Raw genomic sequence first — 57,671 nt, forward strand, 5'->3', positions numbered from 1 at the left:
TACTTTAAGATGTTTTCAAAGTTTCCTCTGTAACATCAACCACTTGCGCTTTCGATCTCTCGTCAGCGGGAGGCGAATTCTACAGCGTTACACGCTGCTGTCAACACCTCATTTCCTGCTTCGATGATTTGAAGCTGGCACAATAAAAACCGTCTAACTCATTGAAACTCAAGGAGTTTTCCGTTTCGACTGCGCCGGAAGTGGGGCGAATTATAGGCCGTTGGAATTCTGAGTCAAGCCCTAATTTTGACTCATGAGGCAGAAACCGTTTTCTTCTTATATAGACGGGGTATACGCCGCATCACAACCGGTACACGCAGCACCATCAACATCGCCCCAATCGCCGCGTAAACCGCCCACTCTTTAAGGTCTGCACGAACGATCCAGAGCATGTGCAGTAGTCCTAACCCCAAAATCACATAGATAAGGCGATGCAATTTTTTCCATCGTGCGCCCAGACGACGCTGGCTGTAACGGTTGGATGTCACCGCGAGTACGAATAGCAGCAATAAACCAAGGCTGCCCACAATAATGTAGGGACGCTTGCGCAACTCCACCCCCAACTGAGACCAATCGAAACCCAACACAAAAACCAGGTAAGCCAACAGGTGCAGCATTACATAAGCAAAACACCACAGACCGATTTGACGTCGCACAGCAACCCAGCCAGCCCATCCTGTCATTTTTTGCAGAGGCGTCATGCAAAGCGTTATCAGCAACAAGATCAGGGTGCCTAACCCCAAGCGATCAACAAGCACTTTGCCAGGATCAGGTCCCAGCACTGAACTCCACGCCTGGAATACCCACAGCAGCGGCCAAATAATCACCCATACAAAAACAAACGAGCGCCAATAAGGAAATCGCATCAATAGTTTTTCCGCAGATCCAGCCCACTATATAAAGAAGCCACCTCGTTGCCGTAACCGTTGAACATCTGCGTCTCGCGTACATTCGGACTGAACAGGCCACTTGGCAGACGACGCTCACGCGCCTGACTCCAGCGCGGATGGTCCACTTGCGGATTAACATTGGCGTAAAAGCCATATTCATCGGCCGCGATACTCTGCCAGGTTGTCTTGGGCTGATCTTCAACAAGGCTGATGCGCACAATGGACTTCACGCTTTTAAAGCCATATTTCCAAGACACCACTAGCCGCAATGGCGCACCGTTTTGATTCGGTAATTCCCGCCCGTACATCCCTACTGCCAGAATTGCCAATGGATTCATCGCCTCATCCAACCGCAGCCCCTCCACATAAGGCCACTCAATCAAAGCGAACCCGGAACGCTGCCCGGGCATGACCTTAGGATCCTGCAACGTCTCAAAGCGAATGAATTTTGCTTTCGAGGTGGGCTCCACCTGCTTAAGCAATGCTGAAAGCGGGAAGCCCAGCCAAGGAATGACCATTGACCATGCTTCCACACAGCGAAGCCGATAGATCCGCTCTTCTAATTGATAGGGCTTCATGAAGTCTTCCAGCGCATATCGGCCCGGTTTACCGACCTCACCATCGACAACCACCGTCCATGGCTCAGTCTTCAATGCACCTGCATATTGCGCCGGATCACCTTTAGCGGTCCCGAACTCATAGAAATTGTTGTAGTGAGTGGCGTCGTTGAAAGGCGTGATTGACTCTCCCTGTACATTCACCGCCTGCCATTTGGTTTTGGGCAGCTTTTCGGCAAACCATGCGGGTGGCGTGCCCGCCTCCACATCAGGGTACATCCCGGCGTCTTGCGCACGCCCAATACGAGGAAATGCACTCACGGCAAGCCCGGCTAGCGAGCTTCCCAGCAATGTTCGCCGCGATAAATAGAAGGATTCAGGCGTGACGTCAGACTCTTTACTGTCTGACGTGGAGGGGAGCTTGATGAGCATGGCAACTCCGTAGCATTGAAAGGCTGATGCCCCAATAGACTACGGAGTATGGGAGAAATTACATCACTCGGCGCTTTTGTTCCGACGCAGATGCAACAAATACTGAATGGGGCCGGACGCCGCATAGGCAAGGAAGACCAGCAGCAGAATGCGCGGCGGATCACTGAAAACCACTGCAAAGACCAGTACCACTGCCAGAATGGCGACAAAAGGTACACGCCCCTTCAAGTCCAGCTCTTTAAAGCTGTTGTACTTGATATTGCTGACCATCAGCATGCCTGCAGCAGCTACAAGCAAAGCCACCAGGAACGACATTTTGGAACCCTGAATGCCGTAATCGCTGAACGCCCACACGATCCCGGCCACAACACCCGCAGCAGCCGGACTCGCCAGCCCGATGAAGTACCGCTTATCAGCCGTACCCACCTGAGTATTAAAACGCGCCAAACGCAATGCCGCGCCAGCCACGTAAATGAAAGCGACCATCCAGCCTACTTTGCCCATATCCCCCAGCGCCCAGCCAAACGCGAGCAGTGCGGGGGCGACCCCAAAGGCAACCATGTCAGACAAAGAGTCGTATTCGGCGCCAAAAGCACTTTGCGTATTGGTCATGCGGGCAACCCGGCCATCAAGACCGTCGAGCACCATGGCCACAAAAATTGCGATCGCGGCAAAGGCAAAGTACTTGCTTGCACCTGCCGCATCACCTGCACTCATGGCACTTTGCGCGCTCATCGAGTTAATAATCGAATAGAAACCCGCGAACAGGTTCGCCGTCGTGAAAAGGTTGGGTAGCAGATAGATACCACGATGCCGGACTTTACGGCCTTCGGCGTCATGTCCTTCTTCGACATGCTCATCGATAGGCAGCAGACTATCGGCGTCAGAGGCCTGTTTTGGCTCTTCGGGACGTTCGCTCATGGACATTACCTTGCAACGATATGGAAAGTTTCGATAAAGGTTCACGGCCAACACGGACACGCAAACAGTGATGCTTTATACCAGAAGCCACCCTCTAAACGAAAAAACGCGGCCGAGGCCGCGTTTTTCTTCACGCTACAAACTTAGTTCTTGGCTTTATCGACAATCTTGTTCGCACCGATCCAAGGCATCATCGAGCGCAGTTGCTCACCAATCACTTCGATACCGTGTGCCGCGTTGTTGCGACGCTTGGCGGTCATCGATGGGTAGCCGGTGGCACCTTCGCTGATGAACATCTTGGCGTATTCGCCGTCCTGGATACGCTTCAGTGCATTACGCATTGCCTGACGGGATTCGGCGTTGATAACTTCCGGACCTGTCACGTACTCGCCGTACTCAGCATTGTTGGAGATCGAGTAGTTCATGTTCGCGATACCGCCTTCGTACATGAGGTCAACAATCAACTTCAGTTCGTGCAAGCACTCAAAGTAAGCCATTTCTGGCGCGTAGCCCGCTTCAACCAGTGTTTCAAAACCTGCTTTAACCAGCTCGACAGTACCGCCACACAGAACAGCCTGCTCACCGAACAGATCGGTTTCGGTTTCGTCCTTGAACGTGGTTTCGATGATGCCGGTACGACCGCCACCAACACCCGAAGCGTAAGACAGCGCAACGTTTTTAGCGTTGCCCGAAGCATCCTGGTAGATAGCGATCAAATCAGGAATGCCGCCGCCTTTCACGAACTCGGAGCGCACAGTGTGGCCTGGTGCTTTCGGCGCGATCATGATCACGTCGAGGTCGGCACGCGGAACAACCTGATTGTAGTGAATCGCGAAACCGTGGGAGAAAGCCAGGGTGGCGCCTTTCTTGATATTCGGCTCGATTTCGTTCTTGTACAGCGACGACTGGAACTCGTCCGGGGTCAGAATCATGACCACGTCAGCCGCGGCCACCGCGCTAGCAACGTCAGTGACTTTCAGGCCGTGTGCTTCAGCTTTGGCGACAGTGGCCGAACCTTTACGCAGACCGACAGTCACGTCTACACCTGAGTCTTTCAGGTTGCAGGCTTGAGCGTGACCCTGGGAGCCGTAACCAATGATGGCTACTTTTTTGCCCTGGATGATCGAAAGGTCGCAGTCTTTGTCGTAATAAACTTTCATGATTTTCCCTTATATCCAGGCCATTTAGGCCATTAGTACTTATTAGTTTTAGATGCTGAGTACTTTGTCGCCACGGGCAATCCCGGTGACGCCACTGCGAACTGTTTCCAGGATCGAGGCGGTTCCAATTGACTGAATGAAGCTGTCGAGTTTGTCGCTGGTACCGGTCAACTGCACGGTATACACACTGGCACTGACATCAACGATCTGGCCACGAAAAATGTCCGTGGTTCGCTTGATCTCTGCGCGCTGCGCCCCCGTTGCCTTGACCTTGACCAGCATCAGCTCGCGCTCAATGTGAGCACTTTCAGACAGATCGACCAGCTTGACCACTTCAATCAGCTTGTTCAGGTTCTTGGTGATTTGCTCGATGATTTCATCGTGCCCTACGGTCGTCAGCGTCAGACGCGACAAGGTCGGGTCTTCAGTTGGCGCTACCGTCAGGCTTTCAATGTTGTAGTTACGTTGCGAAAAAAGCCCTACAACACGAGACAATGCACCCGGTTCGTTTTCAAGAAGCAAAGAAATAATGTGCCGCATGATTAAGTACGCTCCGTCTTGCTCAGCCACATGTCTCGCATGGAGCCATCTTTGATCTGCATCGGGTAAACGTGCTCGCTGGTATCGACCTGGATATCCAGGAACACCAAGCGGTCTTTCATGGCGAACGCTTCTTCCATTTTTGGCTTCAGGTCTTTCAGATCCGTAATCCGAATGCCTACATGACCATAAGCCTCAGCCAGCTTCACGAAGTCAGGCAGCGACTCCATGTAGGAATGCGAATGACGGCTGCCGTAGTTCATGTCCTGCCATTGACGCACCATTCCCAGTACGCCGTTATTGAGGCTGATAATTTTTACGGGCAAGTCGTACTGCAAACACGTCGACAATTCCTGAATGTTCATCTGAATGCTGCCCTCGCCTGTCACACAGGCGACATCAGCATCCGGGAAGCTCAATTTCACACCCATGGCCGCCGGGAAGCCAAAGCCCATCGTGCCCAGGCCGCCTGAGTTGATCCAGCGATTAGGCTTGTTAAAACGGTAGTACTGAGCCGCAAACATCTGATGCTGACCCACATCGGACGTCACATAGGCGTCACCCTTGGTCACTTCGCAAAGCATCTCAATGACGGCTTGAGGCTTGATCTTGCTGCCATCGCCCTTGTCGTACGGGAACAAACCGCGATCACCGCGCCACTCATCAATCTGCTTCCACCACGCAGCGACCGCTTCAGCATCGGGTTTTTCGCCAATATCCTTGAGGATCGAGACCATTTCGGTCATGACGCTTTCGACCGGACCTACGATCGGCACATCCGCCTTGATGGTCTTGGAAATAGACGCAGGGTCGATATCCACATGGATGATCTTGGCATTGGGGCAGAACTTGGACGGACCATTGATCACGCGATCATCAAAGCGCGCACCGACTGCCAGAATCACGTCGGCGTTATGCATGGTCATGTTGGCCGTAAAGCTGCCATGCATACCCAGCATGCCGATGAACTGACGGTCTGTGCCAGGGTAGGCCCCCAAGCCCATCAACGTATTAGTGACCGGCACGTTGAGCATTTTCGCCAGTTCGGTCAACGGAGCAGAACCGCCGCCCAAAATAACGCCGCCACCTGCGTAAATAACCGGACGCTTGGCCGCCAACAGCATTTCCACCGCTTTGCGGATCTGGCCGGAGTGACCGCGAACCGCCGGGCTGTAGGAACGCAGCTTGGCTTTTTTCGGGAAAACGTATTCGAACTTCTCGGCCGGATTGGTCATGTCCTTGGGAACATCAACCACCACAGGCCCCGGGCGACCGGACTGTGCCAGGTAGAACGCCTTTTTCATGACCTCCGGGATCTCCGAAGCATGCTTGATCATGAAACTGTGCTTCACGATGGGCCGAGAGATACCGATCATGTCGGTCTCCTGGAAAGCATCGGTCCCGACCATGGTGCTAGGCACCTGACCGGAGATGATGACCATCGGAATGGAGTCCATGTAGGCGGTCGCAATACCCGTAATGGCATTGGTAGCACCCGGGCCGGACGTGACCAGAACGACACCGGCTTTACCGGTGGCACGGGCATAGCCGTCAGCCATATGGGTAGCAGCTTGTTCGTGACGAACCAGGATGTGGGACACTTCCGGTTCTTTGAACAGTGCGTCGTAGACATGCAGGAGAGCACCACCAGGGTACCCGTAGATATGTTTGACACCTTCGTCGCGCAAAAAGCGGACGAGCATCTCACCGCCAGATAAAAGCTCCACGTTGTTCACCTCTAAAACGCCAGAATACCGATCGCAAAAAACGAACGGGTCTTAATAGGTTTACTTTTCAGCAGAGCATGAGCGACGGTGGTCGCCGACTACGTCAGCACTGACTGAGCAAGTATTGGGAGCTCCCCAAGTATTGCGGGGTTTTCCCACCCAGCGCGAGGTAACGCGTTGCGGGTGTAACAGGTCGGCGCGGGTGTGCGCCTCATGATCTGCTGAGAGAGTCTGCTTCTGGCAGTCCCTCTACAGCGGACTTTCGATTCTTCTCATTCACCCCACCCAAGTCAAGCAATAATTGCGCTTTTTTCCAACTACGCGCATCTGAACATAGAAGAAACGGGCTTGATGAGGGATAAAACTCGCCTGAATGGCGCAAAGCGGTAGAAATATGCGCACGACTGCCGGAAAAACCGGCAGCTAGGCAATTAACGAGCGTCGACGATCAGTTGGTCGAACTTTTTCAGCGCATTACGCAGGCCAAGACTCTCTGACGGCTTGTCGGCATACACCATTTCAGCCATTTCAAGAATGCCCGAAGCATTGGGCAGCGGCAGATCCTGTTCGAGGATTTGTTTCATTCTCACCAGAAAGATCCATTGCAGCCACTGATGGAAGTCCAGCGTATCCACTGAAAAGGGCTCAACACTGCTCAACGCCTCAGCGGTGGGCGATACCTCGTCCCACCAGCCCTGTACGCGCAATTCGCGCTCAATCAGCAACAACTGTTCGGCAATGGCCGGGAAGCGTACATCCATTACAGACTCACCTTGGCTTTTTGACGTGCCAATGCAGCGCCGGCTGCATCACCCTGTTTCTCACGCGCCTGAGCGATCAAACCCCACAGGCTGGCTTGAAGATCCGGACGGCCGCCAGCGAATGTCAGGCCGCGACGTGCGAACTGCTCCGCTTGCGCAGCATCCCCTTGTGCCATCCGCACCTGGGCCAGACGATAAAGCACTTGCGGCTCACGGGGCGCTACACGCTGCGCGCGTTCGAGGCTCGACGACGCGCCATTCAAATCACCGGTTGCTTGCTGTTGCTGAGCGGTGGTCAGCAAAGCCAGCACCGGGCCATCCAATTGCTCATCAGCTGCCAGTCCACCACTGCTGGACGGAATACCGCTTGGCGTCACCGGGGCCGGTGCACGGTAAGCAGCGCCAGGTGTGTAGTCGCCAGTGCTGATAGGCGCCGCCGCCGGGCCCGGTGTGATTGGCCCCGGCGTAAACGGCTCGGTGCTGATCGGCGTGGACACCGCCGACGCACCACCGGGAATCATCACCACGACGCCGGAATCCTGAGGGATCGCCTGAGTCTGCGCGGCACGCGGTGCAGTCGCCTGCGGATAATGACTCGCCGTACGCTGAGCAGAAACACGCTCGTTATTGGATACAGGAACGCCCGCGTCGACCACAGGGATAGAACCCTGTTGAACACTGGCGCAACCATTGAGCAAAGCCAGGGCTGTAACAGCCGGAACCCACCACTTATTCACGTCAATTCCTCTTTGCTTAATTCAACCAGCCCTTGACCCAATCCATCACCGCTTCACCGGTTGCAGGCGTTTCGGCTGCACAACTGGCTCCGGCGGGCGGCTCACTGCCGCGAATATACGGCATCTGCACAGCCCCAGGGCAGTTCGCATCGGAACCCTGGCCGGTATGAGGGTCAATCCAGGCCTGAACGATGTTATCCGGTTGCGGCATATCCAGCGGCAGAGGGTCGGCTTTGTTCATAAAGCTGGTCCATACCTGCAAGGCGCCCGTTGCACCGGTGAACGGTGTTTTACCGTTGTCATCACGCCCCAGCCAAACGACAGCCAGCAGATCCTGGCTGAACCCGGCAAACCAGCTGTCACGTGAATCGTTACTGGTACCGGTCTTGCCGGCCAACGCCAGACTCTTGGGCAATACGTTGTAAACCGAACGCCCTGTCCCCTCACGCATGACGTGCTGCATGGCGTTTTGAATCAGGTAGATGGACCCCGGATCAAAGCGCTGCTGGATCTGGAACGGGTAGCGCTTGAGCGGCTCACCTTCGGCCGTCAGCACACTGCGAATCCCGCGCATCGGGGTATTGAAACCACCGTTGGCCAAGGTTTGGTACATCGTCGCCACTTCCATCGGGCTCAAGGCACCGGCGCCCAGCAACATGGAAGGGAACGCCGGGAACTCACGCTCCACCCCAAGCCGCGCCAGGGTCTTGAGCACATTGGGAACGCCCACTTCCTGCCCCAGTCGCACAGTGCCCAAGTTGTAGGAATTCATCATCGACTGATACAGGAACACCGTACCGTGGGAACGACGGTCATAGTTCTGAGGTTTCCAGATCTGACCATCGGCGCCTTTGATCGATAACGGCTCGTCCGACAACCAACTGGTCAATGTGTACTGGCTCGGACGTTCAAGTGCGGTCAGATAAACCGCTGGCTTGATCAGCGAGCCAATCGGCCGCACCGCATCCAGTGCCCGGTTAAAGCCGGCATAACCCGGCAGGCGGCTGCCAATCAGCGCCTGCACTTCACCTGTTTCGGGGTTAGTCACCACCATCGCGGCCTCAACCTCATCGGAACCCTTGCGCCCGGCCAACCGTTTGAAGGTTTCTCCGACAGCGGCCTCGGACTTCATCTGCAAGATCGGATCAAAACTGGTGAAAATCCGCAGACCTTCTTCAGTCAAGTCTTCGTCGCGATAGTCTTCACGCAACTGACGTTTGACCAAATCCAGGAAACCCGGGAACGAACTGTCTGCGAGGCTTCCGCGTTTGGTCACCCCCAGCGGCATCTTCTTGGCTGCCGCCACTTGCTCTGCGGTGGCGACACCTTGCTGCTCAAGCAAATCGAGCACCAGGTTGCGTCGTTCAAGCGCACGCTCCGGGTAACGACGCGGGTTATAGGCAGACGGCCCTTTGACCATCCCCACCAGTAAAGCCACTTGATGCAACTTGAGCTCAGACAATGGCTGGCTGAAAAAGAACTGGCTCGCCAGACCAAAACCATGCACCGCCCGTTGTCCGTCCTGCCCGACAAAGACCTCGTTGAGGTAAGCCTCAAGGATTTCGCGCTTGTCGTAGTGCAACTCCAGCAGCAACGCCATCATCGCTTCGGTCAGCTTGCGGCTAAGACTGCGCTCGTTGGTCAGGTAGAAGTTTTTCACCAATTGCTGAGTCAGCGTACTGCCACCCTGGCGCATTTGCCCGGAAGACGAGTTGACCCAGATAGCACGGGCGATCGATTTCGGGGACACCCCCAAGTGATGGTAAAAATCGCGGTCTTCAACCGTTACCAGGGTTTCCAGCAGAAACGGAGGCACCTGATCGATGTTGATCAGAATGCGGTCTTCGAGGTTCTTCGGGTACAGGCCGCCAATCAGCAGCGGCTCAAGGCGCACCACGGGCAGCTTGGCACCATTGGAGGTCGACAGTTCGGCTACGTAATCACCGGAGAAGCGCACACGCACTGGCTGCGCCTTTTCAGCGCCTTCATAAAACTGGAAGCCGCGGGTGTTGAGGTCAACCGTATTGCCATTGACCGACGCGGCACCCGGGCCACTGACCGCGCTCTCGCGGCGATAGCCCAAGGCATCAAGTTCGGTGAGGAAGTCGTTCTTGGCCAGCTTTTGGCCGACGAACAGCTCCAGCGGCCTGGCGTAAACCTTGGCCGGGATGGTCCAGCGTTTGCCGGAGAACTTCTCCTGAACGATCGCATCGAGGTAGACGGCGAAACCTGCCAGTACAACCAGGCCGACCAGACTGAGCTTGAGCGCCCAGCCCAGCCATGGGCGCAGGCCGCCACGGGAGGGACGTTTGGAACGGGAACGGGGGGATCGGGTACGAGTCATGGCGGCGGATTATACGCACTTTGTTCATGTTCAACATGCGCAGCCCGGCGGTTTGCAGTACCGCCATCAGGAGCCATAATGGCCCATTGAATTTTCCCCGTCTTGAAGGACCAACCGTGAGCCAGAACCTGATCGCCGCGCTACAGAACCCGAGCCTATACCCGCATGAAGTCGATGGGTTTCAGGTAATCGAAACGCACATTTCCTGGGTAATTCTCACTGGCCAGTATGCCTACAAGCTGAAAAAACCGGTCAACTTCGGTTTTCTCGACTTCACCGACCTCAATCAACGCCAATACTTTTGCAATGAAGAACTGCGCCTGAACAAGCGCCTCACTGAAGGGTTATACCTTGACGTACTGCCCATCACCGGCACACCCGATGCGCCTGTGATCGGCGGTAACGGGGTGGTGATCGAGTACGCGTTGAAAATGCTTCAATTCCCTCAGAGCCAATTGCTGAGCACGTTGCAAGCCAATGGCGAGCTGACTGCCGCGCACATTGATGAAATGGCCCAACAAATTGCTCATTTTCATATCCAGGCGCCCCATGTACCGCTGGAACACTACCAAGGCACTCCAGTAGCCGTAATGGAGCCTGTGCGCCAGAACTTCGATCAAATTCGGCCGTTTCTGACAGATAAAGCCGACTTGCAGCAACTGGATGCCCTTCAAGCTTGGGCTGAGAGCAGTTTCATCCGCCTTGAACCGCTGCTCAAACAACGTAAAGCCGAGGGGTTTATCCGTGAATGCCACGGTGATATCCACTTGGGGAATGCCACACTGATCAATGGCAAGGTGGTGATTTTCGACTGCATTGAATTCAACGAGCCCTTCCGCTTCACCGACGTCTACGGTGATGTAGGGTTTTTGGCCATGGACCTTGAAGACCGCGGCTTGAAGTGTCTGGCACGGCGTTTTGTCAGCCAATACCTGGAGCTGACCGGCGACTATCAGGGCCTTGAACTGCTGAATTTCTATAAAGCCTACCGCGCGCTGGTGCGCGCCAAGGTCAGTCTGTTCAGCATGCCCGCCGATGCCACCGGCGTTCAACGCGCTGCCACCCTACGCCAATACCGCAACTACGCCAACCTCGCAGAAAGCTACAGCACGATTCCATCGCGCTTTCTGGCCATCACTCACGGTGTTTCAGCCGTGGGCAAAAGCTCGGTCGCCATGCGTCTGGTCGAAGCTTTGGGCGCTATCCGTCTGCGCTCCGATGTCATCCGCAAACAATTGTTCGGTGAACAGCAGCCTGAAAATGCTGTGGGTGAAGGGATCTACAGCACCGACGCCAGCGAAACCACCTACAAAAAAATGCATGAGCTGGCCGCAACCGTGCTGCGCGCAGGTTTCCCGGTCATCATTGATGCCACCTACCTGAAACGCGAACAACGTGACGCCGCTGCCAGCGTGGCCGAGTCCACCGGTGTGCCGTACCTGATCATCGATTGCGACGCACCGGACGCCGTGATTGAAGGCTGGCTGGCTCATCGTCAGGCTCAAGACACCGACCCGTCCGATGCCACCCTCGACGTGGTGCACGCTCAACGTGCCAGTCGCGAGCCGCTGGGCGCTGACGAAGTGCAGCGCAGCAAGCGTATTGAAACCAACAACAGCAAGAGTCTGGACACCTTGATCGAGGACATTCGTCAGCGCTTGCCAGGCCTGTAATAAGGCCGAGTGACCGCGAGGCGCTAAAGGTTCGCGGCCACTCAATAGTGGCACTATAATGGCGTCATAAATCCAACAGGAGACGCCCCATGAGCCGCCCACAATTGCTTGATTCGGCGCTGTACGCGCTGCTGCACAAAGACGATATTGCCGGTTTCAATCAGGAACGTCCGCAAGGGCCTATCGATATGCGAGGCGGCGATTTCCGAGGCTTGGATTTACGGCAACTGAACGCCCAGGACGTGGATTTCACCGACAGTTATTTCCGCTCTGCCGATCTCCGGGGGCTGGACTTGCGTACAGCCTGTATCGAAGGTGCGAGTCTGGCCCATGCGCAGATTTCAGGGGCCTACTTCCCGGTTGAAGTGACAGCGGACGAAATTTTGATGTCGGTTAACTTCGGCACTCGCCTGCGTTACCGCACAAAGTAGAAAAATACGACATCCGGGTGAGCGCTTTTGCGTCGGCGCGACCCCGGCTTGTTGACCTTGCCTGGTGGCTCTACCCTCATCGTTTCATCTCCCTTCGGCGGGTTTCCTCGACCCCTGCATTTCGCCCTTAAAACACCCTGCTTGTTCCAAAACCGACTAAAGAAGAGCGGTTTTCCTACAGAGCGCTACACTCCTGAAAGACTGATTTGATCCAGTAAACACTGCGCTCGCGCCGTCGCAAGGAGGCTTGATGAACGATGAACTCCAGCATTTGAGAAATCTTGGGAAGACGTCGGCGCAATGGCTGCACGCTGTGGGTATTCATAACCTTTCGGACTTGAAACGGCTTGGTGCCGCAGATGCCTATCGTGCGGTAAAGGCTCGAGGGTTCAGAGCGTCCAAAGTCTTGCTCTATGCCATTGAGGGAGCCTTGCTGGATGTCCACTGGAACGATGTTCCTGCGGAACGCAAAGAAGCCCTCAACAAACAGGTCGAAGGATTGCTCGCCCCGCGCAAAGTCTGACTTTTTTCAATCGCAGTAAAAAAAGCGACAAACTGCTGTTGACTCAATAATGAGAATTGTTATTATTACGCCATCTGGTCGCGAGGCCAGTCGATCTTCTGAAAGGCCCTTGGTTCGGACTCTCAGAAAATCTCCTCATCAGGCTAATCACGGTTATTTGACCCGGCTCTTGCCGGGTCTTTTTTTGCCTGCAAAACGTGTGAAGAGCTCTTACTCAGCGTTGGGCTTAGCGCGCAATGATCAGCGGATGCCCTAATTCCGGGTGTGGCTGCACCAGCACATCCAGCCCGAAGACAGCCTTGAGCAACGCAGGCTGCAATACCGCTTGTGGACAATCCAGCGCTCGCGGTCTGCCGTCTTCCAACAGCAACAACCGGTCGCAATAGCGTGCGGCCAGATTAAGGTCATGCAGGATGATCAGGACCGCCGCGCCACGGTCGGCGAACGCCCGAATGGCCTTTAACGTGGTGTGTTGATGCAAAGGGTCCAGCATCGAGGTCGGCTCATCCAGCAACAGCGTTTGCCCACCCTGTCCCGGCCACAATTGCGCCAGCACGCGCGCAAGGTGCACACGCTGTCGCTCGCCCCCCGACAAGTCGAGGTAACTGCGACCAGCCAGGTGTTCAACATCCGCAGCCTGCAAGGCGGCGTGAACAATCTCGGCATCGCGTATCCGGCCTGTCTGGTGCGGCAAACGGCCCATGCCGACAACGTCCTCAACCCTGAATGCGAACTCCAGCGTCGAGGTTTGCGGCAACACGGCCAGTCGCTGGGCCCGCTCGCCACCTTTCCATTGACTCAGCGCACGCTGATCGAGCCAGACCTCCCCTTCGGCAGGCGTCAACTCCCCGCACAATGCGGCCAACAACGTACTTTTACCCGCACCGTTAGGCCCAAGTACGCCGAGGACCTCGCCCGGACGGACCTCAAGGGTGACAGCCGACAACACGGCTTTTTGCCCACGACGGATCTGCAGATTTTCCGTTCGCAACATCAGTGGCGCCCCCGCAGCAGTAAATACAGGAAGAATGGCGCCCCCAGAAAGGCCGTCACAATACCGATGGGCAGCTCAGCGGGGGCAAGCGCCAAACGCGCAATCAGATCAGCAAACAGCAGTAAACTCGCCCCCGCCAAGACGGATGCGGGCAGTAACACGCGATGATCGGGCCCGGCCAACAGCCGCACCAGATGGGGCACCACCAAGCCTATAAAGCCAATCATGCCCGCCGCCGCCACAGCCGCACCGACGCCCAAAGCAGTACAAAACACCAGTTCGCGCTTCAGGCCCTCCACGTCAATGCCCAAGTGATTGGCCTCGGACTCGCCCAGCAGCAACGCATTCAACGCCGTTGCCCGGCGTGGCAGCCACAGCGCAACGCCGGCCGTCACCAGCAGCAGCGGCCACAACCGCGCATAGCTGGCGCCATTCAAACTGCCCAGGTTCCAGAATGTCAGCGTACGAAGCGTCGCATCATCCGCCAGATAAGTGAAAAGCCCTACTGCGGAACCCGCTAATGCCGTCAGGGCGATCCCCGCCAGCAACATCACGGCCACATGGGTTTGGCCGTTTCGCCGCCCCAGTCGGTAAACCAGCGCAGTGACTCCCAAGCCCCCCAAAAACGCACAGAGCGACAGCAAGTACGGCCCGATGAAGTCGGGCAACCCACCCAAGGCAGCGCCGCCTACGATGGCAATCGCCGCTCCCAGGGCTGCACCGCTGGAGACCCCGACCAGACCGGGGTCGGCCAACGGGTTGCGGAACAAGCCCTGCATCGCAACGCCCGACAGCGCCAGCACACCGCCGACCGCCAGCCCAAGCAAGGTACGCGGCAAGCGGATCTGCCCGAGAATCAACTCCGCCTGCTCAAGACCTTCCCCCTGTACCGGCAACCCCATCAACCGCATGGCTGCGCGCAACGTATCGAACAGCGGCAAACTCACCGGCCCAAGCGCCAGCGACAACCAGGTCGCCAGCAAGCACAAAAGGGTCAAACCAATAAACAAAGAACGGGGTTTTACCAGCGTTTTCATTGAGCGGCCGCGGCCTCGGGGTAAAACTCAACCGTGAGTTGCTTGAGACGCTCCGGCAACCGCGGCCCCAGCCCGCCGACCAACAAGGTTGGGTCCACTTCATAGAGCCGCCCTGCTTTGACTGCGCGAATCGATGCCAGCACCGGGTTTTCTTTCAACAGGGCTGTACGGGCGGCCTCACCGCTCAGACTGCGATCTGCAAACACCAGAACCTCCGGGTTCAGCCCCGCCAACGCCTCGACCGAGAAAGGCTTGTAGCCTGAATGGGTGGCAAGGTTTCGGCCGCCGGCTTGCGTCAGCAACCAATCGGCAGCGGTGTCCTTACCGGCAATCATCGGTTTACCACCCGCATGACCCAGCAACAACAGGACGCCCGGCGCCTTATGCGTTGCTTTTAAGTGCTTGACCTGAGCCTGCTGCTGATCCATTTGCTGCTTAAAACGGTCAAACACGTCCTTGGCGTGCGCTGTATCGCCAAGTAATCGCCCTAAATGCGTCAGCGTCGCTTGCAGGGTCGTCAGATCAGCCTGCGCCGAGAACATTTCAACCGGCACCCCGGCCGCTTGAATCTGCTTCAAGACCTTGGCGGGCCCCATCTCTTGCGTGCCGATCAACACATCAGGCCTGAGGCTCAGGATGCCCTCTGCCGACAGCTGACGCTGATAGCCGATGCTGGGCAGGGATTTAAGTGATTCAGGATGTTGGCTAGTGGTATCGACCCCAACCAATTTAGACTCCGCCCCCAGCGCGCAGACCCATTCCGAGAGTGCCCCACCGGCACTGATCCAACGGTGTGGCAACTCGGCAGCCGAGCTGACAGTACTGATCACAAGGCCAGCAAAGAGCGTAATCAGGCGAAGACGCAAGCGCATACAAAGGCGTTCCTTTAATAAGTGGGTCAGCGGGAACAGTAAAATCCCGCGCCGTGGACACAGCAGATCGCGGAGCAGCCAGCCATTTGATAATTGTTTGCATTTGCACGTCAACCTATAAACACCCTGTCACCCGCGTCATCTACGCGAGTATCAGCAGCCATTAAGGATTGCCATGAAGTGGTTATGCCCCTCTGAGGACTTGAAAGAAGGCAACAGTCGCGGTTTTCAAATAGACGAATCAGACGTGCTTGTCGTGCGACGTGAGGGCCGGGTCTATGCCTACAAAAACCGCTGCCCGCACCGGGGTGTCCGCCTGGAGTGGCAGCCCGACCAGTTTCTTGACGACAGCACCAGCCTGATTAAATGCGCCACCCACGCGGCCCTGTTCTTGATCGAGTCCGGCGAGTGCGTGGCCGGGCCTTGCGCCGGGCAATTTCTAACCGGCCTTGACTGCCACGAAGACAGCCAAGGCATCTGGCTCAGCCTTGAAATGTCAGAGGATGACCGCTAAACGGCGGTCCACTCGTACAGCATCAGGGGTCAGGCTTACGCCATACGCCAACACCTGCACGCCCGCTGCGACCGCCTCTTTTAAGGCGGCGGCATAGCCAGGATCAATCTCTGCAGCCGGCCTTACGGCATCAATACCAGTGAGATTGACGCAATACAGCTGTACTGCGCGCACGCCGTCGCGGGCCAAACTCGCAAGTTCTCGTAAGTGTTTGGCACCGCGTTGCGTCACCGCATCCGGAAAAGCAGCGATGGATGTACCGTCAAACCCCAGGGTCACGCTTTTGACCTCAACAAAGGCAAAGCCGTCGGGGTATTCGAGACGGAAATCAATCCGGCTTTTTTCCTGGCCATACGCCACTTCACGCTTAAGCGCCGTAAAGCCGTTGAGTTCAGTGATCACCCCGGCCAGCAGGGCTTCTTCGACCAAGCGATTGGCACGGCCGGTGTTGACGCAGGCCAACCGGCCTTGCGGGGTTTCACTGATTTCCCACGTCCCCGGCAACTTGCGCTTGGGGTCATTGGAGCGACTGAACCAGACCTGCCCGCCCTCGACCATGCAATTGAGCATGGAACCGGTGTTAGGGCAGTGAATGGTCATCAACTCACCGTTAACCGTTTCGATATCTGCCAAAAAACGCTTGTAGCGCTTGATCAAACGTCCTTCTTCCAACGCGGGAGAAAACTGCATCAGCGGTTCCAGCTCTGTAGTCCACGAGCAATGCGCTCTGCCGCTTCCTGCAAACGCGGCAGGCTTTGGGTGTAAGCAAAGCGCACGTGATGGCCGGCCTGAAAACGACCGAAATCAAGACCGGGCGTGAAGGCAACATGTTGGGTTTCTAGAAAGTGGCGGCAGAACGCGAAGGCATCGCCGCCAAACGCACTGATGTCTGCATACAGGTAAAACGCGCCTTCAGGCTCGACCGCAATCTTGAAGCCCAGCTCGCGCAAGGCGGGCAGCAAGAAGTCACGACGGCGGCCAAACTCGGCCCGACGCGCTTCGAGAATGGCCAACGTCTCGGGTTTGAAACACGCCAACGCGGCGTATTGCGCCATGCTCGGGGCGCTGATGTAGAGGTTCTGCGCCAGCTTTTCGAGGTCCGCGACGGCTTCGGGTGGAGCCACCAGCCAGCCCAGGCGCCAGCCGGTCATGCCGAAGTATTTGGAAAAGCTGTTCAGCACAAAGGCGCTGTCATCCACTTCCAGCACACTCGGCGCCTCACAGCCGTACGTCAGACCGTGATAAATCTCGTCCACCACCAAATGCCCGTTACGCGCCTTGATGGCCGCCGACAGCGAGGCCAGTTCATCACGGCTGAGCAGCGTGCCCGTCGGGTTGGCAGGCGAAGCCACCAGCGCGCCCACACTGTCCTGATCCCAATGGCGGTCCACCAAATCAGCGGTCAGTTGATAACGCACCTCCGGGCCGACCGGCACCAACTGGGCAGCGCCTTCCACCAAGCGCAGGAAGTGTCTGTTACAGGGGTAGCCCGGATCGGCAAGTAGCCAGTGTTTTCCCGGATCGACCAGCAGGCTGCTGGCTAAAAGCAGTGCACCAGAACCGCCGGGGGTTATCAGAATGCGGCCAGGATCAATGCTCAGCCCGTAACGCTGCTGATAGAAACCTGATAGGGCTTCGCGCAGCTCAGGCAGCCCGCGGGCCGCGGTATAGCGGGTTTTGCCCGCTGCCAGCGCCGCCTGCCCGGCCGCGATAATGGGCTCGGCTGTGGTGAAGTCAGGCTCACCGATCTCCAGATGAATCACATCATGGCCCGCCGCTTGCAATTCATTGGCACGCGCCAACAATGCCATGACGTGGAACGGTTCGATTGCGCGACTGCGCGCACTGTAAGACTGAGCCATGAGCCTGCCTTCCTGAGTGAGCAAAAGGCCGATTCTACCCAAGCCCACGCAAGAGGGAGAGCTAAATAAGGTCTTAGCGGCCGCCCCGGTAGAACCAAACGGCGCAAGCTCCGGTCATAGCTCGACTAAATTTAATATTCAGCCATTAATCTCAAGCACTACAGGGTTTGTGCACAAACACCGGCAACAGGCCAGACAACAGGGAGTAGCGCGGCCCGATTTGATCTGGTAAGTTCGGCCGCTTGCAGCCGCAGGGCCGGCAGGTGTCGGTGATGTTGCAATCCTGCGCAATGGATTAGAAGAATGAGAGGCGGTCCATTTCATGCCCACAGAAGCAAAGCAACAGAATACTCAAACGCTTAGCGGCTTCGAGCCCTACGTTGAAAAGACGGGTGAAGAGTACATGGGCGAGCCCATGCGCAAACACTTCACCAAGATTCTGCAAAAGTGGAAACAGGACTTGATGCAGGAAGTCGACCGCACCGTTGATCACATGAAAGACGAAGCGGCAAACTTTCCTGACCCGGCCGACCGCGCTAGCCAGGAAGAAGAATTCAGCCTGGAACTGCGTGCCCGCGACCGCGAGCGCAAGCTGATCAAGAAAATCGACAAGACGCTGCAATTGATCGAAGACGAAGAATACGGCTGGTGCGAGTCCTGTGGTGTCGAGATTGGTATCCGCCGTCTTGAAGCACGCCCAACCGCTGACATGTGCGTAGACTGCAAAACCTTGGCTGAAATCAAGGAAAAACAAGTCGGCAAGTAATCGCCGGCTTGACCAAACGGGGCGTGCGAACGCCCCGTTTTCGTTTCTGAAGCGTGCTCACACAGCACTGCCCTGCTGACACTGCAACAGCGGTCAGGCGCCCTGAAGATACGAGCACAACGGCCTCCCCTCGCACTTCGCACCTAGCGCCAGCGGTTACAGGATCCATGCCATGACGGCTGCATCATCCCCCTCCTACATCGGGCGCTTTGCCCCTACCCCCAGCGGTCATTTGCACTTTGGCTCACTGGTCGCAGCCCTTGCCTCCTATCTGGACGCCCGCTCGGCAGGTGGCCGCTGGTTATTGCGCATGGAAGACCTTGATCCACCCCGCGAGATGCCCGGTGCCCAAGCCGCGATTATTGAAGCGCTGCACCGCTATGGCTTTGAGTGGGACGGTGAATGGATCCGGCAGAGCGATCGTCATGACGCCTACGCCCACGTTGTAGAGCGCCTGTTCAGCCAAGGCCTGGCCTATGCCTGTACCTGCTCGCGCAAACAACTTGAAGGGTATAACGGCGTCTATCCGGGGTTCTGCCGTAACGCCGGACACTCCATGGAAAACGCGGCCATCCGCGTGCGGGTCCCGGAACTGGAATATGCCTTTACGGATCGCGTCCAGGGTGAGTACCGCCAACACCTGGGCCGCGACGTGGGGGATTTCATCATCCGTCGCCGTGACGGGCTTTACGCCTATCAACTGGCCGTCGTACTCGATGATGCCGCCCAAGGTGTGACCGATATCGTGCGCGGTGCCGATTTGCTGGACTCCACACCGCGCCAGCTCTACCTGCAAGAGTTGCTCGGCCTGTCGCAGCCGCGCTACTTGCACGTGCCGCTAATCGTGCAACCCGATGGCCACAAACTCGGCAAATCCTACCGTTCGCCTGCACTGACGCCCGAGCAAGCCACACCCTTGTTACTACGCGCCTTGCGCACGCTGGGCCAACCGACTGACGACCGTCTGGAGCACGCGAGTCCGCGCCAGGTTCTAGACTGGGCAATAGCGCACTGGGACGCCGGGTTGATACCCCGCACCCACACCCTGCAAGAAGCGCATTTACGCTGACAGCCCTTGCAGGTTGCCAGCCATCCGTTACCATCGCCGCACGTTTTTGGGGCATGCGGCCCGTTAAGTGAGGGCGGGATGTATATCTATCGATTGGTCCTGTTGCTGGTTGTCGGGATCTACCTGTTTTCCCCCGCCATCATGGATTGGTGGATCAACGCGACGGGCGCCTGGTACCGGCCTTATCTGCTCTGGCTGATTCTGATCGTGGTGACCTTTATTCTGCAGAGCCAAAAAGATGCCGATGAGCTTTAGCCTGACCCAGATGGTGCTCGTCAGCGCCGCTTACCTGCTGGTGCTGTTTGGCGTGGCGTGGATCAGCGAACGGGGCATGATCCCGCGCGCGATCATCCGTCACCCGCTGACTTACACCCTGTCACTGGGCGTTTACGCCAGCGCATGGGCCTTTTACGGCACCGTCGGCCTAGCCTACGAATACGGCTACGGCTTTCTCTCCAGTTACCTCGGAGTCTCGGGCGCCTTTCTACTGGCGCCCGTGCTGCTTTACCCGATCCTGAAGATCACTCGTACCTACCAACTGTCTTCCCTTGCCGACTTGTTTGCGTTTCGCTTTCGCAGCACTTGGGCGGGCGCGTTGACCACTATTTTTATGCTGATCGGCGTGTTACCGCTGCTGGCCTTGCAAATCCAGGCCGTGGCGGACTCCATCAGCATTCTCACCCGTGAGCCGGTGCAGCATCGCGTAGCCCTCAGCTTCTGCGCGATGATCACGCTGTTCACCATTTTCTTCGGCTCACGGCATATTGCGACCCGCGAGAAACATGAAGGACTGGTGTTTGCCATTGCCTTCGAATCCGTGATCAAACTGGCCGCCATTGGTGGCGTGGGCCTTTATGCGCTGTACGGGGTCTTCGACGGCCCGCAACAGCTCGAAGTGTGGTTGCAGCAAAATCAGACCGCACTGGCCTCGTTGCACACACCGCTTCAAGAAGGCCCGTGGCGCACGCTGTTGCTGGTGTTTTTTGCCTCGGCCATCGTGATGCCGCACATGTATCACATGACCTTCACTGAAAACCTCAACCCACGGGCTCTGGTCAGCGCCAGCTGGGGCCTGCCGCTGTTCTTGCTGCTGATGAGCCTCGCAGTGCCGCTGATTCTGTGGGCCGGACTCAAACTGGGCGCTACTACCAACCCGGAATACTTCACGCTCGGCATCGGGATCGCAGCCAACAGTAAATCTCTGGCCTTGCTGGCGTATATCGGCGGGCTGTCGGCGTCTAGCGGGCTGATCATCGTGACCACGCTGGCACTCTCAGGCATGGCCCTGAACCACCTGGTACTGCCGCTTTACCAGCCACCGGCCGAAGGCAATATTTACCGCTGGCTGAAGTGGACCCGCCGCGCACTGATCGTAGCCATCATCATGGCCGGCTATGGCTTTTACCTGCTGCTGGGCGCTGAGCAGGATCTGGCTAACCTCGGCATCGTCGCGTTTGTGGCGACGCTGCAGTTTTTGCCGGGCGTGCTCTCCGTGTTGTATTGGCCGACCGCCAATCGCCGGGGGTTCATTGCCGGTTTGCTGGCCGGAATCGTGGTGTGGATGGTCAGCATGTTGTTTCCGCTGATCGGCAACTTCCAGGGCTTCTACATCCCGTGGCTGGACATGATTTACGTGCTGGATGACACCAGCTGGCACATGGCGGCCATCGCGTCGCTGGCGGCCAACGTCCTGATGTTCACCCTGATTTCCCTGTTCACCAACGCCAGCACCGAAGAAGCCAGCGCAGCTGAAGCCTGCGCGGTGGACAATGTGCGTCGCCCGCAACGGCGTGAACTGCACGCGGCCTCACCGCAAGAGTTCGCCACGCAACTGGCCAAACCGTTAGGCGCCAAGGCTGCGCAAAAAGAAGTCGAGCAAGCCTTGCGCGACTTGTACCTGCCCTTCGATGAACGCCGACCTTACGCCCTGCGCCGCCTGCGCGATCGCATCGAAGCCAACCTCTCGGGCCTGATGGGCCCCAGTGTTGCGCAGGACATGGTTGAAACCTTTTTGCCCTACAAGTCGGGTGGCGAAAATTACGTCACCGAAGACATCCACTTCATCGAAAGCCGGCTTGAGGACTACCATTCGCGCCTGACCGGGCTGGCAGCCGAACTCGATGCCCTGCGCCGCTATCACCGCCAGACCCTGCAAGAACTCCCGATGGGCGTGTGCTCACTGGCCAAGGATCAAGAGATCCTGATGTGGAACAAAGCCATGGAAGAATTGACCGGCATTGCGGCGCAACGGGTCGTGGGCTCGCGTCTGAACACATTGGGCGATCCGTGGCGCCAGCTGTTGCAAGGTTTTATCGAACTGCCGGATGAGCACCTGCACAAACAGCACTTGGCACTGGATGGACAGACGCGCTGGCTGAACTTGCACAAGGCGGCGATTGATGAGCCCTTGGCGCCCGGCAACAGCGGCCTCGTCCTGCTGGTGGAAGACCTGACCGAAACCCAGATGCTCGAAGACAAACTGGTGCACTCCGAACGACTGGCCAGCATCGGTCGCCTTGCTGCGGGCGTGGCCCATGAAATCGGCAACCCGGTGACCGGTATTGCCTGCCTGGCGCAAAACCTGCGCGAAGAACGCGAAGACGATAGCGAGCTGACGGAAATCAGCAGCCAAATACTCGAACAGACCAAACGCATCTCGCGCATCGTGCAGTCCTTGATGAGCTTTGCCCACGCAGGCAGCCATCAACACAATGACGAACCCGTGTGCCTGGCCGAAGTCGCACAGGATGCCATCGGTCTGCTGGCATTGAACCGGCGCAACTTTGAAGTGCAGTTTTACAACCTGTGCGACCCCGATCATTGGGTCGACGGCGATCCGCAGCGACTGGCGCAGGTGCTGATCAACTTGCTGTCCAACGCCCGTGACGCCTGCCCGGCCGGCAGTGCGGTACGGGTCAAGACGGAAGCCAGCGAACACACCGTCGACCTGATCGTCGAAGACGAAGGATCGGGCATTCCGAAGAACATCATGGACCGTCTGTTCGAACCTTTCTTCACCACCAAGGACCCTGGCGAAGGCACCGGTCTGGGCCTTGCACTGGTCTATTCCATCGTTGAAGAGCATTATGGACAAATCACCATCGACAGCCCGGCTGACATTCAAAGCCAGCGCGGAACCCGTATCCGGGTGACACTACCGCGCCATGTCGAAGCGACGTCCGCTGTGAACTGAGACCGTCGAGAGAACCGAATCAATGCCGCATATTTTGATCGTCGAAGACGAAACCATCATCCGCTCCGCGTTGCGCCGCTTGTTGGAGCGTAATCAGTACCAAGTCAGCGAAGCGGGCTCGGTGCAGGAAGCGCAGGAGCGTTTCAGCATTCCCTCGTTCGACCTGATTGTCAGCGACCTGCGCCTGCCGGGCGCGCCAGGCACCGAGCTGATCAAGCTCGGAGAAGGCAAGCCGGTGCTGATCATGACCAGTTACGCCAGCCTGCGCTCGGCCGTCGACTCGATGAAAATGGGCGCGGTCGATTACATCGCCAAACCCTTCGATCACGACGAAATGCTGCAAGCGGTCGCGCGCATTTTGCGTGATCGTCAGAACGCCGAGAGCCAGTCCGTCGAGCGCCCGGCCAAAGCTGCGGCTGCTGACAAAAATGCTGTGGATAACAGTAATGGCGAAATCGGCATCATTGGCTCTTGCCCGCCCATGCAGGACCTGTACAGCAAGATCCGCAAAGTGGCCCCCACAGACTCCAACGTATTGATTCAAGGCGAATCTGGTACGGGTAAAGAGCTGGTGGCCCGTGCCCTGCACAACCTGTCCAAGCGTGCCAAGGCACCGATGATCTCGGTTAACTGTGCGGCGATTCCTGAATCACTGATCGAATCGGAACTGTTCGGCCATGAAAAAGGCGCGTTCACGGGCGCCAGCGCGGGCCGGGCCGGGTTGGTCGAGGCGGCGGATGGCGGCACCCTGTTCCTTGATGAGATCGGTGAACTGCCCCTCGAAGCCCAGGCGCGCTTGCTGCGGGTGCTTCAGGAAGGCGAAATCCGCCGCGTAGGGTCGGTGCAGTCTCAAAAGGTCGATGTACGCCTGATTGCCGCGACTCACCGTGACCTTAAAAGCCTCGCCAAGATCGGCCAGTTCCGCGAAGACCTGTACTACCGCCTGCACGTGATTGCGCTCAAGTTGCCCGCGCTGCGAGAACGTGGCGCAGACGTCAACGAGATCGCCCACGCGTTCCTTGCCCGCCAAAGCGCCCGCGTGGGCCGCACCGACCTGAAATTCGGGGCGGACGCCGAACAAGCCATTCGACATTACGCCTGGCCAGGTAACGTGCGTGAACTGGAGAACGCTGTAGAGCGCGCGGTGATTCTGTGCGAAAGCCCGGAAATTTCCGCCGACTTGCTGGGCATCGATATCGAGCTGAGTGATCTACAAGACGACGACTTTATCGGTCTTGCCCCACAACAGAGCATCAGCAGCGGTAACACCAGCCTGGACCCGACCGAAGATTTGTCACTGGAAGACTACTTCCAGCATTTCGTGCTGGAGCATCAGGATCACATGACTGAAACCGAGCTGGCTCGCAAACTGGGTGTCAGCCGTAAATGCCTGTGGGAACGCCGCCAGCGCCTGGGCATCCCGCGCAGGAAAACAGGGGTTGCCAGCGAGGGGTAACGCTTCAGGTAACACTCACTCACGTGAAAAAACTGTTACCTCACGCTAAACACGTAACAAATGCCGGGTCTTACGGTAACGAAGACCCGGCTTTTTTTTGGCCTGAAAAAGGTGAAATGCGGGAAAAGCCCCGCGTTTGCTGGGCCTGGCAAAAGTTGGCACGACACCTGCTATATGTATTCGTACAAGAACAATAAGAATCACAGCAACACACAATAAAAATAAGACGTATCGGCTCACGCATAACAAAAACAACACGGCGGAGGCGCAGCTAACTGATTCTTTTGGAGAGGTGTTGTCATTGGGGATTGCCCCACGACTAGGCAGAGAACAACAAAAAACTGCATGTAAAGCAGACCCTGAACTAGTTGGATCATGGATCACATCAACACAGCGACCAAAGCAATCCGTTTGCTCTTATCTCCCGATTGGGAGGGTTACACCGGCAAACCCGGGTAACCAGGGCGATCAACAAAAACAAGAAGCCCGCAACCAATAATAAAAATAGAGCACGCAACTAATTCTGGGGGAGCTTCGGCTCCCCTTGTGGTTCCTGCGATTCGACAAAATCATTTAGCCTCTCTAACACGGCCCTCTTGCGCAGGTTCTGAGCGTGTGTGGCAATCGACAGGTTAAGCGTCCTACACCATCCCCTGACTAAATGCTAGAATCCCCGCCCATCATGCGGTCATTCTTCGTTTTGGCCGAACATTCCTTCAAACAGTGCATCCCATGCTGAAGAAGCTGTTCCAGTCATTCCGTTCTCCCAAGCGTCGTACGCAACAACTGCGCAGCACCCCAGAAGTGCTCAACAGCAGCCAACACTCGCTGCAACGTGCCCAGTTCAGCCGTTACGCGGTCAACATTGTCGAGCGTCTGCAAAACGCCGGTTATCAGGCTTACCTGGTTGGCGGCTGTGTACGCGACATGTTGCTCAACATCACCCCCAAAGACTTTGACGTCGCCACCAGCGCCACGCCTGAACAAGTGCGTGCGGAATTCCGTAATGCGCGCATCATCGGCCGACGCTTCAAGCTGGTACACATCCACTTTGGTCGCGAGATCATTGAGGTCGCCACTTTCCGCGCCAATCACCCGCAAAATGACGAAGAGGAAGACAGCAATCAGTCCTCGCGTAACGAAAGCGGGCGCATTTTGCGCGACAACGTATACGGCACACTGGAAGAAGACGCCCAGCGTCGCGACTTCACGATCAATGCCCTGTATTACGACCCGGTCAGCGAACGCATTCTCGATTACGCCAACGGTGTACACGACATCCGCAATCGCTTGCTGCGCCTGATTGGCGACCCGCAACAGCGCTATCAGGAAGACCCCGTGCGCATGCTGCGAGCCGTGCGCTTTGCCGCCAAACTCGACTTCGGCATCGAGAAGCACACAGCGGCGCCGATTCGCGATCTGGCCCCCATGCTGCGCGAAATCCCGTCTGCGCGACTGTTCGAAGAAGTGCTCAAGCTGTTCCTCTCGGGGAATGCTTCTGACACATTCGAAATGCTGGTTGACCTTGAGTTGTTCGATCCACTGTTCCCGGCCAGCGCCGAAGCACTGGAACACAACCCGACGTACACCCACACCCTGATCAGCGAAGCCTTGCGCAACACGGACCTGCGGATCAAACAGGGCAAACCGGTGACCCCGGCGTTCCTGTTTGCCGCCCTGCTGTGGCCTGCACTGCCAGCGCGTGTTCTGCGCCTGCAGGACCAAGGCATGCCGCCTATTCCTGCCATGCAGGAAGCCGCGCACGAGCTTATCAGCGAACAATGCCAGCGCATCGCCATTCCTAAACGCTTCACCCTGCCCATTCGCGAAATCTGGGACATGCAGGAGCGCTTGCCGCGTCGCAGTGGCAAACGCGCCGACATGCTGCTCGACAACCCGCGTTTCCGTGCCGGTTATGACTTTTTGCTGTTGCGTGAAAGCGCAGGCGAGCAGACAAACGGCCTGGGCGAGTGGTGGACCGAATATCAAGACGCCAACGACAGCGGGCGCCGCGACATGATCCGTGACTTGAGCAACGCCAAGGATGACGGCGCGGGCCCAGCGCCCCGCAAACGCCGACGCACAGGCGCCAACAAGCGTAAACGCAGCGCAGGCGCTGACGAGTAAGTGATGGAACGCATCTACATTGGAATGGGCAGCAATCTGGCTGACCCGGCTGAACAACTGCGCAGCGCTGTCGAAGCGCTCGCGCACCTGCCTCAATCCCGCTGGGTCGGGGTGTCAGCCTTCTACCAAAGCGATTCGTTACTGCCGGGGCAGCCGCGCTACACCAATGCCGTGGCCGCCATAGACTCCAACCTGGCGCCGCTTGCATTGCTCGATGCGCTGCAAGCCATCGAAACGGATCAAGGCCGCGAGCGCGTTGAGCGCTGGGGGCCGCGCACCCTCGACCTCGACATCTTGCTGTTTGGCGATCGCCTGATTGACGAACCGCGTCTCAAGGTCCCGCATTACCATATGCACGCTCGTCCGTTCGTGCTGTACCCCCTTGCCGAACTGGCCCCCGCCTCGCTGACCCTGGCCGATGGCCGCAGCCTGCAACAGCTCTTGAACGACTGCCCGTATGTCGGTCTTGAGCGCCTCGCTCCTGGCGCTGAATCGAATCAATAACCGCGGTAACACTCACGCGGTAACACCTCTAATTGACTTCCCGTGTGCTCGTCACGACTATAGGCATCCCGCTGCCGCCTACCCGGCGGCGCAATGTGAAAAGCCGGCATTCAAAGCACCGCTTTAAAGGTGCGCCTGCTTATAACGATGAATCACGCGCGTGACTCGCAGTGGTTATCGCACTGCCTGACGAGGATCCTTTTCATGCCAGCTATCACCCTGACCACCCTGCAAAGCCTTAAGCAAAAAGGTGAAAAAATCACCATGCTGACGTGCTATGACGCCACCTTCGCGCACGCCTGCAATCAGGCTGGCGTTGAAGTGTTACTGGTGGGCGACTCCTTGGGCATGGTCCTGCAAGGGCATGACAGCACACTGCCAGTTACTAATGACGAGATGGCCTACCACGTGGCCTGCGTCAAACGCGGCAATCAGGACGCCCTGATTCTCGCCGACATGCCGTTCATGGCAAACGCCACCCTTGAGCAAAGCCTGAACAACAGCGCCCAGCTGATGAAAGCGGGTGCGCACATGGTCAAAGTCGAGGGCGCTGTCTGGTTGGCCGAGTCCATTCGCCTGATGACCGAACGCGGCATTCCCGTGTGTGCCCACATGGGCCTGACGCCACAAACCGTTAACGTGTTGGGCGGTTACAAGGTTCAGGGCCGCAATGAAAACCAGGCGCGCCAGATGCGTGCAGATGCCATCGCCCTTGAACAGGCGGGTGCCGCCATGTTGCTGCTTGAGTGCGTACCGAGCGAGCTGGCGAAAGAAATCACCCACGCGGTGAAGATCCCGGTTATCGGGATTGGCGCTGGCAGCGACACTGACGGCCAGGTGCTGGTACTGCATGACATGCTCGGCCTGTCCCTCACCGGGCGTGTACCCAAGTTCGTGAAAAACTTCATGACAGGCCAGCCAGACATACAATCGGCGCTCAGCGCTTATGTGACCGAAGTCAAAGCCGTCAGCTTTCCTGGCGCCGAACACGGATTCTCTGCATGAACACTGTTAAAACCGTCCGCGAGCTGCGTGCAGCTGTCGCCCGCGCCCGCAGTGAAGGCAAGCAAATCGGCCTTGTCCCGACCATGGGCAACCTGCACAGCGGCCACGCGGCACTGGTCACGAAAGCAGCCCAGCAGGTCGATTTCGTCGTGGCCAGTATTTTCGTGAACCCGCTGCAGTTCGGGGCCAACGAAGACCTCGACACCTACCCGCGCACGCTCGCCGCCGATCAGGAAAAACTCCTGCAAGCGGGCTGTAACCTGCTTTTCGCCCCGACCGTAGAAGAAATGTACCCCCACGGCATGCAGGGTCTGACCCGCGTCACCGCTGCCGCCTTGAGCAACGAGCTGTGCGGCAGCCGTCGCCCGGGGCACTTTGACGGTGTTACCACGGTGGTCAGCAAACTGTTCAACATGGTTCAGCCTGACTTGGCGATCTTTGGGCAAAAGGACTATCAGCAACTGGCCGTCATCCGGGCGATGGTGCATGACCTGAACATGCCCATTCAAATCATCGGAGAGCCCACGGTGCGCGCCGAAGATGGCCTGGCCCTGTCGTCGCGCAATGGCTACCTGAGCGAAGAACAGCGAGCGCTGGCCCCGGCCTTGTATCGCCACCTGCGCGAAATGGCCACGGCCATCCAGAACGGCGAGCGCGACTATCTGGCATTGTCGAGCCAACACGCCGCTCAACTGGAAGCGCTCGGGCTGCGTGTGGATTACCTTGAAGTTCGCCACGCATCGACGTTGCTGCCAGCCGACGTCAGTGATCGCGACCTGGTGATTCTGGTTGCCGCCTTCCTGGGCACTACCCGCCTGATCGATAACGTGCATGTGAACCTTGATAACGCACTGTGAGCCACGGGCGATAAAGGCTTCGCAATCGACACAAAAACACTGAAACGTTTCACCTGAAGTCACGTAGCGGTGACAAAAGTTACCGCTACGTGTCAGACAAAGCCGAGACAGATGCAGGCACTAGGGTTAATGTGATCGCCCTGCTTGTGTCTGATGCGTTTAAGCAGGCGAACCGCAGTCCGCCCGTCTTTAATGTGGAGGATTCGGTGTTTTCAGTGTCCAACAGGCAGTTCAAGCAAAAAAGGATATCCGCAGCGATGGCGTACTACCGCACTCCTCATGACGTTACCGCTCTGCCCGCTTGGCAAGCGTTGAAGCAACACCGCGCCGGCATGCAACATTTCAGCATGCGCGACGCGTTTAACAGCAACCCCAAACGTTTTGAAGATTTCACCCTGAGCAGCTGCGGGCTGTTCCTGGACTACTCGAAAAACCTGATCACCAACGAAACCCGCTCGCTGCTGGTCGATCTGGCCAACGAAGTCGACCTCAAGGGTGCAATCAAATCGTTGTTCTCGGGCGAAATCGTCAACGCCTCCGAAGGCCGTCCGGCCTTGCACACGGCACTGCGTCGCCCGGTGGCCGACAAGCTCTCGGTCAATGGCGCGGACATCATGCCCGAGGTGCATAAAGTCCTGAACAAGATGACCGAACTGGTCGGTCGCATTCATGAAGGCCTGTGGCGCGGTTATACCGAAAAGCCCATCACCGACATTGTGAACATCGGTATCGGCGGCTCGTTCCTGGGCCCAGAGCTGGTGTCCGAAGCGCTGTTGTCCTACGCGCAAAAAGGTGTTCGCTGCCATTACCTGGCGAATATCGACGGCAGTGAATTCCACGAGCTGTCGCACAAGATCCGCGCCGAAACCACCCTGTTCATTGTTTCGTCCAAATCGTTCAACACCCTCGAAACCCTGAAGAACGCCCAAGCCTCCCGCGCCTGGTATCTGGCGCAAGGCGGCTCCGAAGCTGAACTGCATCGCCACTTCATTGCGGTGTCGAGCAACAACGAAGCGGCGGTCGCGTTCGGTATTCGCGAAGAAAACATTTTCCCGATGTGGGATTGGGTCGGCGGTCGTTATTCGCTGTGGTCGGCTATCGGCTTGCCCATCGCGCTGGCCATCGGCATGTCCAACTTCAAGGAATTGCTGTCCGGCGCCTACAGCATGGACCAGCACTTCCAGAACGCTCCGTTCGAGCAAAACATGCCCGTGCTGATGGCCGCGCTGGGCGTCTGGTACGGCAACTTCTGGGGCGCACAGAGTCACGCGATCCTGCCGTACGACCACTACTTGCGTAACATCACCAAGCACTTGCAACAATTGGACATGGAGTCCAATGGCAAGAGCGTGCGCCAGGACGGCACGCCCGTGTCGACCGACACAGGCCCCGTGATCTGGGGCGGTGTGGGCTGCAACGGCCAGCACGCGTATCACCAGTTGCTGCACCAAGGCACCCAACTGATTCCGGCCGACTTTATCGTGCCGATTGTCAGCTTCAATCCGGTCGCCGACCACCATCAGTGGCTGTATGCCAACTGCCTGTCCCAAAGCCAGGCCCTGATGCTGGGTAAAACCCGCGAAGAAGCCGAGGCCGAGCTGCGCGAAAAAGGCATGCCAGAAGAGCAGGTGCAAAAACTCGCGCCGCACAAGGTGATCCCGGGCAACCGCCCGAGCAACACCCTGGTGGTCGAACGCATCAGCCCTCGCCGCCTCGGCGCACTGGTTGCGCTGTACGAGCACAAAGTGTTCGTGCAAAGCGTGATCTGGGGCATCAACGCCTTCGACCAATGGGGCGTAGAGTTGGGCAAAGAGCTGGGCAAGGGCGTCTACTACCGCCTCACCGGCAGCCTGGAAGAGCCGGCCGATGACGCTTCGACCCAAGGCCTGATCAATTATTTCCGCGGTCGCCATCGCGGTTGATTGAGCGCCAGCCAGTCACCCCGACTGGCTGGCACAACCGAGGCAACATGGACATCATCCGTCGCCCCATCGAACGTCAAATCATGAGCCTGACCGGGCTTTCACTCGGCCAGCTGGACCTCGAAAACCCCAAAGGCGATCCCGGCCTGTTTGGCCCCGATTCCATCAGTTGGCAAGTGCATGGTGATTTCACCAGCATGCTGATTGGCGGCATCAGCGCTTTGATGCTGCAAGCCTTGCACCCGTTGGCGCTTGCCGGGGTATGGGATCACTCCAATTTCAGACAGGACATGCTGGGGCGGCTGCGTCGCACCGGGCAGTTCATTTCCGGCACCACGTTTGGCTCGACGGCAGACGCCGACTGGCTGATCGACAAGGTGCGCACCATTCACGAGCAGGTCACGGGCACTGGCCTCGATGGCCGCCCTTATGCCGCCAGCGACCCTGCATTGCTGACGTGGGTGCATGTCGCGGAGGTCAGCAACTTTCTGGCCGCGCATTTACGCTACCGAAACCCCTATTTGTCAGTCGCGGATCAAGACCGGTACTACGACGAAATTGCTGTGGTCGCTGAGCGACTGGGCGCGAAGGATGTGCCGCGCTCGCGCCAGCAAATCGCTGATTACCTGCAACAGGTTCGTCCCCAATTGTTATGTGACGCGCGCAGCCATGAAGTCATTCGCCTGCTTCTGGATGCCCCCTCTCCCAGCGTGCTGGCCAAGCCGTTTGGCGCCCTAATGATGCAGGCCGGAATCGATTTGCTGCCCGATTGGGCCAGCGATCAGTTGGGGCTGTATCAACGTCCCATGACGCGCACGCTGATTCGCGCCAGCGTGAACCGCACCGCCCCGCTTTTGCGCTGGGCCGTGCGTGATGGCTCCGTGCAAAGGGCGCGACGGCGGATGGGAATTACCTGACACGTACAGTCCGGTAGCCCACGGGGAATGACGCTGGCGAACCAGCCCCGGCCGTGCGCAACCATGGTCGGCGACTACACCAGGCAAGGATATTTGTGACACCATGCGCGCCTGATTCCGAGCGACACACGCCAATAATAATGAGGATTCGCGCCATGCAAGACGTCGTAATCGTTGCCGCCACTCGCACTGCCGTCGGCAGCTTCCAAGGTTCACTGGCCCACGTACCTGCGGTTGATCTGGGGGCGGCAGTCATTCGTCAACTGCTGGAACAGACCGGCCTGGACGGTGCCCACGTTGATGAAGTGATCATGGGCCAGGTGCTGACCGCCGGCGCCGGCCAGAACCCGGCCCGTCAGGCCGCAATCAAGGCCGGCTTACCGTTTGCCGTACCTGCGATGACCCTGAACAAGGTCTGCGGATCTGGCCTCAAGGCGTTGCACCTTGCCGCGCAAGCCATTCGCTGCGGCGATGCCGAGGTCATCATTGCCGGGGGCCAGGAGAACATGAGCCTGTCCAACTACATCGTGCCCGGCGCCCGTACCGGCCTGCGCATGGGGCACAGTCAGATCGTCGACACCATGATTAGCGACGGTTTGTGGGATGCGTTCAACGATTACCACATGGGTATAACCGCCGAAAACCTGGTGGATAAGTACGGCATCAGCCGTGAAGCTCAGGATGCGTTTGCCGCTGCCTCTCAACAAAAGGCCATTGAAGCCATCGAAACCGGCCGCTTTGTGGATGAAATCACGCCCGTATTGATCCCGCAGCGCAAAGGTGACCCGATTGCCTTCGCCACGGACGAACAACCGCGCGCGGGCACAACGGCTGAATCGCTGGCAAAACTGCGCCCTGCCTTTAAAAAAGACGGATCGGTCACGGCGGGTAATGCATCCTCACTCAATGACGGCGCTGCAGCGGTCATGCTGATGAGCGCGAACAAAGCCCAGGCGCTGGGCTTGCCAGTCCTGGCTAAAATCGCGGCCTACGCCAACGCAGGCGTCGACCCGGCCATCATGGGTATCGGCCCAGTGAGCGCTACCCAACGCTGCCTGGCCAAGGCAGGCTGGACGCTGGCACAACTGGACCTGATCGAAGCCAACGAAGCGTTCGCCGCCCAAGCCTTGTCGGTGGGTAAAGAACTGGACTGGGACGCAAGCAAGGTCAACGTGAACGGTGGCGCCATTGCCATTGGTCACCCGATTGGTGCGTCAGGGTGCCGAATCCTCGTCACCCTGCTCCACGAAATGCTCAAGCGCGATGCCAAAAAAGGCCTCGCAACCCTCTGCATCGGTGGCGGTCAGGGTGTAGCGCTGGCGATTGAGCGCGCGTAACTATCGTCCCATCGCAGGAGCGAACCTGCTCGCTCCTGCACCAAACCACCCGCGTTGTTCTGGTAAACTCCCGCGCCTTCTCTGTCCCCCAAGGCGCAACGCATGTCTTCCTTGAATCAGGCGCTGCGCGCCGCCCTCGATAACCGTCACGACTTGCTGGCCGAGCTGCACGCTCAAGGCACAGATTGTTATCGCCTGTTCCATGGCAGCCAGGAAGGTGCCGGGGGCTTGACCATCGACCGTTACGGCCCGCAACTGCTGGTGCAAAGCTTTCACCAGCGTCTTGAGCGCGATGATTTGCTGCAACTGCATGAAGCCATCAATCGTCATGTGGGGCTGGAACTGCTACTGGTCTACAACGACCGCTCTCAGGGCAATTCCCGCATTGATCGTGAAGACACGGTCTACCGCGCCGACGAGGCCGCCCTGCAAGACCTGGTGGGCCATGAATGGGGGCTGAACTACCGTGTGCGCGGCCGCCATGCCGGTCAGGACCCGTTGCTGTTTCTTGATCTGCGTAACGCACGCGGGTGGGTCAAACAACACAGCGCTGGCAAACGCGTGCTCAACTTGTTCGCCTACACCTGCGGGGTTGGCCTGAGTGCTGCCGCAGGCGGCGCAAGCGAAGTCTGCAACCTGGACTTTGCCGAAGGCAATCTGGCCGTGGGTCGCGAGAACGGGCTGTTGAACCCGACGTTGCCCAGCATGAAATTTGTGCAGTCTGACTATTTCGCAGCGATCCGCCAGCTGGCGGGTTTGCCGATCATTCAGCGTCGCCACAAGCTGCCGGCTTACCCGCGCCTGGAGCAACGCGAATACGATCTGGTTTTGCTGGACCCGCCCGCGTGGGCCAAAAGTGCGTTTGGCACGGTCGACCTGCTGCGTGACTATCAAAGCCTGCTCAAACCCGCCGTTTTGACCACCGCGCCCGACGGTGTGCTGATTTGCTGCAACAATCTGGCGAAAGTCAGCATGGACGACTGGCGAGAAAACGTGCTGCGTTGTGCCGAAAAAGCGGGACGCCCGGTACGTGACTGGCAGGTGCTGACCCCGGCCAGCGACTTCCCGTCAATGGACCGCCAGCCACCGCTCAAGACGTTGGTCTTGCAGTTCTAAGCCCCTCATCCTGCTCAGTAATACCCTGATCAAATATAAGGCGGTCGTCTCGGAACCAGAAACGCGTGCCATACTCCAAGGCACCTCCGACTGTAATAGACGACGCCTCACATGCCCAAAGGATTGATTCGCGCCATTGGCGCCGTGCTGACTGCCCTCGCACTTTATAGCTTGCTCGGCTTTTTGATCGTACCCGGCATCGGTTTGCGCATCATCAACCAGCAATTGGCCAACTACGCCACCACCCCCGCCCGGCTTGATCGCCTTGAGTTCAACCCATTCAGCCTTGAGCTGACGCTGTGGGGGCTGAAGATAGGCGAACCGGGCAAGGAGCAGGTCGGATTCGAACGCCTGTACACCAATTTGCAGGCTGACAGCCTGTGGACCAAAGCCTTGCACCTTGCCGACGTGCAGCTCGACAAGCCCAAGACAGAATTGGTGTTCAGCAAGGATGGCACGCTCAACCTGACGCAGCTGTTCAAACTCCCCGCCAGCGAACCAACACCTGCCACCCCTGACAGCAAACCTTTCCCGCTGCGCATCGATCGCATCAAGCTGGCGGACGGCTATCTGCACTTTGCTGACGTACGGCCTAGCGAGCCAATCGAGTTTTTGTATGACTCGATGAATGTGGAGCTGAAAAACCTCAGCACGCTTCCTGACGACAACGCTGACATGACCCTGGTCGCAGCAGGCCCTGAAGGCGGCCGGATCGACTGGACCGGCACCTTGAGCATTGTGCCAATCGCGTCCGAGGGCACGCTTAAAGTGACTGATGGCAAAATGAAAGTATGGTGGCCTTATGTTCGGGATGCCTTGCCGCTGGTCCTGGAAGACGGCGTCCTCAATTTCAGTACCGACTACACATTGAACCTGGCTAAAGAAACCGAGATGGTCCTGAGCAATGCCTCGGCCAGCATCGCGCCCTTCAAGCTCAATGCGCCCGATGGCCGTCCGCTGGCGCGCCTTGAGCGCCTTGATGTCAGCGACACCACGGTCGATCTCGCCAAGCAACACGTCGTGGTCGGCAAGATCAACAGCAAGAACCTTGAAACCTGGGCTACCCGCGAAGCAGACGGACAGTTGGATTGGCAAAAACTGTTTGCCAGCCAGCCCGCTGGCCGGGCAAAGCCAACAGCCAATGACCCGGTGACAGTTGAAGCCCCCAAACCCGGACCGGTCGCACCGAGCAAACCTTGGCAAGTGCTGCTCAAAGACGTGGAGCTGCGCGATTACCGCGTTCATCTGGCTGACAAAGTGCCCAAAACACCCGTTGCGCTTGAAGTAGGCCCGTTGAATCTGAACGTGAAGAACTTCGACAGCCTGAACCAGTCACCCTTCAGCCTCAAGCTGGATACCGGCATCGGTAAACAAGGCAAGCTCACCGCCAGCGGCGACGTGAACCTGAACCCGGTCAGCGCCACATTAAATGTCACCACCCAAGACATCGACTTGCGGGTGGCGCAGGCTTACATCGACCCGTTTATCCGTCTGGAGCTGCGCAGCGGCATGCTGGACAGCGATCTCGTCGTTGACCTTAAACGTATCGACCCGCTGGCCTTCACGGTCCAGGGCAACGTACAGATAGCTCAGTTACACACCCTCGACACCATGAAAGATCGCGACTTCCTGAAGTGGCAGCGTCTGGGGCTGGAGAAGCTGAATTATCAACACGGTGACAGCCTGTCCATCGCCAAGGTCAACGTTGCACAGCCGTATGTACGCTTCATGATCAACGATGATCGCACCACCAACATTGATGACCTGTTGATTGCGCAACCCGCTGGCAGCGCCAGTAAAACCGACGCCAAACCAGCGGCCGGCAAAGACAAGCCTTTGGGCATTCACGTGGGTGGCATCGCAATCAATGACGGTTCGGCTAACTTTGCCGACTTCAGCCTGACCCCCAACTTTGCGACAGCGATTCAACAGCTAAACGGCCAGATTGGCACCATTGATAGCCGACAGGCCAAACCGGCCAGCGTCAACATCGCCGGTAAAGTGGACCGCTACGCGCCTGTCACCATCAAGGGCAGCGTCAATCCTTTCGATCCGATGGCGAGCCTGGACATCGCCACCAGCTTCAAACGCGTAGAACTGACCACACTGACGCCCTACTCCGGCAAATTCGCGGGGTATCGGATCCGCAAGGTTCGCCTGAACCTGGACTTGCACTATTTGATCACCAAAGGTCAGCTCAAGGCCGAGAACAAACTGGTGGTTGAACAATTGCAATTGGGGGAAAAGGTCGACAGCCCTGATGCCGTGGATTTGCCCATTAAACTGGCCATCGCATTGCTCAAGGACACCGACGGCAAGATTTCCATCGAGCTTCCGGTAACGGGGGACCTCAATAACCCGCAGTTCAGCGTGATGCCAATTGTGTGGCAAACCTTGCGCAATCTCGTGCTGCGGGCAGCACAAGCGCCCTTCAAGTTCATTGGCGGGCTGATCAGCGGTGGGGGTGCCGAGGACCTCGGTACCGTGTCCTTCGCGCCTGGCTCCAGCGAGCTGAGCCCTGAGGCCCAGAAAGCCCTGACAACCCTGGCTGCAGCGCTCAAGGAACGCCCTGCGCTGCGCCTGGAGATTGAAGGCACTGCCGCGCAAAGCAGTGATGGCCCGTTCATTGCCAAGGAACGCCTGGAGCGTGAATTCCAGTACAACTACTACAAAATCCTGCAACGCCGTGGCGAGAAAGTGCCGGCGCAAGCGTCACTGCTTAAAGTCCCTGATGACGAGAAAGGTCCGTTACTCGAAGGCATCTATCGCACCCGACTCAAGCAGCAGCCGCCGGCCGAGTGGGCGAAATTGAGTCGTGATGAGCGCGCGCAAAAAATGAGCGACGCGTTGATCGACTTCTGGAGCAAAAGTGAGGTGCTGTTACGTCAGTTGGGGCAGGAGCGCGCCAGCCGCATCAAGGATTTCCTGGTGGACAAAGGCCAACTGGCCGATGAGCGCGTCTACTTTGTGGACGCCACGCTGGGTGAGGCACAAAGCGACGGGCGCGTGATCTCTCCCTTGCATCTGGACAGTGAATGATCGTTGTTCACACATGAAAGTCAGCGCGAGGCAGGTCTGTATGTGGCTTGCCCGTTGCGCTTGATGGGTCAGCAAACCCGATCGATGCTTTTATCTCCCCCAAATAGAACAGCCCCCGACGCAAGCGTCGAGGGCTGTAATGACCACATCCATGTGGCCGTCGCATGAACCAATTTTGAAAGCTGCAGATGATCGGTTAGATCATCTGCTCCGGCTTTCCCCCGGTTCTACGAGAAAAGTAAACTTACTGAGCTTTCAGGCCATCAGCCGAAACAGCTTTTACGCCTTTGATTTTCTTGGCGATGTTAACTGCCATTTCTTTTTGCGCGTCAGTGACTGCAACGGTGGAGGACAAAGAAACAACACCTTTGTTGGTCTCAACTTTGATGTCAGTGCCTGGAATACCTTTTTCAGTCAGCAGGTCTGATTTAACTTTGGTGGTGATCCAGGTATCAGAAGTGGCTTCTTTGGCTTGATCCATTTCGCCAGCAGCGACGACCATAGGCGCCTGAGCAGTGGATTGAGCAGCAAATGCTGCGTTAGCCATGGTCAGGGTCAGAGCGGTGGCAGTTGCAGCAGCGATAGCGAACTTCTTCATACGAGTAACTCCTGTCTTCTTTAAGATCTGCGCCGGCGTGCGGCTGCAGGGTTATCAGTACTATTGCAGGCGCTGTGCCAACTTTTTAAAAAAATAAAATCCTTATTTATCAATCACTTAGATGCATGTCTATTTTTCAGCTTCGTGCAGAATGCATGAACACTCGCAGTGACTGCATGCAAGATGCGGCTTTTCGATCATGGCCTTTAGCCCGCCTGCTAAAAGATCCCCTGTATTTATCACCGCCCATAAAAAAAGGATCCCGAAGGATCCTTTTTCATCACACGCTCAGGTCGCGATTAAGCTTCCGAAGCCTTGGCGGCAGCAACGTCCTTGATGGACAGCTTGATACGGCCGCGGTTGTCCACGTCCAGTACCAGCACTTCCACTTCCTGACCTTCTTTCAAGATGTCAGTCACTTTCTCTACGCGAGCATCGCTCAGCATGGAGATGTGAACCAGGCCGTCTTTGCCCGGCAGGATGTTCACGAATGCGCCGAAGTCGACGATGCGCTCAACCTTGCCGATGTAGATCTTGCCGATCTCAGCTTCAGCGGTGATGCCCAGAACGCGCTGACGCGCCGCTTCTGCCGCTTCCTTGGTCTCGCCGAAGATCTTGATCGAACCGTCGTCTTCGATGTCGATCGACGCTTTGGTTTCTTCACAGATTGCGCGGATGGTTGCGCCACCTTTACCGATAACATCACGGATTTTGTCGGTGTCGATTTTCATCGCGATCATGGTCGGCGCATTGGCAGACAGTTCGTTACGCGACTGACCAATGATCTGGTTCATCTGACCCAAGATGTTCAGGCGAGCGTCCAGGGCTTGGCCCAGGGCGATCTCCATGATTTCTTCGGTGATGCCTTTGATCTTGATGTCCATCTGCAGCGCGGTCACACCTTTGGAGGTACCGGCTACTTTGAAGTCCATGTCGCCCAGGTGGTCTTCGTCACCCAGGATGTCGGTCAGTACAGCGAACTTCTCGCCTTCTTTAACCAGACCCATGGCGATACCGGCAACCGGTGCCTTCATCGGTACACCGGCGTCCATCAGTGCCAGGGAAGCACCGCACACCGATGCCATGGAGCTGGAGCCGTTGGATTCGGTGATCTCCGATACGACACGAATGGTGTACGGGAACACGTCAGCAGCAGGCAGCATGGCCTGAACGGAACGACGCGCCAGGCGGCCGTGACCGATTTCGCGACGGCCGGCACCACCCATGCGACCACACTCGCCTACCGAGAACGGAGGGAAGTTGTAGTGCAGCATGAACGGGTCTTTCTTTTCACCTTCCAGCGTGTCCAGCAGCTGTGCGTCACGGGCAGTACCCAATGTCGCGACAACCAGCGCCTGGGTCTCGCCACGGGTGAACAGTGCAGAACCGTGAGTTTTCGGCAGGACGCCCACTTCGATGTTCAAAGGACGAACTGTCTTGGTGTCACGACCATCGATACGCGGCTTGCCGTTTACGATGTTTTCGCGAACGGTGCGGTATTCGATTTCACCGAAAGCAGCTTTGACTTCAGACGCCGAAGGCTGGCCTTCTTCGCCCGACAGCTTGGCAACCACCTGGTCACGCAACTCGCCCAGACGTGCATAGCGCTCGTGCTTGACGGTGATGGTGTAAGCCTGGGAGATCGCTTCGCCGAACTCGGCACGGATTGCGCCCAGCAGTTCAGTGGCTTCTGGAGCAGCAGCCCAGTCCCACGTCGGTTTGGCAGCTTCGGCAGCCAGCTCTTTAACAGCCTGGATAACAACCTGGAATTCGTCGTGGGCGAACAGTACGGCACCCAGCATCTGATCTTCGGTCAGCTCTTTGGCTTCCGACTCAACCATCAATACGGCTTCCGACGTACCGGCAACCACCATGTCCAGGCTGGACGCAGCGAGTTGTTCGTAAGTCGGGTTCAGCAGGTAACCGGTGCTTTCGTGGAATGCAACACGGGCAGCACCGATCGGACCATCAAAAGGAATGCCGGAGATTGCCAGGGCAGCCGAAGTACCGATCATTGCCGCAACATCAGGATCGGTTTTCTTGCTGGTGGACAGAACGGTGCAGACAACCTGCACTTCGTTCATGAAGCCTTCCGGGAACAGCGGACGAATCGGACGGTCGATCAGGCGCGAGGTCAGGGTTTCTTTCTCGGAAGGGCGACCTTCACGCTTGAAGAAACCACCTGGGATTTTACCGGCGGCGTAGGTTTTTTCTTGGTAGTGAACCGACAGAGGGAAGAAGCCCTTGCCTGGATCAGCTTGCTTGGCGCCGACGACAGTCACCAACACGCTGACGTCGTCGTCAACGGTGACCAATACTGCGCCGGAGGCCTGACGGGCGATACGGCCAGTCTCTAGGGTAACGGTCGACTGACCGAACTGAAATTTTTTGATAACCGGGTTCACGGTGTCCTACCTTCTCTTTGTGGCTCTTGGGGAACAGGTTTCTTGCGAAATACGGGTGCAATGCCGGGTGTCAGCCCGATCAGGATGCTTACGAAAACGGCCGACGGGGTGCGCTTTCGTAAACATCCGGTGAGTCCAGATAAAACTTGAGGCTGGAAGCCCGCCGCCCGCCCGCGAGAAACGCGCAGGTGGACGACAGACAACCAGCCTCCAGCAACATCGCTATTAGCGACGCAGACCCAGGCGAGCGATCAGCGTAGCGTAACGGCTGATGTCTTTGCCTTTCAGGTAGTCCAGCAGCTTGCGACGCTGGTTTACCATGCGGATCAGACCACGACGGGAGTGGTGATCTTTACCGTTGGCCTTGAAGTGACCCTGCAGCGTGTTGATGTTGAAGGTCAGCAGTGCAACTTGCACTTCTGGAGAACCTGTATCACCTGGAGCACGCTGGTAGTCAGCTACGATTTCTGCTTTGTGTTCAACTGTAAGTGCCATGTGGCTTTCCTTTCTTCAGGGGTCTGTCTGCACGCAAACAGATCCAATAGGCCGAGGACAAATCCTCGTATTTAAATGTGAGATGTGACCGTGCCTAATAACAGCCACCCTCGTTCCAGTCCTCACAGGCAATAGCCGGCTTGGCCTGGCTCCGGTCATTCCGACCGAATCAGTCGACGCGGCGCAATGCGCCCGTCTTCGCTCACTTCACCGATACCGATGAAGCGACCATTGTGATCTTGTACCCGCACCATGCCAAACTTTGGCGCATCGGGAGCGCGAACCGGTTGGCCATTGAGCCAATAGAACGCGCTGTGCTCCGAGAAGTGCAGCAAAGGCCAGTCAAGCAAGCCGCTGTCCGATGGCATCAGGAAGCGGTCGACGGCTTCATTGCCACCTTCAGCATGCACGGCTTCCAGTTCTTCCAGCGTTACCGTCTGGGCCAAACTGAAAGGGCCTGCCTGGGTGCGGCGTAGTTGCGCAACATAGGCTCCGCAACCCAGCTCTTCACCGATATCTTCCACGAGGGTACGAATATAGGTGCCTTTGGTGCAATCCACAGCCAAGCGGGCAGTGTCACCTTCGCTGGCCAGTAATTGGAGGCGGGTAATAGTAACAGAACGCGGTTCGCGCTCCACCACCTCACCTGCACGAGCGAGCTTGTAAAGCGGTTGCCCATCACGCTTGAGCGCCGAGTACATTGGCGGTATCTGACTGATTTGCCCGCGAAACTTCGGCAAGACCGCCTCAATATCGGCGCGACCAACGGTCACCGGACGGGTCTTTAAAACCTCGCCTTCTGCATCGGCAGTGGTGGTGGTTTTGCCCAACTGCATCAAGGTTTCATAACCCTTGTCAGAATCGAGCAGGTATTGCGAAAACTTGGTGGCTTCGCCAAAGCACAGCGGCAGTACGCCGCTGGCCAATGGGTCCAGGCTACCGGTGTGCCCTGCCTTCTCGGCATTGAGCAGCCAGCGGACTTTCTGCAAAGCCGCGTTGGACGTAAAACCCAATGGCTTGTCCAGCAGGATGATGCCGCTGACGTTACGACGGATACGCTTGACCTGAGCCACCGGTTACTCCTTGGTGTCTTCGGGAGCAGTCGCATCGGGATGCTGATTGTCTTCAGCCACTGCACGCTCGATCAACGCAGACAGGTGCGCGCCACGCACGACGCTTTCGTCGTAGTGGAAGTGCAGCTGAGGAACACTGCGCAGCTTCATTTCACGCGCCAGTTGCATACGCAGGAAACCAGCCGCCGAGTTCAGTACCTTGATGGTCTGAGCGATATCTTCAGCGTTGTCCTGCCCCATTACGGTGATGAAGATCTTGGCGTGACCCACGTCACGGCTGACTTCAACAGCAGTAATGGTGACCAGACCCACACGCGGATCTTTGACTTCACGACGGATCAGCTGTGCCAGCTCTCGCTGCATCTGATCGCCGATACGTTGGGTACGGCTGTATTCTTTTGCCATGTCTTGTTACCTGTTACTCACCCATGGGAAACCCATGCGTTCTGAAAGCGGCAAACGCCCGGCCAGACAGAAGCCGGACCGGGCGTTGCGTTTAGAGTCCGGGACGGGCCACGTGCATTTGCATGCCGCGGGACGTCCTGGCTCTTGAGGCTCGCGATTTAGAGGCTGCGAGCAACCTGGACCTTCTCGAACACTTCGATCTTGTCGCCGACTTTAACGTCGTTGTAGCTCTTGACGCCGATACCGCATTCCATGCCGGCACGCACTTCGGCAGCGTCATCCTTGAAGCGGCGCAGAGATTCCAGCTCGCCTTCAAAGATAACGATGTCGTCACGCAGTACGCGGATTGGACGGTTACGGTGAACAACACCTTCGAGCACCATGCAACCTGCGATGGCACCAAACTTCGGCGAACGGAATACGTCGCGAACTTCAGCAATACCCAGGATGTTCTCGCGGACATCGCTGCCAAGCATGCCGGTAAGGGCTTTCTTGACGTCTTCGATGATGTCGTAGATGACGTTGTAGTAACGCATGTCCAGGCCTTCCTGCTCGACAATCTTGCGAGCGCCAGCATCAGCACGCACGTTGAAGCCGAACAATACAGCGTTGGAGGCCAGTGCCAGGTTTGCGTCGCTTTCGGTGATACCACCGACGCCGCCGCCCACTACACGCACTTGCACTTCGTCGTTACCCAGGCCGCTCAGGGCGCCCTGCAGAGCTTCCAGCGAACCACGGACGTCAGATTTGAGGACGATGTTAAGCGTCTTCTTCTCTTCCTGGCCCATGTTCTCGAAGATGTTTTCCAGCTTGCCTGCATGAGCACGCGCCAGTTTCACTTCGCGGAACTTGCCTTGACGGAACAGGGCAACTTCACGTGCCTTCTTCTCGTCAGTCATTACGCTCATCTCGTCGCCAGCGTCTGGCGTACCGTCCAGGCCGAGAATCTCGACAGGGATGGATGGACCGGCTTCCTTGATGGCCTTGCCGTTCTCATCGAGCATGGCGCGGATACGGCCATAGTTGGAACCGACCAGAACCATGTCGCCTTGACGCAGGGTACCGTCTTGAACCAGCACGGTCGCAACAGGGCCACGGCCTTTGTCCAGACGGGACTCGACAACTACGCCACGGCCTGGAGCCGATGGAGTGGCCTTGAGTTCCAGAACTTCAGCTTGCAGCAAGACGGCTTCGAGCAACTCGTCAACGCCAGTACCCATTTTCGCCGAGACCGAAACAAACGGAGTGTCACCACCCCACTCTTCCGAGGTCACGCCGTGGACGGACAACTCGCTGCGGATGCGATCGAGGTCAGCACCTGGCTTGTCGATTTTGTTCACTGCAACCACCAGCGGCACGCCAGCTGCTTTCGCATGCTGTACAGCTTCGATGGTTTGCGGCATGACGCCGTCGTCAGCAGCCACAACCAGAATCACGATGTCAGTTGCCTTGGCACCACGTGCACGCATTGCGGTAAACGCAGCGTGACCCGGGGTATCGAGGAACGTGACCATGCCGCGTTCGGTTTCAACGTGGTATGCACCGATGTGCTGGGTGATACCGCCTGCTTCGCCAGCCGCAACTTTGGCACGACGAATGTAGTCAAGCAGGGACGTTTTACCGTGGTCAACGTGACCCATTACGGTCACAACCGGAGCACGGGAGAACGACTCGCCTTCGAACTTCAAGGACTCGGCCAGGGAATCTTCCAGGGCGTTGTCGCTGACCAGCGTCACTTTATGGCCCAGTTCTTCAGCAACCAACTGGGCAGTTTCCTGATCCAGAACCTGGTTGATGGTGGCCGGAGTACCCAGCTTGAACATGAACTTGATGACTTCAGCAGCCTTGACCGACATCTGCGCAGCCAAATCGCCGACAGTGATGGTCTCGCCAATCTGTACGTCACGAACAACCGGGCCGGTCGGGCTCTGGAAACCGTGCGCGTTACGTTTTTTCAGCTTGCCTTTGCCACGACCGCCACGGCGGAAGCTATCGCTTTCTTCGTCAGAAGTGCGCGGAGCAACACGTGGTGCAGGGGCTTTTTCTTTAACCGATGCACGATGAGGAGCATTTTTACGCTCGCCATCACCACTGCCGCGACGATTGTTGTCGTCTGCGCGTGGTTTGTCCGGACGACGCTGTTCATCACGCTTACGTGCATCGGCGGCTGGCGCAGGTGCTGGCGCTGCTGCAGGAGCAGCTTGCGCCGGAGCAGGCGCGGCAGGTGCCGCGGCGGCCGGAGTCGAGGCAGGCTGACGGCGCGCTTCTTCTTCGGCGCGACGCTTGGATTCTTCTTCAGCCTTTTGACGTGCAGCATTTTCTACTGCGCGGCGTTCATCCAGCTCACGCTTGCGCTCAGCTTCGATTTCTTCCGGGCTGCGCTGTACGAAGACTTTCTTCTTGCGTACTTCAACGCTGATGCTTTTGCTGCCAGCGACACGCAGGGTGCTGGTGGTTTTACGCTGCAAAGTGATTTTGCGCGGTTCTTCCACTTTCGCCTTGTGGCTGCTTTTCAAGTGAGTCAGCAGAGCTTGCTTCTCACTGTCGGTTACATTCTGCTCGGCGGCGGTGTGCGGCAGACCTGCCTCACGCATCTGCTGCAACAGGCGCTCAACCGGTGTTTTGACCTCATCGGCCAGTTGTTTCACCGTGACTTGCGTCATGCATTTCTCTCCTCAGGCCGCGCCTAATTACTCGAACCAATGGGCTCGGGCGGCCATGATCAACTTGCCGGCACGATCATCGTCAATGCCGTCGATGTCGAGCAGGTCGTCAATAGACTGCTCGGCCAGGTCTTCGCGGGTAATTACGCCGCGCACCGCCAGTTCCATCGCCAAATCCTTGTCCATACCCTCAAGCGAGAGCAGGTCTTCGGCCGGATGGGCGTCTGCCAGCTTTTCCTCAGTAGCGATGGCTTTGGTCAACAAACGATCCTTGGCCCGAGCGCGAAGCTCGTTGACGATATCCTCGTCAAAGCCGTCGATGTTGAGCATCTCCTCCACCGGTACGTAGGCAATCTCTTCCAGGCTGGTGAAGCCCTCATCAACCAGTACCTGCGCCAACTCTTCATCAACTTCGAGTTCTTCGATGAAGTTGCGCAGAATGTCACCGGTCTCTGCTTGCTGCTTAGCCTGGATGTCCGATTCGGTCATCACGTTCAGGGTCCAGCCAGTCAACTGGCTAGCCAAACGTACGTTCTGACCGCCGCGACCAATCGCCTGGGCCAGATTGTCTGCGCCAACGGCGATGTCCATTGCATGGGCATCTTCGTCGACAATAATTGCCGCCACTTCAGCAGGCGACATTGCGTTGATCACGAACTGCGCCGGATTCTCATCCCACAGAACGATATCCACTCGCTCCCCGCCCAATTCGCCGGACACTGCCTGGACGCGCGAACCGCGCATACCAATGCAAGCACCTTGCGGATCAATGCGTTTGTCTTTGGAACGAACGGCTATTTTAGCGCGAGATCCAGGATCGCGGGAGGCCGCCATCACTTCGATCAGGCCTTCGGAGATCTCAGGAACTTCGATCCGGAACAGTTCGATCAGCATTTCAGGCGCGGTACGCGACAGGATCAGCTGAGGACCACGGTTCTCGGTGCGAATCTCTTTCAACAACGCACGAAGTCTTACGCCAACACGGAAAGTTTCACGCGGAATGATGTCTTCACGGGCCAGCAACGCTTCAGCGTTATTGCCCAGGTCGACGATTACATTGTCACGCGTTACTTTCTTGACAGTGCCGGAAATAATTTCGCCAAGACGCTCGCGATAGGCATCAACGACTTGAGCACGCTCAGCTTCGCGGACCTTTTGCACAATTACCTGCTTGGCAGTTTGTGCAGCAATCCGGCCGAATTCGATGGAATCGATTTTTTCTTCGATAATGTCACCGGCCACCGCGCCTGGCTGTTTCGCCTGCGCCTGGTCAACCGCCAACTCGATTGCTGGATCATCCAGATCTTCGTCTTCGACCACGGTCCAGCGACGGAACGTCTCATAGTTACCGGTGTGGCGATTGATCTCCACACGCAGTTCGACTTCGTCTTCAAAACGCTTTTTGGTAGCAGTGGCCAGAGCCAGCTCCAGCGCTTCAAAAATAACGTTTGCCGGTACGCCCTTTTCATTGGACACCGACTCAACAACCAGCAGTACTTCTTTGCTCATCGTACGCCTCGCCTTTCGCAAGCCATTGGATCCGCGGGATCCGCGTCTCAGTCAAAACTGGGAATAATGTTGGCCTTGTCGATCATATCGATCGGCAGCAGGAACTCATGGTCTTCAACTTGCACCACGATATCCTGTTCCTCTACGCCGCGCAGAAGGCCCTGAAAGTTGCGACGCCCTTCGAATGGCGACCGCAGCTTGATCTTCACTTGCTCACCGGCATACTTGGCAAACTGTTCAAGCGTGAACAGCGGGCGTTCCATGCCAGGAGAGGAAACTTCAAGGGTGTATTCAACGGCGATAGGATCTTCAACATCCAGTACGCCACTGATCTGACGGCTCACGATGGCGCAATCGTCCACCAATACACCGCCTTCCTTGTCGATATACACACGCAACATTGAATGGCGGCCTTGAGCCGAAAATTCAATACCCCAGCATTCATAGCCAAGGGCCACGACCACCGGGGCCAACAAGGCCTGCAACTGTTCTAGCTTGCTCGACACCTGAACCCCCTAGTGCATGTTTGTGCATGCTATGCAGAATGAAAAAATGGGCGAAGCGCCCATCCCTGAAACGCCGTTGAATACCGACGTTATAAAGTGTCCAGTTAACAAAAAGCCCCTGAATTAGGGGCTCCGCTAAAACTGGTTGCGGGAGCCGGATTTGAACCGACGACCTTCGGGTTATGAGCCCGACGAGCTACCAGACTGCTCCATCCCGCGACAAAGCTGGAGCGGAAGTATACGGTTGATCCCTTTCAGGGTCAATCCAACCTTCCACATACAAGAAAGCCCGCTATTGCGGGCATTCCTGATAATTGGTACCGAGAAGGGGACTCGAACCCCTACACCCTATGGGCACAACCACCTCAAGGTTGCGTGTCTACCAATTCCACCACCTCGGCAATACTACATTACATCATGAAACCCGTTTTACTTTTGCTCTTGAGCTGGAGGTACGTCCGTCGCTGGAGAAGCCGACTTTTGCTCTTGAAGCACCGGCACATCATCTGAAGCCGGTTGTTGCTTTGGCGCTTCCAATACTGCTGGATCTGGCAAACCTACTTGAGTCAGCTCTTGAGCTTTCTCTTTAGCAAAGTAACCTAACCCTAAGCTGGTTATGAAAAAACCTGCGGCAAGTATAGCAGTAAACTTACTAAGAAAGGTAGAGGAACCTTGGCTTCCGAACACAGTATTTGAAGCGCCTGCTCCGAAAGATGCTCCAGCATCCGCACCCTTACCCTGTTGCAGCAATACCAGAGCAATTACGCCCAATGCACCCAACAGATGAAAAACGACTACGACTGTTTCCAGCATTTTCTCAGTTTCCCGCGGCGCGACAGATCGCACCGAACTCATCTGCATTCAGGGAAGCCCCACCAATGAGCCCCCCATCGATATCCGGCATGCTGAACAGTTCGACCGCATTGGCCGCCTTCACGCTGCCGCCGTATAGAAGCCGCACACCTTGTGCCACTTCAGAATTCTTCTGCGCCAGTTGTGCGCGAATGGCCGCATGCACATCTTGCGCTTGCTGCGGTGTTGCGGTCAGCCCGGTGCCAATGGCCCAGACCGGCTCGTACGCAATCACTGCCTTTGCAAAAACATCAATACCGAACTCATCAATCACAGCGTTCAGCTGACGCCCTACAACCTCAAGCGTTTGCCCTGCTTCACGCTGTTCCAGGGTCTCCCCTATACACAGCACTGGCGTCAAACCTGAAGACTGAGCAGCTGCAAACTTGCGATTCAGCGTCTCGTCCGACTCACCCAAAATCAGGCGGCGTTCAGAGTGCCCTATCAGCACCAGCTTACAACCCGCATCCACCAACTGGCTTGAAGATATCTCACCAGTGAGCGCACCTTGCTTTGCATCTACCGCTGCATCCTGAGCACCAACCGAGATTGGCGTATCTTTCAAGCCATTGATTACACGTTCAATAAACAAGTCAGATGGGAAAACTGCGGTTTCAACAACGCTCGGCAAGTCCAGCTTACGCAGACCATCGATCAGCTCAGCGACGCTGGCGCGGGTACCGTGCATTTTCCAGTTACCAGCTACCATCTTGCGGCGCATGCTTTACCTCGTCGGTCAAAGTGGGCGCAGATGTTACCCAACCACATCCGCGCTGGCAAGCCGAATTCAAGCACAAACTTCACTTACAAGTTTTGCCAGCTCTTCTGCATAGCCACGGACCATGATTTCGTCGTCGCCTTCGACCATGACCCGCACCAATGGCTCTGTACCCGACTTACGCAAAAGCACACGGCCGCGGCCTTTCATCGCCTCCGTAACTTGCGCACAGGCCTCCTTGACGGCCGGATGCTCGACAGGATTTACACCACCCGAGAACCGAACATTAAGCAAAACCTGAGGGCATTTGCGAACGGCCTGACGCGACTGGGCAAGGCTTTCCTCACGACGACGCAAAGACAGCAACACCTGAAGCGCAGCAATGATCGCATCGCCGGTCGTTGTGTGTTGAAAGCAGACAATATGACCTGAGTTTTCGCCACCCACTTGCCAGTCGCGCTCTTGAAGACCCGCAATAACGTACCGGTCACCCACGTTGGCACGCACAAAAGGAATACCTAGATCAGCCAAGGCCAACTCAAGTCCAAGATTGCTCATCAGCGTGCCGACCACACCACCTTGCAACTTGCCACGCTCATGCAGATCTCGCGCAATGATGAATAGCAACTCATCACCATCCACGATTGCACCCGTGTGATCCACCATCAGCACCCGGTCGCCATCACCATCAAAGGCAATGCCCAGGTCCGCATGCTCAGCGAGTACGGCCGCTTGCAATTGCCCCATATGGGTCGAGCCGCAATTGTCATTGATGTTGAGGCCATTCGGCTGAGCCGATAACACCGTCACCTCGGCACCCAGCTCTTTGAACACACTGGGGGCAACTTTATACGTCGCACCATGAGCACAATCGACAACGATCTTCAGACCATTGAAGTTGGTGCTTGTCGGGACACTACTCTTACAAAATTCGATGTATCGCCCTGACGCGTCGTTGATGCGCGAGACCTTGCCCAACTTACCGGAATCAACCACAGTCATCGGCGCATCAAGCAACTCTTCGATCATCAACTCGACTTCATCAGGGAGCTTGGTACCCTCACCCGAGAAGAACTTGATGCCATTATCATCATGAGGATTGTGTGAAGCGCTGATTACAATCCCGGCTTCTGCATGAAAGGTGCGTGTCAGGTACGCGATTGCCGGTGTAGGCATCGGCCCCAGCAACATGACATCCGCCCCTGCCGCCGACAACCCGGCCTCTAGTGCAGACTCAAACATGTAACCGGAAATCCGCGTGTCTTTACCGACCAGAATCCGGCAAGCACCCATACTGCGAAACGCCATACCCGCCGCCCAGCCCAGCTTGAGCATGAAATCAGGGGTAATGGGGTAAACGCCGACCCGACCGCGAATGCCGTCAGTGCCAAAATATTTCTTCGTCATACTTGCTCCATCATTCTTGGTCGGCGGACTCTACCGCTGCGATCATCCGTACCACATCAACCGTTTCGGCTACATCATGGACACGCAAGATACGCGCACCTTTGGTCACTGCCAATGCCGCCAACGCCAGACTGCCGGACAAGCGATCTGTAACTGGCCTATTCAAGGCCAGCCCGATCATGCTTTTACGCGATACGCCTACTAGCAAAGGCCGCCCCAGCGCATGCAATGCCTCCATGTGCTTGAACAGGCTCAAATTGTGCTGAAGGGTTTTGGCAAAGCCAAACCCCGGATCAAGAATGATCCGCTCAACCTCAATGCCGGCTGAAGCGCAAACTTTCATTCGATCCGCAAGAAATGCGGATACCTCGCCCACCAAATCACCGTAATGCGGGTCATTCTGCATGTCGCCGGGCTCACCCAGCATATGCATAAGACACACAGGCAATCCTGTTGCAGCGGCCGCCTCCAGCGCACCCTCTCGGCGCAATGAACGCACATCATTGATCAAGCCAGCACCAAGACTCGCCGACTCGGTCATTACGACAGGCGTGGAGGTGTCGACAGAAATAATGACATCGAGCTCACGACTGATGAGCTCAACAACAGGTGCAACACGCTCCAACTCTTCCTGCGCTGTGACCGCACGCGCACCCGGACGGGTTGACTCGCCGCCCACATCGATGAGCGTTGCTCCCGCCTGAACCATCGCCTGCGCATGACGCAAAGCCGCATCCAGGGGAGCGAACCGGCCACCATCAGAGAAAGAGTCAGGGGTTACGTTGAGAATACCCATCACGTGCGTGTGGGCCAAATCAAGAACCCGGTTGCCGCAAGGCAACCGGGTCGAGGACTGTACAGAAGTCATTTCAAGCCTTAGTGATCTGCTGCCGGACCACCGATCGGTGTTTCCGGACGCTCGGTTTTATCCAGCGTCGGCGCTGTCGGTGTGCCCGAACCATCACCCCAATCACGCGGCTCACGCGGAGGTCGACCCGCCATAATGTCGTCAATCTGATCTGCATCGATCGTCTCGTACTTCATCAGGGCATCAGCCATGGCTTCCAGCTTGTCACGGTTGTCGGTCAGGATCTGCTTGGCCGTTCCGTAGCACTGATCAATGATGCTGCGCACTTCCGAGTCGATCAACTTGGCTGTTTCACCCGAAACATTGGCACCCTGACCGCCGCCGCCACGACCCAGATAGGACTCATCGTCTTCGGCATACATCAAAGGACCCAGTTTTTCGGAAAGGCCCCATTTGGTAACCATATTCCGGGCAATCTGGCTGGCACGCATGATGTCGTTGGAGGCACCTGTAGTGACACCATCAAACCCCAGCGTCATTTCTTCTGCAATACGACCGCCATACAGCGAACAAATCTGACTGATCAGCGCACGCTTGGACAGGCTGTAACGATCCTCTTCAGGCAGGAACATCGTGACACCCAATGCCCGACCACGAGGGATGATCGAAACCTTGTAAACAGGGTCATGCTCAGGCACTACGCGACCAACAATCGCGTGACCCGCTTCGTGGTAAGCCGTGTTCCGTTTTTCCTTGTCCGACATCACCATGGATTTGCGCTCGGCACCCATCATGATTTTGTCTTTGGCCAATTCAAACTCTTTCATCTCCACAACACGCTTACCGGTGCGAGCTGCGAACAGCGAAGCCTCGTTCACCAGGTTAGCCAGGTCAGCCCCTGAAAAGCCGGGCGTACCCCGCGCAATGACGCCTGGCTGAACATCATCCCCAATGGGCACTTTGCGCATGTGAACTTTGAGAATCTGCTCACGACCACGGATATCTGGCAGACCAACCACCACTTGACGGTCGAAACGCCCCGGACGCAACAGAGCCGGGTCAAGCACGTCAGGACGGTTGGTCGCGGCAATTACGATGATGCCATCGTTCATTTCGAAGCCGTCCATCTCAACCAGCAACTGGTTGAGGGTCTGCTCACGCTCGTCGTGACCACCGCCCATGCCAGCACCACGATGGCGACCTACCGCGTCAATCTCGTCGATAAAGATAATGCACGGGGCGTGCTTCTTAGCCTGCTCAAACATGTCGCGAACACGGCTTGCACCCACACCCACAAACATCTCGACAAAGTCAGAGCCTGAAATCGTAAAGAATGGAACCTTGGCTTCACCGGCAATCGCCTTGGCAATCAGGGTTTTACCCGTACCAGGCGGGCCTACCATCAGCACACCACGCGGAATACGACCGCCCAAGCGCTGGAATTTCCCCGGATCTCGCAAGAACTCGACCAGTTCGCCTACTTCTTCTTTGGCTTCGTCGCAGCCTGCAACATCTGCCAAGGTCGTTTTGACCTGGTCTTCAGACAGCAACCGCGCTTTGCTCTTGCCAAAGCTCATCGGGCCGCCTTTACCGCCAGCGCCGCCCTGCATCTGCCGCATGAAGAACATGAAGACCGCAATGATCACCAGAATCGGGAAGCTCGCAACCAGCAGTTGCGTCCAGATACTTTGCTGCTCTGGCAGCTTACCTTCGACAGTGACGTGGTTATCCACCAGATCACCAATCAAACCATTGTCCTGAATTGCCGGACGAATGGTCTTGAAGGTATCGCCATCACTGCGCTTGCCGGTAATCACGTAGCCGTCAACCGCTACGCGCTCGACCTTGCCATCCTTAACTTGCTGGATGAAGTCGGAATAGTTGAGGGTTTGTGGCTCGTTTGGACTAGAGAAGTTGTTCATCACGGTCACAAGGACAGCGGCGATGATCAACCACAGGATCAGATTCTTTGCCATATCGTTCAATTAGCTACCCTCTGAAGCAAGCTCCGCTACTGAAAGCGTGCTTCGCATGATATTCACCGGCATAACTTACTACATTGCCTACAAGGCTTGCAGGCTCCGTCTGTAACCCTTTGTGAAACTTTGACTACACAATATTCGTTATGCCAGATCTGTAAAGCGATACAAATAAAACTATCGCCCTGGTCAGAGACGCTCATCGCTGGCAGAACCTTCAATACCGCGGAAGCCACGACCCAGCAAATACTGCTCCCGGGACCTGTCACGCGATGACAATGGCTTACGCATCTGCACTTTTTCGAACAGCTTACGGATGTCTTTGTGGTACTGGTCGAAGCCTTCCCCCTGAAAGACCTTAATCAGAAAATCACCACCTGGTCGCAATACGCGCCCTGCCAGATCCAGTGCCAATTCACACAGGAACATCGCGCGCGGCATATCAACAGCGGCCAATCCACTCATATTGGGGGCCATATCTGAAATCACAAGGTCTACCTGCGTATTTCCGACGGCCTCCAGTATTTGGGCCAACACATCGTCCTGAGTGAAATCCCCCTGAATAAAGGTCACGTCAGGGATGCTGTCCATTTCCAGGATGTCGGAAGCAATCAAGCGCCCCTGACCACCGATCAGACGACTGGTCACTTGCGACCATCCACCTGGAGCAGCGCCCAGGTCGATCACCGTCATACCGGGGCGAATCAACCGATCACGCTCCTGGATCTCCAACAGCTTGTAGCTGGCACGCGAACGGTATCCGTCTTTCTGCGCCATTTTGACGTAAGGATCGTTGAAATGTTCTTTCAGCCAATTCAGGCTAGTTTTGGAACGGGCCACGGGCCACCTCAAAAAATATAAACGGGTCGTGATTAACTGGGCGGTCTGGGACTCGCTCGGGTAAACTGGCCGCCGCTTTTTACAAGATCAGACACAGGGGTCAGATTATGCCGCTCACTCAAGAGCAGAAGAAACAGTACAAATCCATTGGCCACCATCTGAAACCAGTATTGACTGTGGCTGACAATGGTTTGACTGAAGGTGTTTTAACCGAACTCGAACGCGCATTGGGCGATCACGAGCTGATTAAAATCAAAGTCAACATCCTGGACCGCGAATCTCGCTTGGCTGCCATTGCAGAACTCTGCAAAAGCGGCAAAGCAGAACTGGTTCAGGTGATTGGCAAAATGGCGCTTCTGTACCGCAAGAACGTCAATGTAAACAAGCAACTGTCGAACATCCACCGCTTCAAGTGATGTCGACAAGGGTCAAGGGCGTGCAAAGCGCGCCCTGATACTCTCACCCGGAATAGGCTGAAGCACCAGAATCAAACCCGAAAAGCCAGCCAACCAGTAAAAAAACGACTGCCAGCGCAATGCTTCAGTCAGCCATGAATGCCCTGCGAGATACAACGCACAACCGACCAGCGCCATCAGCAACAGCTGCCCACGCAGGTCGCGCCAAATACTCTCAACGCCCTCAGTCCTGGCCAATACCAGCGCCTGCACAAACACGCAGACGGCTGAAAATATGACCAGCAGCACTTCAAGCGTATTGCCGATCTCTTCTACCAACAACGGCGCCAGTCCGATTTGGGCCAGCACCGGCATCAATCCTAAATGCATCAACCACAGACCGCCAACCCACAACACCTGGGCTAGCTGCCAAACCAGTGCGCCCGCTCGAAGCGGGCGCCTGTGTTCAGATGTGGCGAACTTCAACAATCTCGTACTCGATCACACCGCTTGGCGTCTTCACAGCCACCACATCGCCCTCTTCCTTGGCGATCAAGGCACGAGCAAGCGGGGACCCGACAGAGATTTTTCCGAGCTTGAAATCAGCCTCATCCTCACCAACGATCTGGTAGGTCACGCTTTCATCAGTTTCAACGTTAGCGATCTCTACCGTCGTACCGAAAATCACCTTTCCGGTATGGGGGATGGTCGTCACATCGATAATGACTGCGTTCTGCATGCGGCCTTCGATATCACGAATGCGCGCTTCCACCATGCCTTGCTGTTCACGAGCTGCATGATATTCAGCGTTTTCCTTCAGGTCACCCAGCTCCCGTGCCGTGCCAATGTCCTGGCTCAACTTGGGCCGAACAACCTTCGTCAGGTGCGCATGCTCTTCTTCGAGGGCTTTCGCGCCCTGAACGGTCATTGGGTATTTGGTTATGCTCATGCCTTCAATCCTGCGTGTAGATCCTGCAAGCGACGTACGGTTTTTTCAGGGCCGAATTTAAGCGCTTCACAGATCGCTTCGCCAGCAGCAATGGTCGTGGTGCAATAAATCTTGTGCTGCAAGGCGTTACGACGAATGGAATAAGAGTCAGCAATCGACTGACGACCTTCAGTTGTGTTGATAATCAGCGTGACTTCGTCATTTTTGATCATATCGACAACGTGAGGGCGACCTTCGGTCACCTTGTTGACACGGCGTACCTTCAATCCTGCCGCTTCAATAAACTTGGCCGTGCCCGCTGTGGAAACCACCTCGAAGCCCAAAGCGATCAGGTCACGCGCAACACCTGCCACCAAAGGCTTGTCGTCATCACGCACACTGATAAAGGCGGTGCCGCCAGTTGGCAATACTTCGCTCGCGCCCATTTGAGCCTTCGCAAATGCCTCACCGAAGGTATCACCTACCCCCATCACTTCACCGGTGGACTTCATCTCAGGGCCAAGAATCGGGTCAACACCCGGGAATTTGGCGAACGGGAACACCGCTTCTTTCACACTGTAGAAGTTAGGAATGATTTCTTTGGTGAAACCGATTTCCTTCAGGGTTTTACCTGCCATGACGCGCGCAGCAATCATTGCCAGTGAGACACCAATGCACTTGGAGACAAAAGGAACGGTGCGCGAAGCGCGCGGGTTCACTTCAATTACGTAGATGTCTTCCCCTTGCAGTGCCAGTTGAACGTTCATCAGGCCGACAACACCCAACTCCAGCGCCATCTTCTTGACCTGTTCGCGCATCTCGTCCTGGATGTGCAATGGCAGCGAGTAAGGAGGCAACGAGCAAGCGGAGTCGCCCGAGTGAACGCCTGCCTGCTCAATGTGCTGCATGATCGCGCCGATCACGACATCCGCACCGTCACAAACCGCGTCAACATCCATCTCGATGGCACAGTTCAGGAAGTGATCCAGCAGAACCGGGCTGTCGTTAGACACCTTCACCGCGTCACGCAGGTAGCGCTTGAGTTCTTCCTCTTCGTACACGATTTCCATCGCACGGCCGCCCAGCACGTAGGAAGGACGAACCACCAGCGGGTAACCGATTTTGCTGGCCGCGCGGATGGCTTCATCTTCACTGCGCACGGTTGCGTTTGGCGGCTGACGCAAGTTCAAACGCTCGACCATTTGCTGGAAGCGCTCACGGTCTTCAGCACGGTCGATTGCATCCGGGCTGGTGCCAATGATCGGCACGCCAGCTTCTTCAAGTGCACGCGCCAGCTTCAGTGGCGTCTGACCGCCGTACTGAACAATCACACCTTTTGGCTTCTCGACCCGTACGATTTCCAGAACGTCTTCCAGAGTGACAGACTCGAAATAAAGACGATCCGAAGTGTCGTAGTCCGTCGAAACTGTTTCCGGGTTGCAGTTGACCATGATGGTTTCGTAACCATCAGCACGCAACGCGAGAGCCGCGTGTACGCAGCAGTAGTCAAACTCGATACCTTGACCAATACGGTTCGGACCGCCACCCAGAATGATGATTTTGTCGCGATCCGAAGGATTCGCTTCACACTCTTCCTCATAGGTCGAGTACATGTAGGCGGTGTCGGTGGCGAACTCGGCTGCACAGGTATCAACACGCTTATAAACCGGGAACACTTCCAGCTTGTGGCGATGGCGACGCAGGTTTTTCTCGGTAACCCCCAGCAGCTTGGCCAGACGCTGATCCGAAAAACCCTTGCGCTTGAGGCGATACATCATGTCGCGGTCGATGCTGGCAAGACCCAGCGTCTTAATTTTCTCTTCGTCCTTGATCAGGTCTTCGATCTGCACCAGGAACCAAGGATCAATCATGTTCATGCCGAAGATGTCTTCGACCGTCATGCCTGCACGGAATGCGTCAGCTACGTACCAGATGCGCTCAGCGCCCGGCACTGTCAGCTCGCGCTTGAGCACGGCCATGCTTTCCGGGTTGCTCAGGTCCAGTTTTTCATCCAGACCGCACACACCGACTTCAAGGCCACGCAACGCCTTTTGCAGAGACTCCTGGAAAGTCCGGCCAATGGCCATAACCTCGCCAACAGACTTCATTTGCGTGGTCAGTCGCGCATCAGCCTTGGAGAACTTCTCGAAGGCGAAGCGAGGCATTTTGGTCACGACGTAGTCGATAGAAGGCTCGAAAGAGGCTGGCGTCTTGCCACCCGTGATTTCGTTTTGCAGCTCATCAAGGGTATAGCCAATCGCCAGCTTGGCAGCGATACGCGCAATCGGGAAACCCGTGGCTTTGGAGGCCAGCGCGGACGAACGGGACACGCGCGGATTCATCTCGATGACGACCATACGGCCAGTATCCGGGCAAATACCGAACTGAACGTTGGAACCGCCCGTTTCGACGCCGATCTCACGCAGTACCGCCAGCGAGGCGTTACGCATGATCTGGTATTCCTTGTCCGTCAGGGTCTGTGCAGGCGCAACAGTGATCGAGTCACCGGTGTGCACACCCATCGGGTCGAAGTTCTCGATCGAGCAGACGATGATGCAGTTGTCCTTTTTATCGCGGACAACTTCCATCTCGTACTCTTTCCAACCGATCAGCGACTCGTCGATCAGCAGCTCTTTGGTTGGAGATAGATCCAGGCCGCGGGAGCAGATCTCTTCAAACTCTTCGCGGTTATAAGCAATACCACCACCCGTGCCGCCCATGGTGAAGGACGGACGAATGATGCACGGGAAGCCAAGCTTCTCGAGAACGGCGTTAGCCTCCTCCATGCTGTGAGCAATGCCAGAGCG

50 protein-coding genes and 2 tRNA genes (1 of these 52 running past the window's edge) are annotated in these 57,671 nt (G+C 56.8%); 19 read left to right on the forward strand and 33 right to left on the reverse strand.

Annotated features, from left to right (window positions below; genetic code table 11):
* Positions 1-251 precede the first annotated feature (251 nt).
* The 9 genes from msrQ to mrcB all read right to left on the reverse strand — a co-directional run bounded on the left by msrQ (position 252) and on the right by mrcB (position 10,069).
* On the reverse strand, positions 252-866 hold the full coding sequence (gene msrQ, locus HBN61_RS14890) for a protein-methionine-sulfoxide reductase heme-binding subunit MsrQ (RefSeq protein WP_047277456.1): 615 nt from the start codon (positions 864-866) through the stop codon (positions 252-254).
* Positions 866-1,879, reverse strand: a complete 1,014-nt coding sequence (gene msrP, locus HBN61_RS14895) for a protein-methionine-sulfoxide reductase catalytic subunit MsrP (RefSeq protein ID WP_170047049.1) — start codon at positions 1,877-1,879, stop codon at positions 866-868. Before msrP ends, msrQ begins: the two co-directional genes overlap by 1 nt.
* Before the next feature lie 63 nt (positions 1,880-1,942).
* Positions 1,943-2,800 carry a CDP-diacylglycerol--serine O-phosphatidyltransferase gene (gene pssA, locus HBN61_RS14900; RefSeq protein WP_047277460.1) on the reverse strand — a complete coding sequence of 286 codons (858 nt, stop codon included), beginning with the start codon at positions 2,798-2,800 and terminating at the stop codon, positions 1,943-1,945.
* Positions 2,801-2,943: 143 nt separating this feature from the next.
* On the reverse strand, positions 2,944-3,960 hold the full coding sequence (gene ilvC, locus HBN61_RS14905; protein ID WP_047277462.1) for a ketol-acid reductoisomerase: 1,017 nt from the start codon (positions 3,958-3,960) through the stop codon (positions 2,944-2,946).
* A 48-nt stretch (positions 3,961-4,008) separates the two neighbouring features.
* Positions 4,009-4,500, reverse strand: a complete 492-nt coding sequence (gene ilvN, locus HBN61_RS14910; RefSeq protein ID WP_018609360.1) for an acetolactate synthase small subunit — start codon at positions 4,498-4,500, stop codon at positions 4,009-4,011.
* 2 nt (positions 4,501-4,502) lie between these two features.
* Entirely contained in the window at positions 4,503-6,227 is a 1,725-nt protein-coding gene (locus HBN61_RS14915; RefSeq protein WP_047277676.1) for an acetolactate synthase 3 large subunit, read from the reverse strand.
* 431 nt (positions 6,228-6,658) lie between these two features.
* Positions 6,659-6,988 carry a YqcC family protein gene (locus HBN61_RS14920; protein ID WP_047277467.1) on the reverse strand — a complete coding sequence of 110 codons (330 nt, stop codon included), beginning with the start codon at positions 6,986-6,988 and terminating at the stop codon, positions 6,659-6,661.
* Complete coding sequence (locus HBN61_RS14925; protein ID WP_083333219.1) at positions 6,988-7,725, reverse strand: tetratricopeptide repeat protein; 738 nt, start codon at positions 7,723-7,725, stop codon at positions 6,988-6,990. Before HBN61_RS14925 ends, HBN61_RS14920 begins: the two co-directional genes overlap by 1 nt.
* 16 nt (positions 7,726-7,741) lie before the next feature.
* Positions 7,742-10,069 carry a penicillin-binding protein 1B gene (mrcB, locus tag HBN61_RS14930; protein WP_083333218.1) on the reverse strand — a complete coding sequence of 776 codons (2,328 nt, stop codon included), beginning with the start codon at positions 10,067-10,069 and terminating at the stop codon, positions 7,742-7,744.
* 116 nt (positions 10,070-10,185) lie between these two features.
* Here mrcB and HBN61_RS14935 point away from each other — a divergent pair, with 116 nt between their 5' ends.
* The 3 genes from HBN61_RS14935 (at position 10,186) to HBN61_RS14945 (ending at position 12,696) form a co-directional block, all read left to right on the forward strand.
* A complete protein-coding gene (locus tag HBN61_RS14935; RefSeq protein WP_170047051.1) occupies positions 10,186-11,742 on the forward strand; it encodes an AAA family ATPase in 1,557 nt (518 codons plus the stop codon).
* Positions 11,743-11,831: 89 nt separating this feature from the next.
* Positions 11,832-12,173, forward strand: a complete 342-nt coding sequence (locus tag HBN61_RS14940) for a pentapeptide repeat-containing protein (RefSeq protein ID WP_047277474.1) — start codon at positions 11,832-11,834, stop codon at positions 12,171-12,173.
* A gap of 250 nt (positions 12,174-12,423) precedes the next feature.
* A complete protein-coding gene (locus HBN61_RS14945; RefSeq protein ID WP_047277476.1) occupies positions 12,424-12,696 on the forward strand; it encodes a TfoX/Sxy family protein in 273 nt (90 codons plus the stop codon).
* 226 nt (positions 12,697-12,922) lie between these two features.
* Here HBN61_RS14945 and HBN61_RS14950 read toward each other — a convergent pair whose 3' ends face one another.
* From HBN61_RS14950 to HBN61_RS14960, 3 genes are read right to left on the reverse strand one after another with little or no spacing between them, the layout of a single operon-like run.
* Entirely contained in the window at positions 12,923-13,690 is a 768-nt protein-coding gene (locus HBN61_RS14950; RefSeq protein ID WP_047277477.1) for a heme ABC transporter ATP-binding protein, read from the reverse strand.
* Positions 13,690-14,673, reverse strand: a complete 984-nt coding sequence (locus tag HBN61_RS14955; RefSeq protein WP_162841635.1) for a FecCD family ABC transporter permease — start codon at positions 14,671-14,673, stop codon at positions 13,690-13,692. The genes HBN61_RS14950 and HBN61_RS14955 overlap by 1 nt, the downstream gene beginning before the upstream one ends.
* Positions 14,674-14,723: 50 nt before the next feature.
* Positions 14,724-15,599, reverse strand: coding sequence for a heme/hemin ABC transporter substrate-binding protein (locus HBN61_RS14960; protein ID WP_170047052.1), 876 nt, complete (start codon positions 15,597-15,599; stop codon positions 14,724-14,726).
* Between the two features lie 175 nt (positions 15,600-15,774).
* Here HBN61_RS14960 and HBN61_RS14965 point away from each other — a divergent pair, with 175 nt between their 5' ends.
* Positions 15,775-16,113 (forward strand): Rieske (2Fe-2S) protein, encoded by a 339-nt coding sequence (locus HBN61_RS14965; protein ID WP_047277483.1) that lies wholly within the window; start codon positions 15,775-15,777, stop codon positions 16,111-16,113.
* On the opposite strand, the gene sfsA is transcribed toward HBN61_RS14965, so the two are convergent.
* Positions 16,096-16,803 (reverse strand): DNA/RNA nuclease SfsA, encoded by a 708-nt coding sequence (gene sfsA / locus HBN61_RS14970; protein WP_047277485.1) that lies wholly within the window; start codon positions 16,801-16,803, stop codon positions 16,096-16,098. The two genes, HBN61_RS14965 and sfsA, sit on opposite strands and share 18 nt — an antisense overlap.
* Positions 16,803-17,975, reverse strand: a complete 1,173-nt coding sequence (locus HBN61_RS14975) for a pyridoxal phosphate-dependent aminotransferase (protein WP_047277487.1) — start codon at positions 17,973-17,975, stop codon at positions 16,803-16,805. The genes sfsA and HBN61_RS14975 overlap by 1 nt, the downstream gene beginning before the upstream one ends.
* Before the next feature lie 322 nt (positions 17,976-18,297).
* Here HBN61_RS14975 and dksA point away from each other — a divergent pair, with 322 nt between their 5' ends.
* The 14 genes from dksA (at position 18,298) to HBN61_RS15045 (ending at position 37,283) form a co-directional block, all read left to right on the forward strand.
* Entirely contained in the window at positions 18,298-18,741 is a 444-nt protein-coding gene (gene dksA, locus HBN61_RS14980; protein ID WP_047281243.1) for an RNA polymerase-binding protein DksA, read from the forward strand.
* A 172-nt stretch (positions 18,742-18,913) separates the two neighbouring features.
* On the forward strand, positions 18,914-19,810 hold the full coding sequence (gene gluQRS / locus HBN61_RS14985) for a tRNA glutamyl-Q(34) synthetase GluQRS (RefSeq protein ID WP_047277490.1): 897 nt from the start codon (positions 18,914-18,916) through the stop codon (positions 19,808-19,810).
* 78 nt (positions 19,811-19,888) lie between these two features.
* Positions 19,889-20,065 carry a hypothetical protein gene (locus HBN61_RS14990; RefSeq protein WP_047277492.1) on the forward strand — a complete coding sequence of 59 codons (177 nt, stop codon included), beginning with the start codon at positions 19,889-19,891 and terminating at the stop codon, positions 20,063-20,065.
* On the forward strand, positions 20,049-23,003 hold the full coding sequence (locus HBN61_RS14995; RefSeq protein ID WP_162199717.1) for a sensor histidine kinase: 2,955 nt from the start codon (positions 20,049-20,051) through the stop codon (positions 23,001-23,003). The genes HBN61_RS14990 and HBN61_RS14995 overlap by 17 nt, the downstream gene beginning before the upstream one ends.
* Positions 23,004-23,025: 22 nt before the next feature.
* On the forward strand, positions 23,026-24,459 hold the full coding sequence (locus HBN61_RS15000; protein WP_047277496.1) for a sigma-54-dependent transcriptional regulator: 1,434 nt from the start codon (positions 23,026-23,028) through the stop codon (positions 24,457-24,459).
* 732 nt (positions 24,460-25,191) lie between these two features.
* Positions 25,192-26,586 carry a polynucleotide adenylyltransferase PcnB gene (locus HBN61_RS15005; RefSeq protein WP_047277498.1) on the forward strand — a complete coding sequence of 465 codons (1,395 nt, stop codon included), beginning with the start codon at positions 25,192-25,194 and terminating at the stop codon, positions 26,584-26,586.
* 3 nt (positions 26,587-26,589) lie between these two features.
* On the forward strand, positions 26,590-27,090 hold the full coding sequence (gene folK / locus HBN61_RS15010; protein ID WP_047281245.1) for a 2-amino-4-hydroxy-6-hydroxymethyldihydropteridine diphosphokinase: 501 nt from the start codon (positions 26,590-26,592) through the stop codon (positions 27,088-27,090).
* Between the two features lie 204 nt (positions 27,091-27,294).
* On the forward strand, positions 27,295-28,095 hold the full coding sequence (panB, locus tag HBN61_RS15015; protein WP_047277503.1) for a 3-methyl-2-oxobutanoate hydroxymethyltransferase: 801 nt from the start codon (positions 27,295-27,297) through the stop codon (positions 28,093-28,095).
* Positions 28,092-28,952 (forward strand): pantoate--beta-alanine ligase, encoded by an 861-nt coding sequence (gene panC / locus HBN61_RS15020; protein ID WP_047277505.1) that lies wholly within the window; start codon positions 28,092-28,094, stop codon positions 28,950-28,952. The genes panB and panC overlap by 4 nt, the downstream gene beginning before the upstream one ends.
* A 257-nt stretch (positions 28,953-29,209) precedes the next feature.
* A complete protein-coding gene (pgi, locus tag HBN61_RS15025) occupies positions 29,210-30,874 on the forward strand; it encodes a glucose-6-phosphate isomerase (protein WP_047277507.1) in 1,665 nt (554 codons plus the stop codon).
* Between the two features lie 47 nt (positions 30,875-30,921).
* Positions 30,922-31,791: an oxygenase MpaB family protein gene (locus HBN61_RS15030; protein WP_047283049.1), complete on the forward strand. Its 870-nt coding sequence runs from the start codon at positions 30,922-30,924 to the stop codon at positions 31,789-31,791.
* Positions 31,792-31,946: 155 nt separating this feature from the next.
* Positions 31,947-33,128: an acetyl-CoA C-acetyltransferase gene (locus HBN61_RS15035; protein WP_047277511.1), complete on the forward strand. Its 1,182-nt coding sequence runs from the start codon at positions 31,947-31,949 to the stop codon at positions 33,126-33,128.
* 102 nt (positions 33,129-33,230) lie between these two features.
* On the forward strand, positions 33,231-34,244 hold the full coding sequence (locus tag HBN61_RS15040) for a class I SAM-dependent rRNA methyltransferase (RefSeq protein WP_047277512.1): 1,014 nt from the start codon (positions 33,231-33,233) through the stop codon (positions 34,242-34,244).
* A 111-nt stretch (positions 34,245-34,355) separates the two neighbouring features.
* Complete coding sequence (locus HBN61_RS15045) at positions 34,356-37,283, forward strand: DUF748 domain-containing protein (protein ID WP_170047054.1); 2,928 nt, start codon at positions 34,356-34,358, stop codon at positions 37,281-37,283.
* Positions 37,284-37,527: 244 nt separating this feature from the next.
* Here HBN61_RS15045 and HBN61_RS15050 read toward each other — a convergent pair whose 3' ends face one another.
* The 16 genes from HBN61_RS15050 to rlmE form a co-directional block, all read right to left on the reverse strand.
* Positions 37,528-37,881, reverse strand: a complete 354-nt coding sequence (locus HBN61_RS15050; protein WP_047277516.1) for a BON domain-containing protein — start codon at positions 37,879-37,881, stop codon at positions 37,528-37,530.
* 299 nt (positions 37,882-38,180) lie between these two features.
* Positions 38,181-40,286: a polyribonucleotide nucleotidyltransferase gene (gene pnp, locus HBN61_RS15055; protein ID WP_047277518.1), complete on the reverse strand. Its 2,106-nt coding sequence runs from the start codon at positions 40,284-40,286 to the stop codon at positions 38,181-38,183.
* Between the two features lie 225 nt (positions 40,287-40,511).
* Positions 40,512-40,781: a 30S ribosomal protein S15 gene (gene rpsO, locus HBN61_RS15060; RefSeq protein ID WP_047277520.1), complete on the reverse strand. Its 270-nt coding sequence runs from the start codon at positions 40,779-40,781 to the stop codon at positions 40,512-40,514.
* A gap of 155 nt (positions 40,782-40,936) precedes the next feature.
* Positions 40,937-41,854 (reverse strand): tRNA pseudouridine(55) synthase TruB, encoded by a 918-nt coding sequence (truB, locus tag HBN61_RS15065; protein ID WP_047277522.1) that lies wholly within the window; start codon positions 41,852-41,854, stop codon positions 40,937-40,939.
* Positions 41,855-41,857: 3 nt separating this feature from the next.
* Positions 41,858-42,259: a 30S ribosome-binding factor RbfA gene (gene rbfA / locus HBN61_RS15070; RefSeq protein ID WP_047277524.1), complete on the reverse strand. Its 402-nt coding sequence runs from the start codon at positions 42,257-42,259 to the stop codon at positions 41,858-41,860.
* Between the two features lie 158 nt (positions 42,260-42,417).
* On the reverse strand, positions 42,418-44,922 hold the full coding sequence (infB, locus tag HBN61_RS15075) for a translation initiation factor IF-2 (RefSeq protein WP_047277526.1): 2,505 nt from the start codon (positions 44,920-44,922) through the stop codon (positions 42,418-42,420).
* Positions 44,923-44,949: 27 nt separating this feature from the next.
* Positions 44,950-46,431, reverse strand: a complete 1,482-nt coding sequence (nusA, locus tag HBN61_RS15080) for a transcription termination factor NusA (RefSeq protein WP_047277528.1) — start codon at positions 46,429-46,431, stop codon at positions 44,950-44,952.
* Between the two features lie 47 nt (positions 46,432-46,478).
* The gene (gene rimP, locus HBN61_RS15085; protein WP_047277531.1) at positions 46,479-46,937 is read right to left on the reverse strand and encodes a ribosome maturation factor RimP; all 459 of its coding nucleotides are present in this window, start codon (positions 46,935-46,937) and stop codon (positions 46,479-46,481) included.
* A 142-nt stretch (positions 46,938-47,079) separates the two neighbouring features.
* Positions 47,080-47,156 (reverse strand) — tRNA-Met (locus HBN61_RS15090).
* A 96-nt stretch (positions 47,157-47,252) separates the two neighbouring features.
* Positions 47,253-47,338: transfer RNA gene (locus HBN61_RS15095), tRNA-Leu, on the reverse strand.
* A 28-nt stretch (positions 47,339-47,366) separates the two neighbouring features.
* Positions 47,367-47,750 carry a preprotein translocase subunit SecG gene (gene secG / locus HBN61_RS15100; RefSeq protein ID WP_047277533.1) on the reverse strand — a complete coding sequence of 128 codons (384 nt, stop codon included), beginning with the start codon at positions 47,748-47,750 and terminating at the stop codon, positions 47,367-47,369.
* Between the two features lie 4 nt (positions 47,751-47,754).
* Entirely contained in the window at positions 47,755-48,510 is a 756-nt protein-coding gene (gene tpiA, locus HBN61_RS15105; protein ID WP_047277535.1) for a triose-phosphate isomerase, read from the reverse strand.
* A gap of 66 nt (positions 48,511-48,576) precedes the next feature.
* Positions 48,577-49,914 carry a phosphoglucosamine mutase gene (gene glmM, locus HBN61_RS15110; protein ID WP_047277537.1) on the reverse strand — a complete coding sequence of 446 codons (1,338 nt, stop codon included), beginning with the start codon at positions 49,912-49,914 and terminating at the stop codon, positions 48,577-48,579.
* 10 nt (positions 49,915-49,924) lie between these two features.
* Complete coding sequence (folP, locus tag HBN61_RS15115; protein ID WP_047277540.1) at positions 49,925-50,782, reverse strand: dihydropteroate synthase; 858 nt, start codon at positions 50,780-50,782, stop codon at positions 49,925-49,927.
* Positions 50,783-50,790: 8 nt separating this feature from the next.
* Complete coding sequence (gene ftsH / locus HBN61_RS15120) at positions 50,791-52,698, reverse strand: ATP-dependent zinc metalloprotease FtsH (RefSeq protein WP_047277542.1); 1,908 nt, start codon at positions 52,696-52,698, stop codon at positions 50,791-50,793.
* 192 nt (positions 52,699-52,890) lie between these two features.
* A complete protein-coding gene (gene rlmE / locus HBN61_RS15125; RefSeq protein WP_047277544.1) occupies positions 52,891-53,541 on the reverse strand; it encodes a 23S rRNA (uridine(2552)-2'-O)-methyltransferase RlmE in 651 nt (216 codons plus the stop codon).
* Positions 53,542-53,648: 107 nt separating this feature from the next.
* On the opposite strand from rlmE, the gene yhbY reads away from it, so the two are divergent.
* Positions 53,649-53,957 (forward strand): ribosome assembly RNA-binding protein YhbY, encoded by a 309-nt coding sequence (gene yhbY, locus HBN61_RS15130; protein ID WP_047277546.1) that lies wholly within the window; start codon positions 53,649-53,651, stop codon positions 53,955-53,957.
* Between the two features lie 12 nt (positions 53,958-53,969).
* On the opposite strand, the gene HBN61_RS15135 is transcribed toward yhbY, so the two are convergent.
* The 3 genes in view from HBN61_RS15135 to carB are tightly spaced (at most 28 nt apart) and all read right to left on the reverse strand, a layout consistent with a single transcriptional unit that may run on beyond the window.
* Positions 53,970-54,374, reverse strand: a complete 405-nt coding sequence (locus HBN61_RS15135) for a hypothetical protein (RefSeq protein ID WP_047277678.1) — start codon at positions 54,372-54,374, stop codon at positions 53,970-53,972.
* Positions 54,375-54,402: 28 nt separating this feature from the next.
* On the reverse strand, positions 54,403-54,879 hold the full coding sequence (gene greA / locus HBN61_RS15140; protein ID WP_047277680.1) for a transcription elongation factor GreA: 477 nt from the start codon (positions 54,877-54,879) through the stop codon (positions 54,403-54,405).
* Between the two features lie 2 nt (positions 54,880-54,881).
* Positions 54,882-57,671, reverse strand: the 3' portion of a protein-coding gene (carB, locus tag HBN61_RS15145) for a carbamoyl-phosphate synthase large subunit (RefSeq protein ID WP_083333214.1). It continues 432 nt past the right edge of the window; only the last 2,790 of its 3,222 coding nucleotides appear in the window; the start codon falls outside the window, past its right edge; the stop codon is at positions 54,882-54,884.

The organism is Pseudomonas sp. WS 5071, from assembly GCF_012985765.1.
Classification (GTDB): domain Bacteria; phylum Pseudomonadota; class Gammaproteobacteria; order Pseudomonadales; family Pseudomonadaceae; genus Aquipseudomonas; species Aquipseudomonas lundensis_A.

Coding starts and splice junctions, on each gene's coding strand:
- HBN61_RS14945 (WP_047277476.1), top strand. CDS start 12,424: ATGAACGATGAACTCCAGCATTTGAGAAATCTTGGGAAGACGTCGGCG.
- pssA (WP_047277460.1), bottom strand. CDS start 2,800: ATGAGCGAACGTCCCGAAGAGCCAAAACAGGCCTCTGACGCCGATAGT.
- HBN61_RS14960 (WP_170047052.1), bottom strand. CDS start 15,599: ATGCGCTTGCGTCTTCGCCTGATTACGCTCTTTGCTGGCCTTGTGATC.
- rpsO (WP_047277520.1), bottom strand. CDS start 40,781: ATGGCACTTACAGTTGAACACAAAGCAGAAATCGTAGCTGACTACCAG.
- HBN61_RS15035 (WP_047277511.1), top strand. CDS start 31,947: ATGCAAGACGTCGTAATCGTTGCCGCCACTCGCACTGCCGTCGGCAGC.
- folP (WP_047277540.1), bottom strand. CDS start 50,782: ATGACTTCTGTACAGTCCTCGACCCGGTTGCCTTGCGGCAACCGGGTT.
- HBN61_RS14920 (WP_047277467.1), bottom strand. CDS start 6,988: ATGGATGTACGCTTCCCGGCCATTGCCGAACAGTTGTTGCTGATTGAG.
- HBN61_RS15005 (WP_047277498.1), top strand. CDS start 25,192: ATGCTGAAGAAGCTGTTCCAGTCATTCCGTTCTCCCAAGCGTCGTACG.
- mrcB (WP_083333218.1), bottom strand. CDS start 10,069: ATGACTCGTACCCGATCCCCCCGTTCCCGTTCCAAACGTCCCTCCCGT.
- HBN61_RS15030 (WP_047283049.1), top strand. CDS start 30,922: ATGGACATCATCCGTCGCCCCATCGAACGTCAAATCATGAGCCTGACC.
- pgi (WP_047277507.1), top strand. CDS start 29,210: ATGGCGTACTACCGCACTCCTCATGACGTTACCGCTCTGCCCGCTTGG.
- secG (WP_047277533.1), bottom strand. CDS start 47,750: ATGCTGGAAACAGTCGTAGTCGTTTTTCATCTGTTGGGTGCATTGGGC.
- HBN61_RS14990 (WP_047277492.1), top strand. CDS start 19,889: ATGTATATCTATCGATTGGTCCTGTTGCTGGTTGTCGGGATCTACCTG.
- HBN61_RS15045 (WP_170047054.1), top strand. CDS start 34,356: ATGCCCAAAGGATTGATTCGCGCCATTGGCGCCGTGCTGACTGCCCTC.
- ftsH (WP_047277542.1), bottom strand. CDS start 52,698: ATGGCAAAGAATCTGATCCTGTGGTTGATCATCGCCGCTGTCCTTGTG.
- yhbY (WP_047277546.1), top strand. CDS start 53,649: ATGCCGCTCACTCAAGAGCAGAAGAAACAGTACAAATCCATTGGCCAC.
- HBN61_RS15000 (WP_047277496.1), top strand. CDS start 23,026: ATGCCGCATATTTTGATCGTCGAAGACGAAACCATCATCCGCTCCGCG.
- panB (WP_047277503.1), top strand. CDS start 27,295: ATGCCAGCTATCACCCTGACCACCCTGCAAAGCCTTAAGCAAAAAGGT.
- panC (WP_047277505.1), top strand. CDS start 28,092: ATGAACACTGTTAAAACCGTCCGCGAGCTGCGTGCAGCTGTCGCCCGC.
- HBN61_RS14950 (WP_047277477.1), bottom strand. CDS start 13,690: ATGTTGCGAACGGAAAATCTGCAGATCCGTCGTGGGCAAAAAGCCGTG.
- msrP (WP_170047049.1), bottom strand. CDS start 1,879: ATGCTCATCAAGCTCCCCTCCACGTCAGACAGTAAAGAGTCTGACGTC.
- HBN61_RS15050 (WP_047277516.1), bottom strand. CDS start 37,881: ATGAAGAAGTTCGCTATCGCTGCTGCAACTGCCACCGCTCTGACCCTG.
- HBN61_RS15040 (WP_047277512.1), top strand. CDS start 33,231: ATGTCTTCCTTGAATCAGGCGCTGCGCGCCGCCCTCGATAACCGTCAC.
- nusA (WP_047277528.1), bottom strand. CDS start 46,431: ATGAGCAAAGAAGTACTGCTGGTTGTTGAGTCGGTGTCCAATGAAAAG.
- HBN61_RS14995 (WP_162199717.1), top strand. CDS start 20,049: ATGCCGATGAGCTTTAGCCTGACCCAGATGGTGCTCGTCAGCGCCGCT.
- ilvC (WP_047277462.1), bottom strand. CDS start 3,960: ATGAAAGTTTATTACGACAAAGACTGCGACCTTTCGATCATCCAGGGC.
- HBN61_RS14975 (WP_047277487.1), bottom strand. CDS start 17,975: ATGGCTCAGTCTTACAGTGCGCGCAGTCGCGCAATCGAACCGTTCCAC.
- sfsA (WP_047277485.1), bottom strand. CDS start 16,803: ATGCAGTTTTCTCCCGCGTTGGAAGAAGGACGTTTGATCAAGCGCTAC.
- glmM (WP_047277537.1), bottom strand. CDS start 49,914: ATGACGAAGAAATATTTTGGCACTGACGGCATTCGCGGTCGGGTCGGC.
- ilvN (WP_018609360.1), bottom strand. CDS start 4,500: ATGCGGCACATTATTTCTTTGCTTCTTGAAAACGAACCGGGTGCATTG.
- HBN61_RS14940 (WP_047277474.1), top strand. CDS start 11,832: ATGAGCCGCCCACAATTGCTTGATTCGGCGCTGTACGCGCTGCTGCAC.
- gluQRS (WP_047277490.1), top strand. CDS start 18,914: ATGACGGCTGCATCATCCCCCTCCTACATCGGGCGCTTTGCCCCTACC.
- tpiA (WP_047277535.1), bottom strand. CDS start 48,510: ATGCGCCGCAAGATGGTAGCTGGTAACTGGAAAATGCACGGTACCCGC.
- HBN61_RS14965 (WP_047277483.1), top strand. CDS start 15,775: ATGAAGTGGTTATGCCCCTCTGAGGACTTGAAAGAAGGCAACAGTCGC.
- folK (WP_047281245.1), top strand. CDS start 26,590: ATGGAACGCATCTACATTGGAATGGGCAGCAATCTGGCTGACCCGGCT.
- dksA (WP_047281243.1), top strand. CDS start 18,298: ATGCCCACAGAAGCAAAGCAACAGAATACTCAAACGCTTAGCGGCTTC.
- rbfA (WP_047277524.1), bottom strand. CDS start 42,259: ATGGCAAAAGAATACAGCCGTACCCAACGTATCGGCGATCAGATGCAG.
- msrQ (WP_047277456.1), bottom strand. CDS start 866: ATGCGATTTCCTTATTGGCGCTCGTTTGTTTTTGTATGGGTGATTATT.
- infB (WP_047277526.1), bottom strand. CDS start 44,922: ATGACGCAAGTCACGGTGAAACAACTGGCCGATGAGGTCAAAACACCG.